This is a genomic window from Brevibacillus reuszeri, assembly GCF_001187725.1.
Taxonomy (GTDB): domain Bacteria; phylum Bacillota; class Bacilli; order Brevibacillales; family Brevibacillaceae; genus Brevibacillus; species Brevibacillus reuszeri.
This window is the reverse complement of sequence record NZ_LGIQ01000009.1, coordinates 85,164-141,409: the sequence shown is the minus strand read 5'-3', so window position 1 is coordinate 141,409 and position 56,246 is coordinate 85,164. Positions and strand designations below refer to the sequence as shown.

The following is a 56,246-nucleotide window of genomic DNA, read 5'->3' as shown; positions in this document are numbered from 1 at the left end:
GCATCCACCAAGCGATTCCCCCGTCAACCTATTTCTCTTTATCGATTAAACGCACTTTATCTATTGTGCCACCACCCAAACAAACCTCACCGTCATAAAAGACAACGGCTTGGCCCGGTGTCACAGCTTTTTGCGGTTGGTCAAATACGACCTCCACTTGTTGATTCTCCAACAAGTGAACCGTGACTCCCTGATCTGGCTGACGATAGCGAAACTTTGCCGTACAAGTAAATGTAGATGATGGCTGCTTTGCACTCACCCAGCTCACATCTGTAGCCAACAGACTGCTCGAATACAGACGGGGATGATCTGACCCCTCGCCAACGATCAAAGCATTGCGCTCCAGGTCCTTATCGACTACAAACCATGGTTGTCCGCTCGATCCATGCCCGCCACCGATCCCCAGTCCTTGACGTTGACCGAGCGTATAATACATTAATCCATCATGTTTGCCGATCACTGCGCCATCGACGGACTCGATGTTGCCAGGCTTCGCAGGGAGATAATTTTGCAAAAAGTCGCGGAAATTCCGTTCACCAATGAAGCAGATGCCCGTACTGTCCTTTTTCTTGGCTGTGTATAGTCCCGCTTGCTCTGCAATTTCCCGAACCTTTGGCTTCGGCAGATGACCGATTGGGAACATCGTCTTGGACAACTGCTCCTGTCCCAGCACGTTCAGGAAGTAGGTTTGATCCTTGTTGTTATCTACTCCGCGGATCAGCTTATACTCGCCATCGACGTGCTTCACCTGAGCGTAGTGGCCTGTGGCAATATAGTCGGCGCCCAAATCCATTACCTTACCCAGCAGTTCACCAAATTTGATCTCACGGTTACACATGACATCAGGATTAGGGGTGCGACCTCGTTTATATTCATCCAAAAAATACTGGAATACTTTATCCATGTATTCTTTTTCAAAATTTACAGTGTAATACGGAATACCAATCTGTTCACAGACGCGCCGGACATCCTGGAAATCATCTTCCGCCGTGCAGTGGCCGAATTCATCGGTATCATCCCAGTTTTTCATGAAGATGCCGATGACGTCATATCCCTGCTCTTTCAGCAGGTAAGCCGTCACGGAGGAGTCGACGCCGCCAGACATGCCGACAACGACGCGTGTATCTTCTGGTCGTTTCATGGTCTTTCTCCTCTATTCTCAAATTGTACCACTAACAGATTACCATGTTTCTCGAAACAAATCATGTTTTGTTGCACTTTAAACAAAAAACGCCTGTTGCTTTTAGGGCAACAGACGTTTGCAATCCTATGATTGCTCCGAGGACTCATCCTGAATTTCCGAACGAAATCCATCGATACTTTCTTCGCGACGTTGATTTTTCGCTTCAATGTTCGCTTTTTCCTCAGCTGAAATCTCGCCAGCATGAGCAGAAAGGTAATCCTCTGATTCGCGAATACTCTCTTCCGTATTTTGTAGCATTTCTTGCAGCTTTTCTACGTTGTCTGAACGATCATCCGGTTTCGGCATGTAAATAGCACTCCTTCGCATCACGATATGTAGGTACTACCCCATACATTGTGCGCGATACTGGAATGATTTATGTATGAATTAGAAGCGAATAGAAGCTCCGAGCTTCCAATGTCCGTCTGTTCGTTGCATCGATTTGATATCGATGATCGCGTCGTGATTGAGCGGACCATAGATGTGCGGGTAGAGCAAACCGTCCTTTGCCTGCTCGTACTTGATTGGAGAAGTGGTTTTGGTCTCGTCCACAACGAGCACCAACAGCTCCCCGTCAAAGGAAGGATAAACACGATCCGCTACAATCTCAAGCAGCTCGTCCCCTTTGGTAGCATGAATAAAGCCTTCTTGCTCATAATCTCGCGGTAAATAGTGCTCCCGCTTTTCCCACTGCTCCCAATACGTTTTGGGAACCATGCAATAAATGATGATATCCATTCTTTGGTCTCCTCTTCATCCCTACCGGATTGGCATGTATTTGTTAATGTGACGCATCGCTTTGTCGTAAAACATTTTATCAAAGTGCCCCTGATCAAATCTCCATTGAATAAAATTACTCAGGGAGTGAAGATCAACCCACGCGTCTTTTGCTTGTGGATTTCGGTCAGGCACTTCTCCTGTGACTTCGCCCTCAAAAACGAGCTTAGCCATTTCGGTAGGGTGCATCCCGATTTGATAGGCGATTTGGTGCAGCGCTATTTTCATGGAACCTCCCTGCGTCTTCGTCCTAATCATCTTTTCTCTCGTATATTTTGCCAGTCTTTTTGAATGCTGCCAAGCCCTTGTCGTGCAAAAAGGTTTCCCTTTCTACACTTGCTTTGGTAGAATCACAACACAAACTGCAGAAGAACAGTTAGGAGGCTAACCTACCATGTCACTAGACCATAAACCGCGAAAATCATGGTTCAAGCATAAACCGCTTTGGATACTGGTTGCTTTTCTCTTCTTCGTTACCTTTACCAACAGCTCTTATTTTGCCCAAAAGGCTACGGGCTCACCGCTGCTTTTGGCTCATCGAGGGATGGCACAGACCTTTCCTATGGAAGGAATTACGGATGAAACCTGCACGGCTGAACAAATTTACCCGCCTGAGCACCCTTATTTGGAAAATACCATCGCTTCCATGCGTGCTGCCTTTGACGCAGGTGCGGACGTAGTCGAGCTCGATGTCCAACCAACCAAGGATGGGCAGTTTGCCATTTTTCATGACTGGACGCTTGGTTGCCGCACGAATGGAAAAGGAGTCACACGCGATTTTTCATTAGCGGAGCTGCAAAAGCTCGATATCGGCTACAAATACACGGCTGACGGAGGGAAAACCTTCCCGTTTCGCGGTAAAGGCATCGGTATGATGCCCTCTCTATCCGAGGTGCTCCAAGCATTCCCGGATCGCTCTTTGTTGATCCATGTGAAAAGCAATGATCCAAATGAAGGTCAGCAGCTCGCGAACTATTTATCTACCTTGCCAACGGAACGCTTGGCAACCCTCACCGTTTACGGTGGCGATAAACCAATTGAGGACCTTCACAAAATATTACCCGAGATGCGCGTCATGTCCAAAGCTACCCTGAAAAGCTGCCTGATCCCCTATATGGCGATTGGCTGGACAGGTTACATACCACAAGCATGCGAGCAAACACAGCTGCACATTCCCGACCAAATCGCACCGTGGCTGTGGGGTTGGCCAAACCGCTTCATGGAAAGAATGGAACGCAATCAAACAAGAGTTGTACTCGTTGCCGGTAGCGGCGACTTTTCCCGCGGGTTCGATAGCGTAGAGGATTTAGCCAACGTACCTGCTGGCTTCTCCGGACTGATTTGGACCAATCGGATTGATCGGATAGGACCGGTCATCCATGCAAAATAATCACAGCCAAAACTGAAACTTGTGTCAATCATATTCGTATACGCTAATATACATATGTAAGGAGTGATTGGAATGTTAAAAAAGCTATTGGGTAATCTTCTTGGTAATCACTCGTCTTCCACCAGCAAGTATCGGAAATACAGCAGTAGCGACTACAGACATCGCAAGTTCAGTAGCAGCGACGATAAGCACCGGAAGAGTCATGGTTCTTATCATGGACAGGGACATTCCTCTTATGGAAGCTCTCACTACAAGAAAAAGCGCTCCAGCCGTAGCTTTTTTAGCAGTTAAACGACCGTTTAACAGTCGTGATTTCAGCCTCACTCCACAATCAGTATACTTCCACAAAAAAATGCAGCCCCCTTTCTACTAAAAAGGAGCTGCATTTTCTTTTTGCTAGCACATATTGATTTTTGTTACCCCGTAATCATTCGGTTTACTTGTCCAGTAATCAAGAGCATCGCTTGCAGAACAGGCATCATGCTCACGATATCCTGAGAATGAAAGCGAATCGTGCGCCCTTCAACCAGCTCGATTCCTGGCATCCAGCTAACCGCAGTAGCAAACTGCGACTTTGTAAACTCCACTTCGATGGTATTTTCAGTTCTTTGTGCGATCGGCTGAACGCTGCTGCGTTGCAGCAAAGAGACTTTTGCCTGATCGCGTATCATTTCCCGTGCCCGTACTGGATGAATGGACTGTGAAGACAAACCAGTGATCCCTGTTTTCACAGCTACGGTAAAGACACCTGGTATATCCACTTCTACTTCCTGCGCCGTTTGAGAGTCGCCGGTTACCAACACAACCGGAACACCGAAAGCCCCTGCTACGGCCGCATTTAGACCTGCCTCCCCGACCTCTTTGCCATTTAGAACAAGTCGATGTATAGCCAGACCAGACAGCGTGTGATTGAGCACCGCATCTCCCGTGCCTGCTTTCCCATGATAGCCAACAAAGAAAGCCGCATCGAAGCTATGATCGATCCCTTGCATCATGCACAGCGGTTTGAAAAACCCGCGAATCACATCTGCCTGGGGATGCAACTCTTCCAAAATGATATTCGTCATCGGTCCATGAGATTCATTGACGACGATTTGAGTAGCACCCGCCTCAAGCGCCCCTTCAATTGCCGCGTTCACATCCTGCGTCAGCAGACGTCGCCCTGCCTCGTAATGCCTGCGGCCAGGGATGACATCCTCCCACTCGCTCAAGCCAGAAATCCCTTCCATATCTAACGAAATAAACACCTTCATTCTAAGATCACCTCCTGATTATGATCTACGCTTCTACTTTCGGCATCTGGCGGCCACCCATCACGAAGCGCTTGACCTGTCCTTCCGAATTCCTTACAAAACGGACTTGCATATCTATGTTATTGCGGTTGAGCAAAAACGAATCCTCACCAATTGGTCGCAGAGGCAGAGCCTCACCCCCCGCAGCGAGTACTAGTTGCTTGTTCTCTTCATCAAAGCGGATTTTCACCTCATCGCCCTCACCAGATTTATACGTACCGTGGCTTTCCTGCAGCTGAGCAAGTGGCGCCTCATAAGTAGCAAAGGTCACTAACGGCGTTTCCAACGGGCGATCAAACAAGCTGTTTAGTAATCCCAGAACCAAGTTTGAAATCGGTGCATCATCCACGTTGGTCAATACAACCCCCGTTAACCCCGCCTCTGGAATGATGAACATCACCGATGTAATCCCTTTTAAGCCACCTGTATGCTGGATCAAGGTATATTTTTCATGGAATGATTGGGTTCCGAGTCCATAACCATAGCTGCGGACCAAATCGGTCTTGATATGTGGGGCAGTCATTTGCGTAGCACTTACCTCCGAAATCACTCTAACATCACCCGAGGCCCCCCCTGTCCGATACACATCTGCATAGCGAAGCATGTCACGTGCGGTAGATTTGAGAAAACCAGCCGCAAGCATTGAAGGGGAATCCCACCATCCTGGGGCACGCAACGCTTCACGCACGCCATCTTTCACACGTGGAGTGTATAACATGGTGCAATTGTCATCCGCACCCAGCTCCTCCACGTAAAAAACAGATCGATCCATCCCAAGTGGTTGCAAGATGTGCTCTTGCACATACTCTTCGTACTTTTTCCCACTTACACGCTCAATGATTGCGCCAAGCAAGCCGTACGCTTCGTTGCAATAGCTGAATTCGGTCCCTGGTGGTCCCAGGAGTTCATATGGGTGCTCGGCAATATACGTCATCAGCTGTTCATAAGTATCAATCGGTTCTTTGCAATCCTTTTCAAACTGTTTTAATAATTCTTCAGCCGTCGGGTCTGCTTTCAAGCTTGGCAGCATCGCAGGAATAAGAGCCGGAAGAGGAGGTAGACCAGGTGAATGCGTCATGAAATGATGAATAGTAACCGCCTTGGTGTGTGCTTCATCCCGGGTACGAAACTCCGGTAAATAAGTGACAACAGGATCATGTATGGAGAGCTTGCCTTCCTCTTGCAGCTGCATAATCGCCAAGCACGTGAATGACTTCGTGATGGAACCGATGCCGAATACGGTATCGAGATCAATCGGCGCTTTTTCTTCCCGATCGCGATAACCGAATGTTTTTTCATAAAGAAGCTCACCCTCTTTGGCTACAGCAACGATTGCTCCAGGTACTTGAAACTCATTGATCAGCTTTTGGGCATATGCTTCAAATGACGCTTCCCACTCATTCGTTTTCATCCTAACGCCTCCTTTTGTTCTTCTCGTTACTTCCTCATTTTTATCTTTGTTTCCTGTCACGCTTCCCCCTACGCCCTTCTTTCGAGTACATAAGCATGTACAGGGTTATCGCTTTTCAGTAGTCCAACGAGCACATACCCATCTGCAAACGCTTTCTTAAATACGCTACGCAAAGCCAATCGCCACTCCAATGCGATAGCGAGATGCTCTTGCTTCAGCTGTTGAATCGCGACAGGGACCGAAAACAGGACTCCATCATGCTCCCCCAGTCCTTGTCGTTCAACAGGACGCGGTTGCCCCTCACTCAATTCCCAATCAAGCACGCAAGGATACTCTCTCCACACCGCTTGATCGATTACTGCCCCATTTAAACAACTTGCCACACGCTCCGATTTCAAATCCCATTCCAATAGAAAGCGATCTGTCGGCAATCCTTTGTTAATTCCATCCCCCATGTCTCCATAGTAGGTATCCAAATAAGTTCGAACCACTCCACCCAGCTTGCACAAATTTAAATACGCATTACGCGCTTCAAGCGGATCGTAAGTCCAGGTCATTTTTTCATATCCATTACTGATCGCCCATTCACGCTGGCTGAGCTTGAGCTGCCTGCCAATTCCCCAATCTCGATACTCCGGCAAAATCCCCAGCATATGGGAGCACAGGTGAGCCTTTCCCTGTTTGAAGCCTGCAAAGCCATAGCAAAAGCCGACTGGCTTCTCATCATGATAAGCCGCAATCACTACTCCCCCATTGTGGATGGCAGCCATCAGCTGAGGAACAGGAGAAACGCTGGTCTCTCCCCAAATTCGTCGTTGCAAATCTTCCATTTCTGCCATCTCGATGGCGGTTGTCAGTATACGATATTCTAAGGCGTCTGTCCGCATGACTCTCTCTCCTCTACCTTATATCTCTCTGGATCTTCTTTGTTTCCACTGTCCCGTTCATACATGAAAATCAGCTCCTTCCACCTATAGCGAAAGAAGCCTTTTCATTTTGCATAAAGGGAAATCATCCATCGCACTAGGAACGAACGACAGGATCAAGCGGATAAATAGGTCGGTTCAAGCGTTGATAATCAAATGTCTGGACAAGTAAAGTAGTCAGTCCTGGAGAGTCTACAGTAATGATTTCTGCGCTGATGGGTTCAAAGCTGGCTCGGAAGTGTTGGCTAGATTTCAAGCAAACGATCTTGGATTGCGTAACATCGATACCGTGAAGGAGAAAGACTTGTTCATCCAGTACCTGCGTTTTCACGGAACAGACAAGAATATCTACGCCATTTGCCTGAAGGCGGACTGATTTTCCTAGATTCGTAGGCGTGCCTTCGCCCATTGGCGAGGAGACAATAAACTTTCCATCCGTTAATGACTTTACATAGGCCGTTAATGCGATTGGCTCTCCATGGAGTTTATCCGTCTTGCCGCCAAGCTTCACCTCAATCGTCGCGCCAACGCCTTGTTCATGCGCATATGCTGCAACTTCCGGATCGTAAATAAAGCCGAAGCAGGCATCTTGCAGATCAGCTTCCAGCATTGCACGCAACAAATACGTTCCATCTCCTGGTGTGCCGCCTCCAGGATTATCGGATGTTTCGTTCAACACGACAGGGAACGCAGTAGCCGCTTTTGCCAGCTCAAGTCCCTCTTTCGGTGACAATACCTTCGGAGCGAACTCCTCGCGTTTGTTCCAAATCAAATCAGCCACATCCATAGCGGCTCGTTTTGCTAGTTCTTCATCGTTGTTCGCAACGGCAACGACGGTTACGCCCAGCTCGGGAATATCTGTGTATGGAAAACCGTGAAAGAACGCACAATCAATCATGCCCGGTTCCCGTTCCCACTTGTAACATGCTTCATTTATATCCTTGGCAGGGGACAGATTCGTTGTGGAAGGAGGAATGATCAGCGGCAGAGTCGCACGATACATACGCGGCTTCAGCTCACCCTTCACCATCTGCTCGGCAAGCTCAACCGCTTCGAGACCGCGTTCGTAGCAATCGGTGTGTGGATAGAGATGGACACCCAGCAAAATATCTGCCTCCGTGATCATCACGTCCGTAACATTTGCATGTAAATCGAGCGTTACGATCAAAGGAATGTCATAACCGACTTGCTGGCGAACCGCTTTTAGCAGCGCACCTTCCAAATCATCAACACCTTCTGCAACACCAGCACCATGCAGCGATAAACAAATGGCGTCCACTTTTCCTGCTGCTTCCATTCCTGCGAGCAATTCTTGCTGCAATGAATCAAATGTTTCTTTTGTAATCGTACCTGCCGGATAGGCATTGGTGGCAAATGCACCTACTACTTCGATGTCCCGCTGACGTGCCTTCTCAATCATTCCCCCGAGAAAATCCCGAACCCCGCTGTGCGCTTTCAGGATTTCGTCTCCCTTCGCCCACTCCCACAGCTCAAACAGTTCGCGAGTAGTAGGGACGTTTGAGAATGTGTTCGTTTCGTGCATAACCTCCGCTATGACAATTCTCATATTGGTTCATCCTCCCGAATTCACGATTTCACCTTTTTGAAGTTTATACTTTAAAAAATACCTATGTCTGAAGTTGTTACTCTAGTTGAATTATAAGCGTTGGGCCCAAAAACCACAATATTTTATTCTGAAAATATATACTATTACGTTATTTTTCTTGTAAAAGTTTTTCGATGCTTCATGAAGGAAATATGCTCCACACTTGAGATACAATTCATTAGGTTTTTCACACAAAAAAACCACCTTTCTTGGCGGTTTGAGGTGGTTATTCTGTCCATTCTTTTCCATTGCGGTCAAATCAGAGCATTCCTCACTCGTTGTACTCTTCCTCACTTCTAGGAAGTGTATAAATCGTATCCAGCAGCTCAGCCACTTCGACTCGTTGCTGTGCACGTTCATTCTCACCCCACCCCAAGGCATCCCCCATTAATCGAATGACTTGTTCTGCGTTCGCTTCCGCCTTTTTCAGTTGGAAGTATGTCCAGCCCGTTCGCAGCCTCAGGAAGTCGACCGCCGTCGTCGTCATTTCCTCCTCCACCGCATAGGCAATCTGCGCGCGCAGGAGTTGCTCCTGGCTGACTCCTTCCCCTTTTTTTCTAACCGCGCCTAATCGGTTGAATACGTGCTGTACATTGGTTCCGTACAGCTCCACCCACTCTGTTGCCGTAACTGCATCCACCCCTCGTGCAATTCCTTGCTCCCTCAAGTCCTTTTTGCAAGCAGCGTAATCATGATGCCCCATTCGATCTCCACCCGTGACGATTACCTGATCCGTCGTGCATGGCTTGAATTGCTTCCCCGACTTTTGCGTCAGCTCGCTGGTGACCAGATTCATGACTTTCTGGGCCATTTTGCGAAATCCCGTCAGCTTCCCACCCGCAATCGTAATCAACCCTGATGAAGAAACAATCACTTCATCCTTTCTTGATAACTCGGATGGCCCTTTCCCTTCCTGGTAAATCAGCGGACGCACTCCTGCCCAATGCGAGCATACGTCCTCGATACCCAGTTTTCCTTCTGGAAACATGGCATTAACAGCTCGAAGCAAATAATCGCGATCTTGCTCGGTCGTGCGTAGCTGATCCATCTCCAGACGATAGGCAGTATCTGTCGTTCCTATGTAGGTGATATCTCCTCGGGGTATGACAAAGATCATACGCCCATCCGGTGTGTCAAAATACGCTGATTGGCGTATTGGCAGGCGTTCTTTTGCTACAACGAGATGTACCCCTTTGGTTAAAAATAATCGTTTTCCCGAAAGGCTCCCGTCTAATTGACGTACACTATCCACCCACGGGCCTGATGCATTGACAATTTGCTTGGCATAAATAGAATAGACCTCATCCGTGATGCGATCTACGACCTTTACACCCACTACCCGATTATCTTTATAAAGAAACTCTGTCATTTTTGCATAGTTGACAATCGCTGCTCCGTGTTGAAACGCTGTTTTCATAATATCGATCGTCAGTCTCGCATCATCTGTGCGGTACTCATAGTAATAACCAGCACCTTTTAACCCATCTGGGTTTAAAAGCGGCTCCAGCTGAAGCGCCTCTTCTTTGTTCAGCATCTTTCGCCGCTCGCTGCGCTGCACACCCGCCAGCCAATCATATATATACAAGCCGACAGAAGATGCCCAGTACCCATATGTTCCTTTGCGGTAGATCGGCAAGAGCATAGGGGCAGCGACAACCAGATGAGGTGCATTTTTATACAAGATAGCTCGTTCTCGTCCCACTTCTTGAACGAGCTTGATGTCTCCCTGCTTCAGATAACGCAGTCCACCATGAATAAGCTTCGTTGAGCGGCTGCTTGTACCCGAACCGAAGTCATTTTGTTCAATCAGTCCGATTTGTACTCCACGCAGTGCAGCATCCAGTGCAATACCCGCTCCAGTAATTCCCCCGCCGATGACGAGCACTTCTAATTCTTGCATCGCCATTCTCTGCAGGAGCTCCGTCCGATTCGCAGCCGAAAAACGTGTCAGCATTGCTTTTCTCCCTCCAGGCAAAAACCTTTCTCTTGCTTAACAAAAACCATACAAACATAGATAAACTGGTTTTTAATGATACTCACCAGGTATGCTACAATATGGAAAAGGAGTGTGTGCCCATGAAGTCTTCGAAATCATTTTATTACACCGTCGATCATTCCATGGTTGAAGAATACAAAAAAATGCTCGATCTGATGAAAATTCCTTATACGCTAGAAGCTCCCGTCGCACTTTTAAAGCAAGGAGCCAATCAATACTCCTTTGTCTTCCCTACCATGCCTGCCAAGCTCTACGGAATGGTTAGCAAGCTGTTTAAAGGAGACGGCAAGCCTTATCCCCAATAGTCAACTTCATTTTACCAGTTACCGAGAAAGAGTACCTCCACTTCTTCCCAGATCATTCGTTCATGAACAAAAAAAGGGACCCATATAAGGGTCAAAGTTGGAAGTGGAGAGAAAATGCAAGCTATGTAATATATTCTAACATAAAATTAGCGATCGTCTATTGTTTTTTGCAGTTTTCTGAATTTTAATGTCACGTTTCCTTACATAAATAACACAAACAAGCGAAAGCGACGATCTTTCTCTTGCTATCCATGAACATCAAAAATATGTTCCATGTTGATCCACTGACAGCTTGTCTGATTCGCAAGCTTGATTTTACGCGACTTGGGATCAAACCATTTGACGACTCCCCACATGGTGCATGTATTTCCTTTTTCACCTTCCAGTGACACCCACCAGCTAACCGTAACAGCGTAGTCTTCTCGTCCAGAATCACGGAGCATGTAGTAAAAGGAATCCCGCTCCTGCTTTGTCATGTCTGTTTCATTCAGTTGCCTAATGCCTGCTGCCACGCGACCTCACCCACCCTAATTTGCATAAGTCATTGACCGCTCGCCTCATTTGTCTATCTGCGACGAGGGTACTGATTTCTGCTCCATTGTCCAGCATTCTGATAATTCGTAGATGTGTTTTCGTCAAAACAGGGACTCTCCTCATCTTCCTGTCTACAGGAACCATGATCGTTTCGAGCATAACTACCACCCCATCACGAACGTTTGTTTGTATTATATACGAACAAAGCACGAACAGGCAATACATTCCAATGAAACAATTGATAAACTGCTGCACGATTCGCCAGCCAGTTAGGGGATTCACGGTTTTTCCACAAACAAAAAAAGCAGGTTACCCTGCTTTTTGATCATGCCCTGCTTCTAATGATTGAGCTGGCCTTTTTTCCACGATCTCCAGAAACTTTCCAAATGTAGAGGCAAGTGTTTGTTGAAATAACATTCCTAGCACAACAGGCAGGGCAACCGCAGGCGGAAAGTAGGCGGTTGCCATTACTGCGCCTGCGCTAATATTTCTCATCCCGCTATTAAAGGTAAGTGTCACAATTACTCCTCTATCCCACTTGCAGCATTTTGCGATCAACCACCCCATGAGATAGCCTATCATCGCCAGCAACAGAACCACCCCTGCCATGCCAATCAGCCTTGAATCCAGGGTGGATAAATAAGGAGCCACAACCGAGCTGTTTATCGCCACCACTACCCCCATTCCCAGCTTGGAGAAAGGAGCTAGCTTCGGAGCTAGCGTCGTCTTTACTTTTCCCGCCGTCACTTGATTGAGCAGCATACCTAGCAAGGAAGGCAGCACGATCATGAAAAAGAGTCCTTGCATCATAAGTGCCATATCCATCTCGACCTTTGCCCCTAGAAACAGAGACATTCCCAAAGGAACGACAAAGGGAGAGAGCATGGTATCAATCAAAATAATGGAGAGGGTTAAAGCAATGTTCCCCATGTAAATGGACGACCACAAAAAACTGGTAATGCCGGTGGGGATTAAGGCTGCCAAAATAAATCCGGTCACAATGTGAATGTCCTCTGGATAAAACAGGCTTGCGGTTCCCCAAGCAACAAGAGGCATGAGTGCGTGTAAAATCAAAAGATTGGCAATCAACGGAAATGGTCGGGCAAGCACTTTGGCAAATTCTTTAAATCCTGAACCGAGACTGCCCGCAAATGTCATAAAAGCAAATACCCATGGAGAGAGAAAGGCATATGGCTGCAGATGACTCCCCGCCAATACCCCTATGACGACACTGCTGGGTGTCAATAGTGGCATTATTTTTTCAAGCATCTTGTTTACTCTAGCTAGTGTGTCCATGCGTACACCTCAGTCATTTCTTCTGTCAACCTATTTTGCTTTTTCTGTCTGCAACGTCTTCGTCCAAGTGAAGCACTGACGTGTCGTATGTTATCACGAACCTTTTTTCTAAGGCAACCCCAACTTCAATTTGTTCACAGTCAGATTCACGATTGTTCCTCTTCTTTTGCATACTTTCCCAACGGCGTGTAAAGCCTAATGTGGAAAGGAGGTATTTTATGAACGGAATGGATTGGGTCGAATTTATCCGAAAAACCGAAGATAAGATGTATCACCTCCATCGAGCGATAGATGGAATCTGTAATGAGCCCGATTATAAAGAGTCCGTCTCTGCTCTCACCGAGGTGATACGTGATTATCAGCTGCTTGTTGAAAAAGCAAAGAATGAGCTGCGCGATGTAGATGTTCACCGGAACCATCACCGTCACCGCGAGGCGCATTTGGATCACCATGAATACCGTGATTATGACCACCACTAAGAATGATCCTACTGCGTCCTGTGCGCATAAACATGATAGAAGACGACTGAAGACCCCGAAGCATGTAACGGGGTCTTTTTTACACGCGCTTCTACCCACGAATATAAAAAAAGGTAACAACCTCCCTCAATAGGATATGTCGTTACCTTTTGAAAAGCTTAGCCCTTCATCTTTTTTTCAAACTGCTTAAACTGTTTTTTTTGCTTACACGCTTCCTTTACATCCATCGGCCATGGATTCTCGCTGAATTTTTGCAGATCACGGATTAACCTCTTATCAGCGGTTACATGAATATCTGATTCAGGAAACGCCTCTTTCAATCGTTTTGACACCTCTTTTTGAATCGATTCCAGTCGAAACCGATTGAAATTCGTCACTTTAACCGCTACATCCAGATCCTTGTCGATTTGCACGGCGATGACCTGGTCGATCCCCTTGACTTGACCTGCAATGGCTTTGGCTTGCTCTTCCCATTGTTCGTAACGAACGGGCGCCGGAGCACATAGTGGTTCGGCTTCCTTGGACTGGGTTTTCGCCTTTGAATCTGATTTTGAAGAGCAGCCCGTCATAAGCAAGGCTACAGATAAGACGACGAGTATAGTACGCAAAATCAAAGACCTCCCTACCAAAATCATCTATCTTTAGAATGACCGCAAATGGCAATTATATGTTTGTGTGTTACTTCCATCAGAAAACCTCTACCGAGGCTTCCTCCAAAAAGGTGCGACTGCGTTTTAGCGGAAAGTCTTCATGCGCTCTCCAGAATTCATAAGCGTCGCGCTTATCAATTCTTATACGTTGAAAAAACCCGTCTCGGACGACAGCCGAAAGACGGGTTTGCTTCTATGTAGAGGGTTGAATTGTTTATAAAAAAGGCGGTGACTTATCTGCGTTATTAAGTCACCGCAGACCCCAAGAACTTTTCGAGTCCTTCTATAGGATATATGAATTTGGATATACACGCGATAGGAGATAAATGGGTCTTTTTTCACAGAGTGAAGAAATTCATTCTTATTGGCTTTTTCGACAGAAGCAATCAGTTGATTTTTTCCAAAAAATCCCAACCGTTAACTTCGGCTGGGGGACGTACGGGGTAGTACGTTGAGTATTACGTGAATACGTATATCATATAGGCTGCATTGGATATAGACAACTGATTTAAATGGGTATTTATACCTATGACTGGAATAAAAAATGTGCGCCGACTTATCTGCATCATTTAAGTCAAGGCGCAATCCCCAATGGATTATACTAGTTAGTTTGGATTACTTTTCTATTATGCTCCCTATTTATTACTGGTTCCATACGAAAAATATGGTAATTCTGTTAGGAAATAGAGTACGCTTGTAACAAGCGAAAAAATTCTAACACGAGGAGTCAGACGAAAGGAACGTACCAAGGAGGTTTCGGTATGGAGAGCATACTCATTCTTTTATCACTTGGCTTGGTAACGCTTGTTCTGTACCGGATTTTTATATACAAGTTCAACAGATTTACCCGCGAAAATATTGGTCTGTCCATTATCGGAACCATCGTCAGCAATGAAATCTCCCAACGCCCCCTGTCGCAATTTTTCATCCTGCTTTATATTTTGCTCCTTACCTTCCTGATTGTCATCATGATATTCAAAAAATAGAATGATATCTGTCCACATTGAAATTGCGATTTGACATTCAACGAAATCTGTTGTAAAAATGAGGTAACCAAATGACGTGAATAAATTCATTGACGAGAAAGAGTAAGCTAAACCCCTTGTTCCCCAGAGAGTTGGCCATGTGCTGAAAGCCAACGTTCAAGCTTTAGCCGAAAATCCTCTCTGAGAAGGAAAGCTGAAAGCATGATCAGTAAGCTAACCCGGGTTCCCGCCGTTACAAGGGGCGCGTATGATGGTACGTAGTATGAGGTGCCGAAAGATCATGTATGCTGATCATTTCGGAACAAGGGTGGTATCGCGAGATCAAATCTCGTCCCTTAGGGGGCGGGATTTTTTGTTTTCTCCGGGCAATTCCCTCTTTTCCTCTGCGACAACGAAAGGATGATTCGAATGAGAAAAGTAGGCGTGAAAGAAAAAGCCAGGACTCGTGAGCTTCGCATCCTGAATCAGTGGAAACAGAATGATACGTTTCAGAAATCAATGGATTACCGAATCGGAAAACCTCATTTTGTGTTTTACGAGGGTCCCCCTACTGCCAATGGAAAGCCTCATATTGGGCATGTACTCGGACGGGTGATCAAAGATTTTATCGGGCGCTACAAAACGATGTCTGGCTATCGCGTCGTTCGTAAAGCAGGCTGGGACACGCATGGTTTGCCAGTGGAGCTCGGCGTAGAGAAGCAGCTTGGCATCTCAGGCAAACAGGAAATCGAGAGATACGGCGTTGCCAAATTCGTCGAGCAGTGCAAAACAAGCGTCTTCGAATATGAGAAGCAATGGCGCGAGCTGACAGAAGGCATCGCTTATTGGACTGACATGACTAAGCCTTATGTCACACTAACGAATCCATATATCGAGAGCGTATGGCACATTCTGTCCGAAATCCACAAAAAAGAGCTTCTGTACAAGGGACACCGCGTCAGCCCGTATTGCCCTGACTGCCAAACGACACTCAGCTCCCACGAAGTCGCTCAGGGCTATGAGGATGTAAAAGATTTGAGCGCCACCGTCAAATTTAAGAGCAAGGCCGGGGACGAAATCTTTCTTGCATGGACGACGACACCATGGACCTTGCCCGCAAACGTTGCTTTGGCGATCAATAAGGAGTTGGACTACGTCCGCGTAAAACAGAAGGACGAAATATTTGTCGTTGCGAAAAATCTGGCTGAGAAGGTTTTCAAGGACGATTATGAAATCCTGTCTACCCATAAAGGGACCGAATTCATCGGGACGCCTTACGAACCACCTTTTGGTTATATCCAGGTGAAACGTGGACACATTGTAGTGGATGCTGACTATGTAAGCGATACAAGCGGTACAGGAATTGTTCATACAGCACCGGCACACGGAGAAGAGGATTATCGCACTTGTCGCCTCCACGACCTCGATTTCGTTCATGTCGTCAACCTGGCTGGTCGATACAACGATGAAATCACTGATTTTGCTGGTCGATTTGTCAAGGATTGCGACGTTGATATCGTGAAGGATCTGTCCCATCGTCACTTGTTGTTTTCCAAAGAGCGTTATGAGCACAGCTACCCTTTTTGCTGGCGTTGTAAAACTCCCCTTCTCTACTATGCGATGGAGAGCTGGTTTATCAAAACGACTGCCATCAAAGATCAGCTCATCGAAAACAACAAGCAAATCGAATGGTATCCCTCCCATTTGCGTGATGGTCGATTTGGGAAGTTTCTGGAGGAGCTCGTCGATTGGAACATCAGCCGAAACCGCTATTGGGGTACACCTTTGAACATTTGGCTTTGTCGTGATTGCGGTTGTGAGTATTCACCTGGTAGTCTGGCAGAGCTGCACGAAAGATCTGTGGAACCATTTGACGAGAATCTGGAGCTGCATAAACCGTATGTCGATGATGTGAAACTACGCTGCACCTGTGGCGGTACTATGGAACGGACTCCAGAAGTAATAGATGTCTGGTTTGACAGCGGCTCGATGCCATTTGCCCAGTACCACTATCCATTTAACGATGAACATACATTTCAAGAGCAGTATCCGGCAGATATGATCTCTGAAGGAATTGACCAGACACGAGGATGGTTTTTCAGCTTGCTGGCGGTATCTACGCTTTATAACGGAAAATCTCCTTACAAAGCCGTTATTTCAACCGGACACGTATTGGATGAGAATGGCCTGAAAATGTCCAAGAGCAAAGGAAACGTGATCGATCCATGGGATATCATCGAGGAATTTGGGACGGATGCCTTTCGCTGGGCCCTCTTGTCTGACAGCGCTCCATGGAGCAGCAAGCGTTTTTCCAAACAGATTGTTGCAGAAGCGAAGTATAAAGTAATCGATACAATCAACAATACTCATGCCTTCTATTCGCTGTATGCCACAATCGATGGCTATCAGCCAAAGGATCACCCTGTACAAATATCGCAAAATGAACTGGATCGCTGGATTCTCTCGCGGCTGCACTCTACCCTGCAGCAGGTTTTAAACGGAGTCGAAGCTTACGATTTCCTAAACCCTGCCAAGCATATCGAAACATTCGTTGATGAATTGAGCAACTGGTATATTCGCCGTTCGCGTGATCGTTTTTGGAGTAGTGGAATGTCAAGTGATAAGCTGTCCGCCTACCAAACTCTGCACGAGGTGCTTCTCACTCTTGCGCGGATGATCGCTCCGTACGCTCCGCTCATCGCCGATGACATCTATTGCAATCTGGATGGCAGCAAAGAAAGTGTTCATCTGACGGATTATCCTACTGTACACGAAGCTGCCATCGACCGAACCCTCGAGAGCGAAATGGAAACGGCCCGTCAAATCGTAGAGCTGGCCCGCAATATCCGAAACGAAACAGGAATCAAAACGCGTCAGCCACTGTCTGAGCTCATCATCTCGATGGATCGCTCGTTCAATCTGAAGCGATTTGACAGCATCATCAAGGATGAAATCAACGTAAAAGACATTCGCGTAGAGAAAAGTGACAGCAGCTTCGTGAACTACTTGCTCAAGCTGAATCTAAAGGTGGCTGGAAAGAAATATGGGAAATGGGTTGGTCCCCTGCAAAGCCAGCTACGGGAGTTGTCCCCATCCGAAACGAAGCAGGTAGTGATCAATGGATTTTTTGATCTTACCGTCGATCAGGAGGCATTCCATCTTACCCTGGATGAGCTGCTTGTTGAAAAGGAAGGAAAAGAAGGCTTCGCTTCCGCATCCGGTTACCAGCTAAACGTCGCATTAAATACGACGATAACGGAGGACCTCGAGCAGGAAGGCCTCGTCCGCGAAGTCATTCGCGTGATCCAGGATTATCGCAAGAAGCTTGATTTGCCCATCGAAAAGCGCGTCCTGCTTACGCTTGCTGTCGATGCCTCTTTGCAACAAGCTTTAGAGCGTTATGATCATGTCTTGCGAGAAAGTGTACTCGTTTCTGATGTGATTTTCGCAGAAAAAGAATCCATGGAGAGCTTTTCTATCGGTGCACAGCAAGTCCGTTTGCTGATTGATTAATCCACATAAATAGGCAGTCATGGACGAAGGATTGACGTCCATGACTGCCCCTTTTTTCTATTGCTCAGAGGATACAGTACTACCTATCTAGTGATGAAGTCCCCTCATATCCAACCGTTTTCTTCTTATCCAAGTGATAGCTGATAAAAGTCAGCAATGAAGCTAGAATCGCTACACTTCCTCCCATCAAGGAAACATCGATCAGATTCATTTTCGTTGTGACGAATCCGCCAAGTGCGGAGCCAATCGCAATACCAATATTGACGGATACGGGGGTTAATGATGAAGCCAAGTCCCTTGCCGACGGAAAATACTTGTCTGCCAGATCAATGAAATACAATTGCATGGTGGAGCTCAACATGTAAATAACCAAAGCCATGCAAGATATACTTAAAAGTCCCATGACAATCGAGCTTGTTGACACGTAAAAGGAAGCGAGAATACAAGCTTGAATGAGAAATATAAAGCGAAGTTTGCCCAACCCGTTTCTCTTAGCTATTTTCCCACCAATCAATGTACTGAAGACCGATACAACCCCGTACAGCAAAAAAACGAGGCTAACGTACTGGTCCTGGATATAAAGCACTTGCTGAAGCAAGGGAGTTAAATACGTATATACAGTATAAGTGGCTCCAATGCTGAGAGCAGGAATAAAAAAAGCCAGAATCATACGCAAATTCGTTACTAATCTGATTTGGTTTAGAAGTGAGCTCTTCGTTCCTTTCAGTCCCTTAGGTATTGTCGCTGAGCTTGCGATGAAGGAAACCACTCCCAATATAGTGGTAAACCAAAAGGCCATCTGCCACCCTGCCCATTGTCCGATGGTAGTACCTAGAGGAACACCGATCACGCTGGCGATGGTAAAGCCCGTAAAGATCGTTGAAATCGCCATGCCTCTGTATTCGGCCGACACTGTTTCACTAGCAACCGCCATCGCAAGCGCAATCAAAACTCCCGTAACGACTGCTGTCACAATTCTTGAAACGAGAAGCAGGGCATATGAACCTGATAAAGCCGTCAGGATGTTGCCTGCGATAAATATTAAAATCAGAGTAAGCATTAATGGATACTTGGAAAATTGACTAAATAGAGCCGTCAAGATGGGCGTACCAATCGCAAACGCCAAGGCAAATGCTGACACCAGGGCACCAGCAGTAGAAATGGCGATTTGTAGGTCGGTTGCCATCTCACTCAACAACCCCACTATAACAAACTCACTGGTCCCCAGAACGAAGGTCAACAAAAATAAATTCAAGACCAGAAGCTTCTGCTGTTTTATCAAATTAAATCACCTTTCCATCCGAACGAATCGTCAAGCTCTTTCCACCGCAATCTGAAGCTCAGCCACATAAGAATTTGGATCTGCGAATTTCTTATGAGGAAGACAGACTTCTCGGCGCGGCTCATCCTCTTTCATGCGATATCCGTTTTTCTCGATCCACATCGCCAATTCTGTACTTGCTGTGCAGCGACTGATCGTACTGCAATGATGGATAAGGGTTGCCATCATCGGAGCCTCAGGCAATCTTTGGACCGTATAAGGAGGCTGGGCCTGTATCGGATGAGTGAGCAAGCGAGCCACTTCAATATCCATATCCTCTTCGCATTCCTCGCATCCGTGCCAGATTACCATCTGCGTCTGGGAGGCTCCCCCGGCACTTCCTATGAAGTGATCCAACTGCTTAAAAAGCGAAGGAATTTGCGTAAAGGGCATCCTTTGGCGACAAGAGACGATAAGCTGGGACTCTACCTCTTTTAGAATGACATCCTGTGATGTCAAATCTTTGCCTTCTTTTTCAATAAAGCACAGACGTTCTGTAATCCGCGCAAGCTTCGCTGCTTCTCTATCCAGATTGGTCTGAATCTCATTTTTCTTGATTCGAAACATTCCTCTGATTTGCTCAAGCGGAATTTGTTCTCCCAGCATCTGGCGAATCTGATCCAATGAGAAGCCCAGCTCTTTAAAGGCCAAAATACGATGGAGCTGAAACATTTGGTCAGCAGAGAAATACCGGTACCCGGTGAATTGGTCGATATGATCAGGCTTGAGCAAATTCAACTGATCGTAATAGCGCAGTGTCTTAACGGACACTTGGCTGATCTTCGAAAACTCGCCAATTTTAAACATCGCTTCCTCTCCTTGTTTGCATGTATTTCTCTCGTCTTTAGGAGTATAACTTTCCAGTAAAGGGGAGAGTCAACACAAAAAAGCCCCCGCTAGAGACGGGGGTTGAAAAAGGTTGTTAACAGTGTTTGAAATCCAATATGCCCGTTTTCTCGTTGATCCATACGTTTTCGCACCGATTTTTTCTACATTATTGCTTGTTATAGCTCCTTACTTTCTTTCCCAAGCTTCCAATACCTTCATTTCATCAGGCGCAGCCCGGTTCCACTCAATATACTTTTCTTTGGCGAGCTCTTCCAAAACTATCAAGATACCGCCACGTAAGCGCCCTGTCTTCGTGCATAATTCCTGAACGGTCGGTGTCCTCCTGCGTCCTGCCGAATAGTTGGCAATGACGCGAAGAACTTTTCGCTCTATATCAGACAACATGGTCGTTCACCACTGGCTCGATCGCAAGCAGATTGCTGAGGGAAAACACCCTTGGTCCATTTCGGGTGAGACAGTATACTTTCAATCGTTCTCCCTCAATCGCCAACGGCCTTATCACGCGCATCGTTGTTTGACCATCTCGGCCTACATAAATGATTCGAATATGCTGGTGGTGTTTTATGGCACGGAGTATTTCTTTGTTCAATGTTGTTCGCCTCCGATATAGAACGTATGTTATCTAGAATTAATTACTAAACTGATTCTAAGATAGCTAAATCAAGAAGGAAATTATCATGTGTCACATGACTTTCTATTGTAGATAATGATAATTACATTTTATCGGATAGGAACGTGGGTTCGCAACTTTTTATTCAAGGAAAAAAAGTATTTCTGTAGTTCTTTACTACAAATCTAAAGAACTATATGTAATCGCATATGTACTTAGAAATCTAATTGGAAAAGTAAAGAGATATTCAGGAACGAAAAAAGACGTTCTTGAATACCTCTTTTTAATAAACTATCAACCTGCTAGTAGAAAGACCATGAGCTGTTCAAAGCAACCAGTCTACTTAAAGAGGAGCATATCAGTCATACAGTAGCCTTTTTTGCTTAACTATTCATACATAAGTTCTGTTAAATAATTTATTATTTATAGAACGGCTTCTTTGGATAATAAGGCGTGTACACCGTTAACGCCATTGACTAGTTGAGTAATACGCAAGTCAACAAGAAGGCTTGCCAAATTTAACGCTTCTTTTCGCTCAAAACTATACAACTCCTGCATCCAATCAAGCATTCCCTCTAAGGCAATCATCGCTGCCTCATGTACATCTTCATGGAATCCAAAGGTAATTCTCTTAAGGGGAGTCTCTGCTCTTGGGAAAGATAAGCATTGATCAAGTACTGTGAAAGTTAAATCGACTAACTGCATTGGGCATTCGAGAGCTGGACTGGATACCTCTCCATCACCTTGAACAGCATGACCGTCACCCACTGAAAAAAGGCCACCTTCTACTGCTATGGGTAAGTATAAAATACTGCCAGGTACAAGTTCTTTACAATCAATATTCCCTCCACAGAACCTCGGAGGGTAAGTGGAGTGTATCCCTTCTTCATTTGGAGGCATGCCCATAATACCCATAAAGGGCTTGAGCTGTATTTTATGCCCTTTGTTACTAATCCCTAAATTGTTAGAAGCATCTAACTCCCACATCAAAACATACTCTGGTCCCTCGTGAAGACCCAATCTTTTGTTAATAATATTCGGGAATCCACCTCCGCTACTCCAGCCCCAATTACCGGTCTTAATATCGTTTATACGAATAGCCAAGGTTTTTCCTTCTTTTGCTCCATTAATGTAGATAGGTCCGATCAAGGCATGTCCGCTGTCTTGTGGATGATCTCTCTCGCAGAATTTCTCTCTTACACCGTCTAATTGAAATGGACCAGTATTCCACCCGGCGTCAATAGTCTCAAAGCGAACGGTGTCACCCGAATTGATTGATACTATTGGAGTGAACTCCTTTGAAAAAGAACCGTGCAGAGTTGAACGATCTGGGTGAATAAAAAACTCTGCCATATAGACACCTCCTAATTTGTATCTCATATTAATGTACAACAGGAAATGTGTGGAAACCCCTGGAGGTTGTGATTACTTTTCGAATTATTCAGCCAATGGGTTCTATAAATCAAAAAGTGGCAGCCACGTACGTTTTATTCCTGACTACCACTCCAATTTAAACATATTAACCGAAAGCGTCACTCTAGTTTACAAGTAGTTCTGTATTATACGCGAACAACATGCGAACATGCAAATGAAATTCTTTCTAGCTGGAGACGTTTCAACTAACAACAAAGCGACAGGTAAAAGCTGTCGCTCCCTGCATCTTGCCATAACCCAACCAATGGTACGAACAAACCTATAGATGTTTTTTAATGAAATGCAGTAGCGTCTGTCCTTGAGCTGTTAAAACAGTGCCCTTCCCTTCGCATTTCGGACACGCTATTTGCTGTTTGTCGTCATTCATGATCGTTCCCTTTCCCTTGCACTCCCAGCAGGATAGTTCCAGATCATCCATTGAAATCGCCATGGCTTTTCTCCCCTTCCATCATCTAAAAATCTTCCTCGTTTGGTAACACTCAACTGGATTCTATCACGACTATTTCGCTCTTTACCAGCATGTCATTCTATGTCAAACGTTTCAACCGCACGAATCACTCGAAATATTGCGAAAACAGATGATAGATGGTATAATCCTCCAATTACATGTAGTAGGAGGTAGAATTTGATGAAAGTGACCCGCAAAACTCCTGAGACGGTAGCTCCTCCGATTGGCGCTTACAGCCACCTCTCCATCTTGCCCAGAGATGCTGACTTATTATTTCTAGCCGGACAAATTGGGGCTGATCCAGAGGGAAATGTACCAGAGAAGGTTGAGGAGCAATTCCGCAACGCACTAGCTAACGTAGAAAACCTGTTAAAAAGCGAAGGGGTAACCCCCGAAGCGATTCTCAAAATAAACTTCTGGTTTACAGAGTCACCAGACAGAGCACAGTTTATGGCTATATGGAACGAGTTCCATGGTGGCAACCCTCCACCTACGACTCTTGCCTATGTCTCTGCTTTGGCTCAGCCTGCCATAAAAGTAGAAGTAGAAGCGTGGGCAGCGCGAAAATAGGAAGAGGCGGCGAAAAGGCCGCCTTTCTTGTTTCCATCATGCCATTTTATTCGGTGAATCACAGCTTCATTTTTAACCCTTCATGTGTCGCGATAAATCCCAATCGTTCATAAAAGCGCAGCGCATCTGGCCGCTTTTTATCGGTGGTGAGCTGAACAATATGACAGCCCCGCTCCTTTGCACGTTCAACAGCCCAGAGGATTAGCTGGCTTCCAAGCCCTTTTCCCCTTTCTGAGGAAGCTGTTCGAACGCCTTCGATCGTTGCCCTCCAGCTTCCTTGATGTGTCAAATAAGGAGTAAAAGTGATTTGCTCAACACCGACAATCTCCTCACCCAGACACGCTACAATCAATTCGTTATTCGGGTCCTTATCAATCGCTTCAAATGCCTTCAGGTAGCTGTCAGGAAGGGGTGTTTCATAGCGCTCCCTTGTCTTTCCCAATTCATCATCCGCGAGCATTTGCACGATTTTGTCCAAATCATTAGCTATTGCCTTGCGAAATGTAACCATACTCACCCTCCACTCTCATCTGGCATCAAGATACCAACATTATAGCTCAGGATTTCCAATTATAAAAATAATGACCGAAGTTGAAAGATTCAAATGTCAACTGCTTTGAGGAAATACATAAAGATGGTATCCTGTTTCTGACCTTATTTTTCCATTAACAGGTATCCAAAGATTCAGCTTGAAATAACTACGCAATCGTAATCGTTTTGACAGGAGGTACATATGCTTACACGTTTTCAAGGCAGTCTCATTGGCTTAGCAGTTGGTGATGCCATCGGTACAACGGTAGAGTTCAAGAAGCCTGGAACCTTTCAAAAGGTGACAGATATGGTCGGCGGTGGCGTATTCGATTTGCCGAAGGGATGTTGGACAGACGATACTTCCATGGCCTTATGCATCTCGGAAAGCTTGATAGCTCATAATGGATTTAATCCGATCGATCAAATGGAACGATATGTGAAATGGTACCGACATGGACATTTAAGCTCCATAGGAGAATGCTTCGACATTGGAAATGCAACTGCCGAAGCGCTGCAAAAATTTGAGCGAACTGGCGACCCGTTTTGTGGATCGGATAACCCTTACTCTGCGGGTAATGGATCAATCATGCGACTAGCGCCGGTCCCATTATATTTTTCAGATGATCTTGAAGAGGCTGTCAAATGGTCGGCACTCAGTTCGAGAACTACTCACGCAGCCAAAGAATGTGTAGATGCTTGCAGGCTGTTCGGAGCAATGATTGCAGCGGCTGCACGAGGGATGGACAAAGAAGAATTATTACAGCCACATACGTTCGATCCATTATGGGGACAGGAAGCTCTTGCTCCTAAAATTGCGGACATTTCCAAGGGGACCTATAAACACTTGAATCCACCAGAGATACAGGGTAGCGGTTATGTGGTGAAGTCGTTGGAAGCAGCCTTGTGGGCTTTTTACCATGGGGAAAGCTTCGAGGAAGGGGTATTGCTGGCCGTTAATCTCGGCGATGATGCGGATACGACTGGTGCCATCTATGGTCAGTTAGCAGGTGCCCATTATGGCATCGATGCTATCCCAGAGAGATGGATTGAGCCTTTGGCCATGAAAGAACTGATTCTCGATATGGCTCGTAAGCTACAGTTAAAAGGGTAAAAAGCCGCCACGAAATGAGCGTTTACACTGGAATGATAAAGCCGTTTACTACGGAGGTGTTTCTCGTCTTGATGGGACCCTTAATTGGCTTCGCCTTGTTGGCACTGATCGTCATTGTCTTTTTTCTCGTGTTTGAGCGAATCTTTGAACATGCTCTGAAGACAAATGCTTTTTTTGTGAATGCGTTTTTGAGAATGATGATTCTCGCACTCGTATGCCTTTTGCTTTACCATTTCTTGCCCTGGTTTAGTACGTTGTTCACAGCTTTGTGATCGTCGGCATTGCCCCTTTGATGTTTTTCTGTTCTAATGGAAACATATCCATTTCTATGCATATAGCATCAAGGGAGAAAAAACATGATCACAAGAGAACAATTGGAGAACAATCAAGTCTGGTTGTATATGTTGACACTTGTCATTGCAGTCGGATTTGGATTGATCTGGACAGATTTTAGCTCCTCTCTGGTGAAGGGCATATCTGTCGTGCTCGGCATTCTGATGTACGGAATGTTTTCACAAATTCCCTTTTTCCGATTAAAGGAAGCACTGAGTAATCGCCGTTTCATCTACGCACTTCTGACCGTAAACTATGTAGCCATTCCCATCCTGGTTTGGCTACTCACCAGATTTTTACCTGACTCGCCTCCTCTTCTTTTGGGCGTGTTCCTCGTTCTCCTGACACCATGTATTGATTATGTGATTGTTTTCACATATCTTGGCCGCGGGAATGAAAAGCTTATGCTGGTAGCGACTCCCCTTCTTTTTGTCACCCAGATGCTGTTGTTACCGCTGTATCTGTGGCTTTTTATGGGAGAAGAAGCAGCTACACTGGTCCATGTTGAACCTTTTGTTGAAGCATTCCTGTCACTCATTGTGCTCCCATTGGTCATCGCTTTGGCTGTACAGTTGTTGGCAAAAAGAGGTCGCTTGGGCCAACAGCTCATGGACGGATCTGCGTGGCTTCCGGTTCCATTTATGGCGCTAACCTTATTTGTGATTGTCGCCTCTCAAATTGGCAAGCTATCCGCTTCACTCGATATGATCATCTATGTGGTTCCTGTCTATGTCGCATTTATGCTCATTACTCCTGTGCTTTCCCGTTTTTTTGCACGTGTCTTCCAACTGGACATCGAAGCAGGACGTGCCTTGATCTTTAGTGGAGGCACTCGTAATTCGCTTGTCGTTCTACCTTTTGCACTTGCTTTGCCTGCGGATACAAGTCTGATCGTCACCTCCGTCATTGTTACGCAAACACTGGTTGAGATCATTGGAGAACTGGTATACATCCGCTTCGTACCAAATGTGATTTTGAAAGATACCGACTGACCAATAATGAAAACGGCAGCTACAGCTTTGAACAAGAAAAGAAATGTTCCTGGCTGTAGTCTGCCGTTTTTCACATGTTTGACTCCTATTTAGAGATATCTACGAAGCCCTCTCCGAATACATCCCGTGCATCATGAATCGTGACAAAAGCGTCCTTGTCTGTTTTGCGGATAATTTTTTTGAGCGTAGGCACTTCCTGCTTGGTTATGACTGTATAGAGAATTTCTTTTGGCTCTTTTGTATAGTAACCGTAGCCAGTGAGCACCGTCACGCCACGATTCATCTCGATACTAATCCGTTCAGCAATTTCGTCCTGTTTGAGAGAAACGATCGTAATTGCCTTTTTCGGATTCAATCCTTCTACGACAAAATCCATCACTTTGGTCGCTACGAACAGCATGAGGATGGTCATCATCATTTTCTCAAACCCAATGATGAATAAGGACGCGAAGACCACAATCAAATCAAAAAACAACAATGCATAGCTAACATTCCAACTCAGATATTTATTCGCAATCTTGGCGAGAATGCCAGTACCAGCTGAAGTCCCGCCCACACGAACAATCAACCCAATCCCGAGGCCAACGACCACACCGCCAAAAATTGCATTAATCGTAGGCTCGGTTGATGAAATCGTCCACGTTTTTGTGAGATGCAAAAATACAGAGAGAAGACCAACGACGATGATCGTATAAATCGTCGTTGTTTTTCCTAGAAAGCGGTATCCCACTAACAGGAGACATGCATTGATCAATAGGCTCGTCAGCCAAGGCTCCCATTGGAAGAGATAATACAAAATAATGGTTACCCCAGTGACGCCTCCTTCTCCAAAATGCTGGGGAATCACAAATAAATTAATCCCCACTGCAAACAAAAAAGAACCAATGATGAGGGCCACGATATCTACGAACTTATTGTTATCTGGCAAAGCCATTTTTTCCTCAACCACCCTTTCAAATCGAATTCGTTCTCGCTCCTATCACTCCATTGAGAGGAAGGCTTTTAATCAGATAATTTAATCACGGCCGCTCATTTTTTTCAAGTAATTTCAGTCGCACGGTACAATATTCATGGAAAATTCGATTGTGATTCTTAATTAGGTGCGATAGTAAAGGAAAGCTTCATTGTAAATAAAGGATCACACTGATCACGCTCGCAGTAATCAGCGATTTCATTGACTAGGTCCCTCTAAATCAGTGGGCTTTTTCGTGTGCCTTTTGATTCGTAAGGAAAACGCAATTTTTGAAATTGTTTGCAACTGCTTTTCCTATTATACTGTTCTTGTATCTATATAATTGGGAAGGGGCTTTTTATGAGTAAAAATACGGCACTACTCATCGTGGATGTTCAAGCCTTTCTTGTTGAGCATGCTTTTCAGGGTCATGCACTAGCTGAACGCATCAAGACATTAGGAACAAGAGCCCGTGAATTGCAGATTCCCATCATCTACATCCAGCATTGCGAGAATGAAGGTGAGTTCGAGATCGGAACTCCAACCTGGGAAATTCACCACACGATTTCCCCAAATGAAGGTGAGCCTGTCATTCGTAAATATTCGTGTGACTCGTTCCTTGATACATCATTAAAAGAAGAACTAGATGCTCGCGAAATCAATCATCTGGTTATCGTTGGCATGCAAACCGAGTATTGTATTGACACCACGAGCAGACGAGCGATTTCCCTTGGGTATCAAGTCACGCTTGTTGGGGATTGTCATTCCACATTGAATAATCGTGTCCTTAAAGCGGAACAAATCATCGATCACCACAATACCGTTTTGCATGGTTTCGGTACTGCAACTAATGGCATCGTGGTAAAGAGCTCTGATACGCTTTTCATATGATGCACCTGTACCCTCGCATTTTAGTGGGCTATTTTTTCATTTTTATCAAATTCGGGCAATTGGTTGCATCAAAAAAGCCTTGCATAGCAAGACTTTTTCCGTACAGAACCAATCAATCTTCTTCTTCCTCTTCACCATAAGTCAGTTCGATGTCAATAAACTGGATAACCATTTGGCAAATCTCGCCTGCTTGATCCAAGCCCCAATAAACAGGGTAAGCGCCATCACCAAAACCGCTTTGAAAAATCGGCAAGTGGTATTCGGTGCCTGGAATCTGCCAGTTCAACCAATCGCCACCGCTGCGTTGATATTCGGGATGCTGACGGTAGCTTTCGGCAAATAGAGCAGCAAAATAATGGTCATAAAGATTTTCACCTGGATGTTCTTCGTGCCATTTCTCAACAAAGTCACAAAATGCCTGGTGAAGTCGCTTATCACAAATACTTCCTAAACCGGCATCCACATTGAAGCCAAAATATTCACCGTCCTCTAGCCCCCCAATGTCTTCATGGCCGATAAGCGCTTCTTCAAAGCGGATGGCAGGTTTATCAGAAAATCGCAGACGAACGGCGGCATATCTGGCACAGTCGCCTTCCTCGTCCGGTTTCACCACACTAACCTCTGTGCGATAAGTACCAGCAGAAACTGTTCGGAAGTAAGGCTGCTCCCCTCTAACCGCCAAATAGCAGAGCGGATCACGAACGAGAATCTCACCAGTTGGAACAGAGCAAGGGCCGATATCCATAATATCTAGCTGCTTTCCTGCTATTTCAGGTAATGTAAAATACGTATTCAGATCTACCGGGCTTTTCAGTTTTTCGCGTTTTTCTTCCAGTTGGGATAACCATTCACTCGTTGGTGCCATTGTTACTTCCTCCCGTTATTCGGTTGTTTTTTTGAAACAATATCATGAGAATTGCCAAAATCCAGCGATTAGATCTTGTATTTCATCAGCTTGATTTTGGCGAAAATATATAGGGCTCCAAAACGTCTTTCGTAACCCCTCTATTGAAAACTGCTATGAAATTGGTACCCGCTGTTCGTGGCCAATTGTTCGATTTCTTCCCTGTCATCTTCCTTGACGAGGATCAATACATAACAGTCACTATTAATATCCAAATTCCCCAAAACAATGCCATGAGGTCGAAGCCATTGATGCAGCTCTCTCAAGTGTTGGTAGGTATGACCTTCCAAACTGATCGCCTGCTCTAATCGCCGATCTTCTGCTGGTAATAACCAACCTCTACGGTCAAGAAGCGAGTGGACAGCGAAAAGAATGTTTTCCGCATCCAGCTTCCAATTGATTTCGAACACAAGACCAAGATCGTCCAACGCATCTACCAGCGCAAACCAGGCCAATTCCGGTATTGGTTCATGGATTCCCCGATTATCTAGCCGATCCCCCCATTGCTCCACGTACATCTCCGGATGATCCAACGCCTGCATGACCTCCATCACAACGTTTTCACTGCCAGCAGAGAGCTTCGTGCTCAAAGTCAATAATGCAGCTCGTTTATCAATCGCTGACATTTGATCCAGAGCATTGACCTCAGTAGCAGCTTCGTTTTTACGTGATTTACCCCACCATCGGAACCAGCTCATTTTCTTCCCCTCTTTATGTGAAAAGGATAGGAGACAGCCTCATTCCATTGTCATACCATATTCTTCAAATTTCAAGTTACAAAAAGACTAAAAATCCACGTTTAGCAATAACAGCCCCACCCTAGTGTCGTTCCACCTTATAACCTTCCTGCTCCAGTGTTCGAACAACACCATAGTCGCCAAGTGTATGCCCAAAGCCAACGACGGACAATGCATTGCTGACGCCTAAAGGAGATGCCTTTTTCGGAAAAGTAGCAGCATTTGGTGGCTGCTTAGATAATGACTGCCGTTCCGCTGACAGCGACCATCATCATGCCTTGACGAACAACTGCGTAATTAACATCGACACCGAGGACAGCATTGCCACCCATCTGGGAAGCTTGCTCTGTCATTTCTTTGAAGGCTACATCTCTTGCTTCCCGAAGCTTGGTTTCATAGGCTTTTGAACGCCCACCTACAAGATCTGTAAAGGAAGCAAGAAGGTCTCGTCCGACATTCGCAGCCATAATGACTTCACCTGTTGCAACTCCGATATACTGTCTGACAGGGGCCCCTTCAACGATTACGGTTGTTGTAATAATCATCTGTTTTCCTCCTCGTAATAAATAGAATGGATGTCTGCTGCCCTGAACCTATGTCTGGTTCATCCATCTTCTCGAAGACCACTCCTGCAAAATGTTCGTAGCGGATCCTCAATTCCTATCCTACTAACGCCACTGAAACGGAGCTTAACCGAATCAATAAACTTCAGCTTAATTTTGCTCCTGTCGTTTAGGTTCTGTTTATGTGTGTAGCTATTAAGAAAAGAATGACAGGTTTATCTGTTAGGAAATCACCTGCCTCGACGACAGGCTCGAATCGTCATGGAATGAAAAAGCAGTCCATCCTCATCCGAGGGCGGACTGCTTGAAAATGCATGTATTTATCATTTCGGTTGCTGGTTTTTTACTCCCCACTCACACAATCCTTCCAGAACGGGTAATAAGCTTTCTGCTTTCTCTGTGAGACGATACTCGACTTTAGGGGGAACTTGAGGATATTCTGTTCGTTTCACCATGCCATCTGCTTCTAGTTCCTTAAGCTGTGAGCTCAACATTTTAAAAGTGATAGTCCCTATCTGCCTTTTCAAATCATTAAAGCGAACCGGTTGGTTTTCGGCTAGGAGGTAAATAATCACCATTTTCCACTTCCCTCCAATCACTGACAATGTGTAACCAAAAGGTGTATCTTGAATATGTTTAACCTTCCCTTTATATTCCGCCATACTCATATTTACACTATCCTTTCTGATAGTACCTATCAAAAATGTGCGTACTATTTTATCGTTTGCATACATTTTATACTAACTTTACTTTGTGTAAAGGAGAGAAAAAATGACGAAACAAACAATACGCTTGCTGATACCACAATGGCAAGGCGGAAACAATCCGAACTACTCTTTTGGAGCCGAACTGCTTGCTTGGTTAGCCCCTGACAATGATCAGCCCCTTATTCACGTACCTGTTCAAGCATATGACGGAACTCCGCTTGAAAACGAGAACGGTACGTATGGAAGAAAACAGCTACTTGAGCAATTGGAGGCTGCACAACACATCATTTATGCTCATAAGCCAGATCGCATTGTCATGTTTGGTGGTGATTGCTTGGTCGAGCAAGCCCCGTTTGCCTATTTAAACGAACGGTATGCTGTAGAATTAGGTTTGGTTTGGATCGATGCTCATAGCGATCTAGTTAGAATCGTTGGGTATGATTACGGACATACATTGCCCCTCGGGAATCTTTTGGGAGAAGGAGATGAAGAATTCGCCAAGCATGTAAAAGTCCCACTAAAGCCTGAAAATGTCTTTATCGCGGGACTAGAAGCTCCTACTGAACAAGATACAGAAATGATTCAAAGACTAGGTATTAAAACGGCTGGGACCCAAGAGTTAATGAACAGTATGGATTCTATAAAAAATTGGATCAAGCAAAATAACATCAAACATCTGGCTATTCACCTTGATCTAGATGTGCTTGACCCAAAAGCATTTCGTTCTTTGTTATTCGCCAATCCTGAAGTCCCTTATGATTTTTCTGCTGCTGGAACCATGCAATTTCCTCAACTCATTCAACTGATGAAAGAGCTTTCTGAAGAAGCAGATGTAGTTGGATTAGGTATAACAGAGCATATGCCGTGGGATGCGATTCATTTGAAGAAATTGCTTGGAGAAATACCTATTTTAAGTAAGTAAATCCCCAAAAAGGAAAAGACCGCGAAAAGCCTTTTAAAATCAAGGTTTCTCGCGGTTCTCTTGTTTGATCTTTCCCTGTGTGGGCTCGCTTCCCTCTTCTATCCCGGCTTCCTGCAGCCTACCGCACGAAATCTTAATCTATCTCAAATCAGTTTTTAGCGTAGAGCTTGTGCAAACCCAGAACTCCAAGTCGGATATATCGGTTCCCAGCCGTACTCATTTCGTGCTTTGGCATTCGATGCACCGCGCTCCCAGCCAGTTCTTCCCAATTGAATTTCAGGCATAGGAGCCTGCAGGGCATCAGCATAGACCGGCAGCCAATTCGTACCCGGTGCTGGCTCATCGTCAACGATGTTCAACGTACCGGTCGGCCAGTCCAATGCCAGGAACGCAGCATGTGCCGCATCCTCAACATGTAAGAAAGAAACGGTCCCTTCCGTTGCTGGGAGCTCACGATTCCGTGTTTTTTCCGCCATCGCGCCCTTTCTGTCATACCAGGTATCCGGTCCGTATAGCGTACCGTACCGGAGAATCACGTGGTTCGGAACCTCAGCAACCGCTCCTTCCAAAGCGACAATGCCATCAATAGTGGTTTTTCGTGGCAAAGGTGCTTGGATATCCAAAGGGACTTCTTCCGTAGCGGGTTCATCACCTGATTCGTAAGCCCAGGCGATACTCTGAGCGATCATTTTTTTAACGCCCGCCTTCTGCGCGGCATCCACCAAATTCCGGGTCCCCTCCATCCTAATCCTAGCATTATCAGCCAAACTCCAATTACTGAGCGAGGTAAGCTGATGAATGACTACATCTGGCCTGATCTCCCCAATTGTCTCAATAAGCCCCTCAGAGTCAAATACATCTGCAACGATAGCCCTTGCTCCTAACGCTTGAATTACCTGCTTTTGTTCAGAGCTGCGCGTCATTCCTGTGACTTCGTGACCTGCCCTCACTAGCTTAGGAAGCAAGAAACGGCCAATTACCCCGGTTGAACCGGCTACAAATATTCTCATTGTCGACACCTCCGGATCTTTCTGCTCGAATTGATGACTTTTAGCACTTTACGAAAGCTATGAAAAACCGGGCAGCAAGGGTCCTCTCACTGCGATACCAATCAACTCGCTAGCTTATATCCGCTCTCCAGATCGGTTCGTTTCTGCATCGGCATTATCTTGCCTCGTAAGCCCCAAGGAATGTATGATTGTGCAGTCGTAGTGGCAAGCTTCATGTTAGCACGTCAAATTGGTATGATGAAGTACCACTTATATGATAAAATGACCATACCAATTGGAACAAAGAAAGGAACACTATGTATGTCGAATCAGATACGTCCTTTTACAGCCGATACGAAAACCAAACAAACATATGCGTTGCTCCGTGAACGTATTTTTCAAGGCAGATATGCAGCGGGAAGCAGCCTCCCGTCAACCAGGGATCTTGCAAGTGAATTAGGCGTGTCGCGTGCGCTAATCGTCGACGTGTATGAACAGCTCATAGCAGAAGGGTATTTGGAGGGCCGTCAAGGATCTGGTACCTATGTTTTGGATTTAGGAGGAAGCAGACAGTTTCAGGCGCAGTTCATGGATTCAGACTCTTCCGTTGAAATGACTGCTCCTGAATCTGCTGCTCGTTTCAATGGCATTGATTTTCGTCCGAGCTTTCCAGCACTCGATCATGTCCCGCACAAAAAGTGGAAGGAAATGATGATGAGCGTATATGATAACGCCCATTCATCGGAGTTCGGCTATGATGAAGATGCTGCTGGCAATTGGCTGCTTCGCACAAACATTTGCCGTTTTCTACTCCATGTTAAAGGTATACAATGCTTACCCTCGCAGGTTATCGTGACCGCCGGAGCTACCCAGGCCATCGCCTTATTATGCAAGCTTTTCTTGAAGCCCGGTGACGCCGTAGCGATTGAGGATCCTACTGCTAGCTTCATCTATAACATTTTTGCATCAACAGGTGCCGACATTGTACCGGTTCCCGTCGATGACCATGGCATGTGTGTCAACAGCTTGCCAACCCATTTACAGCCAAAATGTGTTTTTGTTACACCTTCGCACCAATTTCCTTTTGGCAGCATCCTGTCCATCGGCAGACGGATTCAATTGCTAGACTATGCCCGGCAAACTGGATGCTACTTAATCGAAGACGATTACGACAGTGAATTTCGTTATGCCGGAATGCCGGTCCATGCCCTCAGGGAGCTCAACTCCGAACGAGTGGTCTATGTCGGGACCTTTAGCAAAAACTTGTATCCTTCGCTACGTCTCGGATATATGGTGGTGCCGCAGGAAATACTGAACGCTCTGCTACGATTAAAGCGATTGACGGATATGCAATGCCCTACCTTGCCCCAAATTACGTTGGCGCAATTTATAGGCGACGGCCATCTCGAGCGTCACATTATGCGTATGAGGCGTATTTACGGTAAAAGACGAAATCGTCTCATCGCCGCTTTAACAGAAACGTTCGGCAGCAAGGTGAATATTTCGGGTGATGCCGCAGGCTTGCATCTGATTGCAAATTTGTCTGGACACAACTTCGATCCACTTACAGCCGCGAACCTGGAAGAGAAGAATATTAAAATCTATCCCGCTGAGAAGTATACCATCGCCAAGGGAAAGTACGAAGAGAGCCTCATTATGGGGTTCGGCAATGTAACCGAAGCGCAAATTGCGGAAGGGATCAAGACACTAGCACAGTTTACTAACATAAATAAAAAAGCTCATTAGATGTAAGATCTAATGAGCCATCTCTTGTATAGTATGGTGCCGGTGAAGGGACTTGAACCCCCACGGTTTCCCTCACGATTTTGAGTCGCGCGCGTCTGCCATTCCGCCACACCGGCATTTTGTAAAACTAGTCTAGCACAATTTTCATAGAAAATCAATGGTGGGGAGAGACGGATTCGAACCGCCGAACCCGGAGGGAGCAGATTTACAGTCTGCCGTGTTTAGCCACTTCACTATCTCCCCAAGCTAATCATGCTACGTCGAGTTCCCATGCATGTCCTGCAATGAGAAGTGACGTGTACTAATTTATCATGATTGGCTATTCAAGTCAATCCTTTTTCTCTATTCGCCTTCTCGTTTACTCAAAATCTGCTGCGCCCATTCATGAAAGACTTTTATCGCTTGCTCAACATCAGCAAAACTGCGTTCCTCTTCACAGGAAAATTCCGGGAACTCCAAAATCCGGTTTTTCCTGATTCGCACACCCTCTACCTCCAATTTGATCTCTAGAAAGTAGGGCACAGACTCATCAATGCCAAAGCTATTCTCCAAAAATTCATACGTTCGTACCCATTCCAAAATGCGGACCTCAGATGGTTTCAACCGGAGTACTTGCTCCAGGGACATGATTGTTTCATTGCCATAGTAATGCACATTTCTCAGCCTTTCTTTTCAAAACTTGAAGTATAACCACTTCTTTTTCGTACTGGTTACGTCATCCTTGTACCATAGCATCATTTCAAGAAAACGGACGGAGACTCAGCTCCGCCCACTCCTCTGCTGCTATTAGATCGAGGAAAGCAATTCGCGTAATTCACTTACAATCACAGCTTGATAGCCAGGGCCATCGCCGTATTTCTCCAGCATTTCAGTACGTGCTATCTTGATTTTTTCGTCGTAATCAGGCGCATTGCGATCTGGATTTTGTTGTTTGAACGCGATCATGACTTCCTGTACATGCTTTGGACGCGGTCCCCATTGGGCAAGCACATGTCCGCCAGTATCAGCAAAAATGACGACTGGAATCGCACGACCACCCATGGTCAAAAATTCGTCCATCAGGTCCAAATGATCTTCCATAACCAAAATCTCAATTGGCATCTCAGTATCTTTCAATGTATGCAGCACGACTGGCAGATTTCGTATAACGTCTCCGCACCACTCTGCAGCCAGGATCAGGCAACGCAGATCATCACGATGTGCAAGAGATGCGAAAAATTCGCGATCCGCTTCGTTCGTCCACGTAAACGCTTCCGACCATTTCTGGTACGCTTCCTGATTTTTGGTCATACCCTCCACAAAAGCTTGTGGTTTTAAACCAGTCCGAAATTTATGAGCGACGTTCTTTGACATAAGCCAGCCTCCTATGTATGTTTTCTTCTGTTACTCCCAGGTTAGTCTTGCTTGTCTGGTGTAGTATCTTTGGCATCTTCTTGCTCTTCTTTGGCAAGCTCCATCATTTTTTGCAAAAGAATGTGCTGTGGCATGTGCATAAGACGCTCCAATGGGACATTAAGTGCTTCTGCCAGCTTTACAGCCGTATCGGGTGAAATTTGTAATGGGCGCACGAGTTTGCTCCTTTCATTCAAAATTCCGTCTCTCCAGTATAATACATGGTCCAAAAACCCGCCATAGAACCGTACTGAATATCGGTTGCCCCTGCATACAAAAAGAATAATCTCTCTAATCCGATCGCCAGAGAGATTATTCGGTGCTGTCGGGCATACCCTTCTTCCCGATTCTAATGCTATGTTTGTTTTTTGGTAAGGATACAAGGAACGCCGAATCCGATTTTACCGGGCTGGGACATTTGCTCCAGATACGCCAACCCCCGAGCACATTGTTGCTTGCAAACCTGACAGGTAGATGATGTCACGATTTTTAGATTTTGTTGATTTGGATGCTGCTTCGTATTTTTCTTTTTCGACTTTTTTGACTTGGCCATCCGTACTGTTCCCCTCCCTATGCCCTGGTTCAATCCAGTCTATGAAGGAGAGGAACCCCGCTCTTTAGGCAAACATACAAAACCCCGTTCCAAACAGAAAATGGGCCTTGTTCAAACACAAAAAAAAAGCCGCACGGCACATCAACCGGCGACTTTTTGCTTTTATGAAGCGGGCTTTTCCGATAACAGCTTACGCAGCTCGAGCTCCAAAGTAGAAGCATCGATCATCCCGATAATTTTTTTGCGAATGACTCCGTTCGTGTCAATCAGATACGTGGTAGGAAATGCCTGGACCAAATACCGGTTTGAAACCGTCCCTGCCACATCCATCGGGATTGGGAACGTTAGCTTATACGATTGGACAAAAGCCATTGCTGCTTCTGGGCTATCATTACTCGTCACGTTGACCCCATACAGATCAACCTGTCCACCGTATTTTTCATAGATCTTCTGCAAATCAGGAGCTTCCATGCGACACGGACCACACCAGGAAGCCCAAAAGTTCACCATCACAGGCTTGTTTCGCTTGCCCTCTACTTTGTACGTTTGGTTGTCTAACCCGGTGAGCGTAAAATGAGGCGCTACAAACCCTACCTCTGGCTTCTGAACGTCTGCTACGACTGCCACAGATTCATGTGGTTGATTCCAGATTGCATATCCGACCCCCACAACAATCAGCGCCGCCAGCAACAGTTTTTTCATGTCGTCACCTCTGCTGTACTTGCTTAAAATCCGGTAAAGCCGCCGAACAATTGAATTAAGACACGAGTGATATCCGTCAATTTGTCAGTGTACAAAAGCACACCAAACAAAATCATGATGCCTCCGCCAACCTTCATGAATTGATCCGAATACTTGACGATCGCACTGATCTTGCTGATGAAAAACGTCATCACAAAAAACGGAATCGCAAAGCCTAGTGTGTACGCAAGCGTGTAAGTCAATGCACGCGATGGATCAGTTACTCCCATAACAATGATTCCGGACAGAATAGGACCCACACAAGGTGTCCAGCCAGCAGCATAGGTCATTCCAACCAGTATGGACCCAGTATACCCCAATGGACGAGATTTTAAATCGACCTTGAACGACCGCATCATCCAGTCCATTTTAAATACTTGCAGCATGACCAGGCCGATAATGACGAGCAAAATACCCCCAAGCTGGCGAATCAAGTCCTTTTGATTGACGAACAAGCTGCCAATCCATGAGGTCGACAAACCTAAAGCAATAAAGATAATGGAAAAACCAACAATAAAAAACAACGTATGTAAGAGAGCTTGCTTCTGAAAAACGGCTCTTCCCTTTTTTACTTCATCAACGGTCACTCCTGTGATGTATGACAAGAAAGAAGGGTACAACGGCAAGCAGCATGGGGAGATAAACGAGAGAAAGCCCGCTGCAAAGGCCAGGAAAACAGAAAGGTTTCCAGTCATAATTACCTCCGACGTATTGTTTCATCCACTATATTCCTTATTGTAACGAAACTTGCCTTACTTCAAAAGTAGCGCAGACACTTTGTCTTAAATCCGTGACATTTGAGTTAACGTAACTTTTATTATGTAACCAAACATGTCGATGAAGTACATCTTTTCTCCCTTTTTTACCATTCGCAATTCAAAAAGCAATAAAAAAAGAGGCGGACAAAGATATCCGCCTCTTTTCCTGTATTCGACATGGCCAATTTGCTTATTTTTGAATGGATGTCTTGCTTCCATCCTGCAAGAGCGTTTGACCTTTTACCACAACCTGATCCCCTGCAGCCAATCCATTTGTAACTTCGATCAAATCACTAGAAGATTTGCCTGTAGTTACCTCTGTCAGCTTGGCGGTTTCTCCCTCCAGCTTGAAGACGAAACGCTTGCCGTCACGGTCAAAGACCGCTTTGCGCGAAATCACGATCGTATTGCTTGCTTCGGATGTTGCAGATGGGAACGTTACATTGACTACCATATCCGACTTCAACTCATTAGATGGGTTAGGAATGGAAATTTCGATCGGATAAGCCTTTAGCTGGGAATCCATAACGGGACTAACCGCTGTTACTTTCGCCTCGATCATTTTATCGGTAGATTGTACGTTCACTTTTACTACTGTTCCAACCTTTACTTTTGTAATATCTGCCTCAGACAGGTTGGCTTTTACCAAGAGTGGGTTCGTGTTCACGATTACGACAACGGGTGATTGTCCGGACATTTGTCCAACAGCACCATTGACGCTGGAAACGAAGCCGCTAATCGGAGCAGTTACCGTTGCATTTGCCAACTGCTCGCGTGCGTTTGCCAAGCTTACAGCCGACTGGTTAACCGAAGCCTCGGAGACTTGCACACCTGTTTTTTGCTGAGCAGCCTGTAAAGACTGCTGGGCATTTTCGTACGAGGTCTGTGCAGTGGTCAGCTGAGAATTTGCCTGCTCCATTTGTTGAGCGGAAATAGCACCCTGGTTAAATAATTGTTGCATGCGTTGCTGGTTCACTTTGGCATCTGCCAATGATGTTTCTGCCTGTTTCAGGCTATTTTTCGCTTGAACCAGCCCCTGATCTGAGCTGCTGCCTGTTTGGTTCAGATTCGCTTGCGCTACACGAAGCCCAGCTTCTGCCTGTCTTACCGAATTTTGCAATTCAGTTTCGTCCAGTTTAAACAGCAATTGACCTTTTTCTACATATTGTCCAAGTTTCACAGGCAGTGCGGTGATCTTGCCACCCATTTTCGGAGCTACTTGAACTTCCTCACTTGGCGCCAGCTTGGCACTGATTCCTGCTTCTGAGCTTACCGATCCGGTCTTGACTGTTTCTACCTGCACAGGCGTGACGGTCTCCACATTTTCCGTAGGCGGGGTTGCCGCTTGCGGGCTGGAGCACCCTGCCACTAACGTAATTGCGAGTAACGCCAGTATGACGGGTTTTTTACTGATGTTCATTAAACTGTCCCTCCTCATCCCACAAACGTCTTATGATTCCAAAGCGGGAGCGATTTTCTTTGCTTTTTTCTCAGCTTTTTTCTCTTTCCTTTTTTGCTTTCTCATACGAGATTTCTTACCCATATCATCAAACCACGAAGCTACTACTGGCACCAGTACCAACGTAATCAAGGTAGCGAAGCTCAGACCAAAAATAACGGTGACAGCCATAGGTGCTTGTGTCTCTGTACCGGAACCGCCTGCAAACGCGAGTGGTCCAATCGCTAGAATCGTAGTAAGAGTCGTCATCAAAATCGGACGAAGACGAATCGGTCCAGCATGAAGAATCGCGTCGTGCAGTTCCCAGCCTTTTGCACGTAATTGGTTCACATAGTCAATCAGAACGATCGCGTTATTCACGACGAGACCAATCAATAAAATGTATCCGATAAACACTGATACGCTGATGGTCGTTCCAGTCACGAGCAGTCCCAAGAGTACGCCTGTGATGGTAGGAGGAACCGAGAACATAATGATAAATGGACTGTAGAGAGATTCAAACTGTGCAGCCATTACCATGTACAACAAAACTACCGAGAGGATAATTGCCAGACCGAGACTACCAAATGATTCGGCCATATCCTCACTTTGTCCACCAAAATCAACCTTGTAACCATCTGGAAGATTTAATTTATCGATTTTGCCCTGAATCTCCTTGGATACAGAGTTAAGATCGCGTCCCGCTAGGTCGCTGGTAATTTTTACCTCACGTGTCAAGTTAGAACGATTGATCGTCAGTGGTACGTCTACTCGACTGATTGTTGCAACTGAGCTTAGTGCAATTTGCGCACCACCTGGTGTGGAAATACGCAAGTTGTTCAAGTAGTTGATATCTTCCTGATAATTTTCAGGCAGTTTGAGTTTAATGTCAATCTCATCGTCACCCGTACGATACTTCGTTACAGTTTGACCTTGGAAGGATGTACGTACACTCGAGAGAATTTGTCCTGTAGACAATCCGTACAGGCTTGCTTTCTCAGCGTTTACCCTCACTTCAAATTCTTGTCTGGATTCTTCCAAACTGGTCGTAACGTTCGCCGTTCCAGGAACACTTTCTACTTCACCCTTCATGATGCCGCTGATGTCTTTCAGAACATCCAGGTCATCCCCGCGAACAGTCATTTCAATTGGTGACCCGGTGGACATGCCTTGCGCAGCGCTTACTTTAATTTCAGGACCTGCGATTGGCTCCATTTGTTTTTGCAAATCCATTACGACCTCATCAGATGAGCGCGTCCGTTTGGTCACGTCAACCAATTTCAATGTAATGTTTGCCTGGTTTGAAGACAGAGTACTCGCGATTGGTGAACCATTGCTACCGATCGAGGTGGAGACAATGTCTTTCTCAGGAACCTTGTTAACGATTTCTTCAACCTGCTTTGCTACCTTTTCTGTTTCCGCTAATACCGTACCATTCGGCATTTTAATCGAGACGGAAATTTGTCCCTGGTCCATGCTTGGAATGAATTCGGCACCAATCATCGGAATTAGCATCAAGGAACCGATCATCATAATGACTGCAGAAGCCATTACGGTTTTACGATGTCCTAGTGACCATTTCAGCAGTCTGTGATAGCCTTTTTCTACTTTGCTGAACCCGATGTTAAACCAGGTTACCGGGTTGATCCCTTTGTAATTTTCATGATTGGTATGACTAGGTACCTTTTTCAAAATGCGTGAGCTGAGCATCGGTACCAGCAAGATCGAGAACACCAGCGCCGCGATATGGGAGTATACAACCGTGAGCGCCAAAGGTCCAAACAGTTCGGATGCGATCCCTTCTGTCAATGCAATCGGCAAGAATACGCAAATTTGCGCCAGTGCGGACGCCATAACGGCTGTTCCTACTTCTTTGGAACCGACCAAAGCAGCTTCCATCATGCCCTTGCCCTGTTCGCGCTGGCGGAAAATATTCTCCAGCATAACGACCGCGAAGTCAATCAGTGATCCCAGACCTAACGTCAAACCAGAAAGTGAAATCAAGTTGATCGTTTGTCCCGTCATGTACATCAAAAGGAATGTTGCAATGATGGAAACAGGCAGTACAATAATCGCAATCAGCATGGATTGCAAACTACCCAAGAAGAAAAACAGCAAGATCACACCGACCAAACCACCCAAGAGGGCATGCTCAGCCGTTGTATAGATCGAATCTTTAATATAGGTAGAAGTATCAAGCGTGGTTGTAATCTGCATATTATTTGGCAGATCCTTCTTGATCTTCTCCAGTTCTTTTTTCACTCCGTCAGCTACTTCAATCGTATTTCCGCCGGACGCTTTGGTGATAGAAACCCCCAAGCTCGGCTTACCATTTACATAACTGAGCTGCGTAATAGCTTCACGCGTGTCTTGTACATCTGCCACATCGCTGAGACGAATCGAATTCCCGCCAACATTAATGGGGGTCAAAGCGATTTGATCAACACTTGCAAATTCACCTTGTACGCGGATATTCAGCTTTTCGTCCCCTTCACGAACAGCCCCAGCTGAGCCAGAAAGGTTACTGCTGGACAGAGCTTGTTGAAGCTGGTCAAGTGAAAGGCCATACGCAGACAGCTTGGCTGGATCCACTACGATATTTACGACACGATCCTGTCCGCCACTGATCGAAGCAGCAGCTACCCCATCAATACGTTCCAAACGGGATTGGATCAAATCCTCAGTCAATTCTTTTAATCGGTTGATATCCTGTTCACCTGTTACAGCAAACTGAATAATCGGTTGACTGTTTGGATCAATACGCAGAACGCGTGGCGCTCTTGCTGAATCAGGCAATGCTCCTCGGACCTGATCCACTTTTTCACGAATATTGAGAGTTGCCTGGTCTAAATCGGTTCCCCATTTAAACATGAGGATAACCTGTGAGGCACCTTCAATCGAAACGGAGGAAATGCTGTCCAGATCCGATACCGTCCCCAGTGCATTCTCAATCGGCTTCGTCACCAGTTTTTCTACTTCACTCGGAGATCCGCCGTCAACAGATGTAACAACGACGGCTACCGGGAAATTCAGCTCCGGCATCAAATCGATCGCCAAGCGAGGGAGAGAAACGAAGCCAAAAATAACCATAGCCAAGGTCAGCATGATCATTGTGACTGGCCGTTTAATCGACAGTTCTGAAAAATTCAATCCACTCACCTCTTCTTTTAGAAAACTTGGCTTTATCTGTAATCAAAAAACAAGACAAAGCCTTAGCTGCTTATTGAATCAGCTAGTTAGTTCTTTCTTTTGCGAGAACGACTCATGTAAAGCATGAAGAGATGAGATTACTTGAGGATCATCCAACTCCATCCCCTCCCAGTCAAATATGCGGTCGGTTAACGAAACCCAGACAATTCTGCGATCTGTTTTATCTCGAAACCTGCGCACCAGTTTCTCCTGCTCCAGCCTGTTGATCAACCCAGAAGTTGTACTGTACGAAAGATCGACTGCCTTGCTTATGTCTCCCATCGTTTTTGGACCGTCTCCGATATGTTCCAATATCAGAACCTGCTGCCAGGTAACCTCCTCCGTGTCCAAAACCTTCTTTGAAAGCAGTGAAAACAAGGCATTCGCTTCCCTCTGAAGCTTTGCCAGCTGAATCAGTTCTCTCATGAAAGCCTCCCCTTGCATTCACTCATGACCACAGACCCATCCTTACATTTCGCTCATTTGCCTTTTTTATTTTACCTATAGTAGCAAAAGGAAAAGTCTATCGGTTGGATGATTTCAACAAGAGAGGCATCTATCTGGAGATAGACGACACCCCATGCTAAAATGAAACTAAGCGAACAACTGCTGGAGAAAGAGGGCTATCTCTTTGCTGAAAATGAGCGTTAAAGCTATTCAAAAACGTTTACTGATCATCTGGTTTTCTGTATTAATTGTGCTAGCATTATTACCAGACGCATTTATGCGCGAGTCTCCTTTGCAATTTTCTATTACGATTGTACTATGCTTTTTATATATTGTCGTCTTTTGGATGTCGAAAAGGAAATGGAAGCCTTACCAGTTTGAACTAGTGACGGTCTTCCTCGGTTCCTTGTCTATTGCAAAAGGGATTTGGTCCGGAGGAGACGGCTATGGGATGATTATTCCTCTGGCTGTATTTATCGGTTTTCATATTGACGGGCGACGCTCCTTGGCTTATGCTACTTTTTTTTGTGCCATCACGACTCTGCTGTTGTACTTTGATGAAAAGCTAAAAGTTACGCACATTATCCCCTTTCTGCTTACCTTTATCGGTTGTTACATCGGTGCAAGGGGATATCGTATACAAAATGAAGCATACAAAACGAACCAGACGCATCTTGAAGAGCTGCAAAAAACACATAAAGAGCTGCAGGAGGCCCATGATCAATTGCAGGAGGCTACTCTTCATACACTGCAAGTGGCTGTTTTGGAAGAGCGTACGAGAATCGCGCGTGACATCCATGATGCGTTGGGACATAGCCTCACCTCTCTCATTGTGCAGCTCCATGCATTGAAATACATGCTGCAGGATGGTCCTGAGCATGCGCAGGAAGCAGTTCGCAATATGCTCGGCGTCGCAAAGCAAAGCCTCGAGGAAATTCGCTCTTCTGTGCACACATTGGCGATGGACAAAACCTCGATGGGATTAACTCCCCTTCGAGCCCTTTTGTCCCAAGCTGAAAAGCATACCGGCATCAAAATGGAACTCATTTCATCCGATCAAGAAGTTCATTTGTCCCAAGAAATGACCATTACTTTTTACCGGATTTTACAGGAAGCGGTTACAAATTCCTTGCGACATTCGAATGCAAAAGAAATCCAGGTAGTGATCGAGAAGCGCAACGAATCTCTGTTTCTCTCCGTCCGAGATGACGGAAATATTGCGCGGGGTACCACCATCAAGCCTGGCTTTGGCTTAAATGGGATCTCGGAACGTATTCGCCAATTGAACGGCAGCCTAGCCTATTTTGTCCGTGAGCCACACGGATTCCAATTAGATGTAGTAATTCCACTCGAGCAATCAGAACGTGTAGAAAGGAGCATGCGAGCATGACGGCAACATCACAATCCAAAACCATTCGTGTGGTCCTCGTTGATGACCAGAAAATGATTCGCCAAGGGCTTGGATATGTCATACAAATGCAACCAGACATGGAGGTAATTGGTGAAGCATCCGACGGGAACGAGGCCATCAAGCTGGTCGGCGTCCTCTCTCCAGACGTTGTCTTAATGGATGTGCAGATGCCCAATAAATCCGGGATTGATGCAACGCGGGAAATCATGCTTCTCCACCCGAGTGTAAAGGTCCTCATCCTTACGACCTTTGACAACCACAATTATGTGGTGGACGGAATCCGCGCAGGCGCTGTTGGCTATATGCTCAAGGATGCAGATTCACAAGAAATGCTTGATCTCATTCGTCGCGCCTATCAAGGGGAGGCTTTATTTCATACGGTCACAGCAGCCAAAGCTCTTGCGGAAGCTCTGCAAGCACAGCGCACTGCTGTACCAGATTCTAGCAGCACTCCTCCTGTTTTATTAGACGATCTGACCGAGCGGGAACTCGATGTCCTGCAGCAAATCGCCTACGGGTATCGAAATGACCAAATTGCCCAAAACCTGTTTATTTCAGAAGGAACCGTAAAGACTCATGTCCATCGCATTTTACAAAAAATGGGTGTCGAAGATCGTACACAAGCAGTTGCCAAGGCGCTAAGGCATCAATTGGTAAAATAGTTCGACTATTATTTGTGTGCTCTATGTAAGTACCGTACAAGTATGATCTGCATCTATGGTGAACAAACAAACTCCATCTGCTAATGATTTTTCTCGGAGGGCTTGAACGACGTCGACCACTGCTTGATCGATTTGAAGAACGTGACACATGACAACAAGTCCTCCTCTGCTATCATCGCCTCCATTGCAATGACCATTCCCTGTTGTCCCCAGACATTCGTCCAAAATTTGCTCGATGTGATACCTCATTTCGATATCCTCTGCATGCAAGTGCGCGAACTGAACGTGCAAACACTGCAAATCATCCTTTGTAACCTCCAGATATCCTTCTTCCTTCATCTCATTAACCCATTCCTGCAAGCTGTGCTGGTACTCGCCTGCATGATCCGTGAGCACGTTATACTGCCCCCCTCTTACGCCCACTATTCCACAATGAATCGCGTAATGCTGCTCCTTTTCTTCATACCAAGCTTCCCAAAATTGCCACTCCTTTTCTCCTTTTTTTAGCAAGCGGATCACTGCTGTTCAACTCCCGTTCAGCCTTTTTGTAAATTATTCCACTGGACGACAGTCTTTGACAAGAAGTTACAAAAAGATTGATTCGAAAGACTTGCAACTTTTTCTAGCTTGTGACCATTCTCCTACATGGAATAGAAAAAAAGACGGCCCCTCGTTCCGTCTTAAGACTTATCCATACCATTCACTGTTGTGCAATCAGGGCCTGGCTAACGGTAAGCGTATTTCAAAACGTGCCCCTTGTAATTTCGGAGAATTGTCTGCAAAAATTTCTCCACCGTGATCGACAATAATCCTTTGAGTAGTAGACAGACCCAATCCCGTTCCTTCTTGCTTCGTTGTATAGAAAGGGACAAACAGGTTTTGCTTGCTGACATCAGAGAGTCCTGGGCCATTATCCTCCACGGTAATCACCACTTCATTAATGGAAGAAAACACGGTTACCAAAACGAGATTCCCACGCGCTAGCAATGCTTCAAATGAGTTTTTCATGATGTTTAAAATCGCTTGCTTAATCCGCGGGCGTTGTCCGTATACATACCACTCGCCGTGGGCAATTCGCAGCTCCAAATTTATCCCGCGCCGATTTGCCTCTGGCTCTAGCAAGCGCAATACGCCATTTAATTCATCCAGCACTAAAAAACGCTCGGAAACGATATTATCATCTCTATAACGTGCTAATACGAGAACATCATTTAACAAACCATCTATTCTTTCAATTTCAGTTAAAATGACAGAAAAATAAGAATCATTCCGACTTGACGTACCCTGTTCTCTTAATAATTGTATGAATCCTTTGATTGATGTCAGCGGGTTCCGAATTTCATGGGCCATTCCTGCTGCCAATTGACCAACCGCTGCCAGCGCCTCGCGCTTACTTAGCTCTTCTTCATACCTTTTGCTCTCTGTTACGTTTCTCAGCACAGCAATTGCGCCCCAAAGCTCGTCTTTATAATGAATGGGACTTGTGCTCACTGTTGTCCATTTTCCATTGTACTCATTTACATAATGTCCAGATTGGCCTTTTTCCACCACCCACTGAATAAATCGTTCGCTATCATGAGGACGAAAAGCGGCATCAATATTTTTACCAATCACTTGCTCCCGCTCTACGCCTAACAGCTGTGTCAGCGCGTAATTTGCTTCGATGACAATCATGTCACGATTGATCATTAAGACAGCAATATCGTTTGATTGCAGCACAAGCTGAACCAGCTCCTGTTCCGCTACTACATGGCTATCCTGATCTTCCCACGTTAAGGATGATGTCCGCTCATGAGCTTGCTTTTGGGTCAACTGATGGAAGGCGTGCTCGATTTGCTCCATCAAATGATCTGCCGCTCTATATACTATCAGCAAAATGGCGAGAAAATCCTTTTGCTCTAAATCCGATTGCACGAATTTAGCGTAATCCCTGTTTAAATGTTCAACAATGATGTCCCTACATGTCCGAATGCTTTTCAATACACACGTCAGCTGGACATCACCAGAGAAGCACCCATGAGAAAAATTGTTATATTCTTGATCCAAAGAGGTGATATCCTCAGTTTCCACAATGTCAGCCAATCTGTGAATGAGTTGAACGAGTAGCGCCTCGGTATTTTCACGTTGCTCCAGAATCAATTCAGAGTAATCCGAATCATCAGAAAGACAAGAGCATGTTTTTATTGCGATCGAAGACGCCAAATGAGTAAGATACATTCGTATTCGATTTTTCAAATCACTCTGGCTCCTTTTTCATCTTGCTTCAATGAGGCTTTTTCTTCCAAGTATGTAATCGTATTGCTTCTATTATGGGCGTAAATACAACAAGAAGTAAAGTGGCTCGACGGGATCAAAAGAAGATCGTGCCCTACTATGTTTTGAAAATGAGCTAGAAAGCGCTTCCGTTTTCTCTTCTAATCATATCATGACTGCGCGAAGAAATGTTAAAAAATGTTATTCTTCAATTATCGCACGTAAAAGCCTGTACGAATAAGGCACCTGCCCGCTCACAAGGGACAAGTGCCAACTTCTTTACGAATGTGCTTTCACTGAGTAGTTGCGCAGGTCTGATTTTACAGGGCTGTTTTGGTTGGTTCCCGCGTGAGCACGCTTGAATGCTTCACTCTCTGTCCAAGCCTTGAATGCTGCTTCATCTGTCCACTTGGTAAAAACGATGTACTCATCACCTTCTGTTGGTGCAAGGAAAAGGAACTCCAGGAAACCCGGCACTTCCTTCATCCGCTCTCCGCCCCCACCAAAAGCTCGCTCCAAGTGTGATTGATAATCTGCTGGTACTGTCAGTCTGTTCATTGATACGTACATTCTTGTCACGTCCCTTCCAATGTCTTACTCTCTCATTATACAACTTACTGGAGGGAAAACAAAAAACCACAGACGCATTACTCTCGTCTGCGGTTCCTTTGCTGTTCGAGCATAATATCCATGAGCAGCATGTCTTGCAACGGATCTTTGGGGTCAGTCGTAAGCAGAGCTGCTACAGCTGCCATCGCACATTTTACTGATTGAAAGGAGTAAAAGGCATCCCGCTCAGCATCGCTAAACAGGGATAGGTCAGAGCGTTCCTGTACCGGGTATGGAAAGTCCGTTTCGACACCAGCTCGATCCAAGACGATGAGTGCCTGCTTAATCGCGAGCAGTGCGGCACTTACACTGATCCCATACTCTTTTCGCAGCTCATCCCACACCTGGAAAGCAGATTTCTCCACTCTCTCCTGATTAGGCCGTGTAATAATCCCTGTTTTACGCCCTTCCTTTAAGAGCCAGTCAACAAAAATATCGTGTCTGGGAGGAAAAGCGTATACTTGCAGCGTCATTTCCAATTCCGTCGGATAGTCTTTGGCAAAACGGGCATGAGCCAAGGACATCTCATATCGACGTGAAGGATGACCAGGTACGGTAACGAAAACGGTATCCTGCCGTACTGCAGCAACTTGCAGCTTCGTCCGGGCTGGGATGCGACCCTGTGGTGCTTTTTCCCTGCGAATGTTTCCAGGAATCAGCTCTGTGCCAAATTGATGATACTCCAGTGGAGAATCGATCCACGGTATGGGTTCTCGAGAACGAATCTCGTACAACCCGTTAAAGGTTATCCATTCACCAGGACGTCGCTGACTACGAATGAGTACAGCATGCTCCTCTTCCTCTGGAGGAACTTCCGTATCTTGATCATCAGGCGCTGGATGCAACCGTTTATGCTCAATTAAGACGCAGTCCTTCAGTAAAAGCCTCTCTAGCAATTCACGTTTACTTACCCATTCATATCCGATTCGGTAAATCCGATTTTTCATCGGCTCCACCTCCTTTTGTCGCCAAATCATCCGAGGGTAGTGTTTTGTTAAACTACCATATGTAATTATTACCTTGTCCGTGCTAAACAGATCGTACAATCTGCCATAGTGCTTCGGCCGCTTCTTTTGGCGATTCTGCTTTGCTGATCGCACTGATTACGGCTACGCCATCTGCCCCAGCTTGCATCACGTGGGCAGCATTTTCCCGTGTGATTCCTCCGATCCCTACAATCGGCAGCTCATGGCCAACTGCCTCACGAATGGCAGATATTGCAGACGGTCCAATCGGCTCTCCTGCATCTGCTTTCGATGAAGTAGCGAACATCGCGCCGACACCAATACAATCAGCCCCATCTCGCTGCGCGAGCAAGGCTTCCTCAATCGTCGCAGTGGATACGCCAATGTACATTTTCTCCCCGACCAGCTCTCTGACATCGCGAAGCAGCATATCATCCTGTCCGACATGGACTCCATCTGCTTGCAGCTGGACAGCCAATTTTACATCGTCGTTTACGAAGAACAATGCACCATGTTCCCGGCACAAAGCTTGCAGCTGGCGTCCCAGGTCAAGGCGCTCATCTGCGGTGAGGTTGCTTCCTTTGTCTCGCAGCTGTAGGGTACCCACTCCACCGCTTAAAGCTTCATGAGCGATTTGTGCGGTACGCTCCAGAGAAAAACCGCAATCCTGCGATCCAACCACGAAGTATACACCCATTTTCTCTCGCAACAAGTCCCTGTTTCTCATCCTTCTCTCATCTCCCAACGATTGAGTGCCGTTCGATAGGCCGATGCCGCCTTCTTCACATCCAGAGCATCCGTAATCCCGGACAGGACGGCGATACCTGCACACCCAGCCTCCAACACTTCCCAAGCTCGATCTGGTGTTATTCCTCCCAGCCCGATAACAGGAACTGACGTACCAGCCGCAAGCTGGGCCAGCTCAATCGTTCCCCTAGGTGGAAGACCCGGCTTGGAGTGACTTGGAAAAATATGGCCATAGATCATATAGTCTGCCCCGTCAATGACTGCTTGCTTCGCTTCCGCAATCGAGTGTACAGATCTCCCAATCCATTGCTGTTCGTTCAATACCTTACGCGCTTCATGCGGAGCAAGACTATGGTAAGCGAGATGAGCCCCCTTACACTGACTGGCTGCCGCTACATCTACGCGGTCATTTACGATCAAGCATTCAACAGGAATAACATCGGAGAGTGCTTTTACCCAATCCATGCACTCTCTCGCTGTCCGGTGCTTTTCACGAATATGTAAAAAGTTCATGCCGCCCGAATAAGCCTCTTCGGCCATCTCCAGTACTTGCTCCAGAGATTGGCGACCATTCGTAATCACATGCAATTCAGGATGATGGTGCATTCGATTGGACACCGCCTCCAGATAGGGCAGTCAAGCATTCCTGCAACCACTCTGCTGATTTGTCCTCTCCACCCTGTGGTGCATGAGCCAGTAATTCAACCACGAGCCTTCTCAGGAAAAAGGCCTGCTGCACGGTCAGTGGGAACGTAATCGTTTTCGGCTTCGTCTCTTGTTTTTCCAATGTTTCTACACCGGCCAAGAGCATATCGGCAATGGACTCGACAATCTCTCTCATCGGTTCGTTCTGCTTGAGATCGTCGTAGCAACCATCATAGAGACGACACAATATTAAAAATGCCTGTGACGACAAGGTCACCGGCTGTACATCCTGCATCGGTTCCGTCACGCTTTTCCCCTCCACTCGCTTAAAAAACAAACCCTATTATATCATAACCATCTCCCCGTCGCCCTTTTTCCTCTACGAATTGGAGAGCGTTGCAAAAAAGAAAACCGCTGAAATCAGCGGTTTTTGCTTGTACCCTCGTTACGATCATTGTGGTTGGATTGTCGCAGGTTTGTATTTTGATCATTTTGATCAAGTGTTTGCCCACGATTCTTCCCGAGATCCTTGCTGTTGTTATTTTTACCCAATTGGTCCACCTCCCTCTCAAGATAGCGTAACCAATCGCTGACACTTTACTCGTTGCTTTTAACAGGTTTATGAAGCGATGCGACGACTGCGTTTTTTTAGAGCAAATACAATCGCAAATGGGACACGCCATCCCAAGAGAAAAGCGAGTGTGATGAAATAAGTAACAGCGGTAAAAATGAGTGTGATCGGAACACCTGTCCACCAGGCTCGCAGGACGAGTCCGATGGGCGCTGCCACGGTCCAGGTCAAAAGTGTGGAGAGCAGCAGACGGCCTGCCGTCTCATAGGCACGTGGACTGTAGCTACGAAAAAGCAGCATCGCAACGATCCAGCCGATCAAAAAGGGGGTCAATGTTTCCATGATCCCTATAAACGTAACAGGCAGATGATGGGCCAGCTTTCCGTAATATACAAATAACAGGAAGGCGACCAGATCCCCGACAAGCAATACATAGCCAGCCGGCAAGATACGCAGTCTCATACATAATCCTCTTTTCCATGCTTTCAGAAATAGGTCTTACGTAGTTCTTCCCTATTGTACACATGCTTGCTTTCACCCTACAATCATCTGCAGCGTTTATTCACCAAACAGCAACATTTGCAGCTTTTCCTTTGCTGCCGGCCATTCCTTGTCTACGATGCTAAAGTAGACGGAATCACGAATATATCCCTCTCGCAAGACCATATGGTTTCGCAAGACGCCTTCCTGAATTCCGCCAATCCGTTTAATCGCTCGCTGCGAGTTGAGGTTGCGTGAATCGGTTTTGAGCTGTACGCGGATACATTCCAGCTCTTCAAAGCAGTGACGCAGCAAAAGGAATTTGCATTCGGTATTGACAGCTGTTTTCCATACGGAAGGGGTGAGCCAGGTAAAACCAATCTCCAATCCTCGATCTTTACGAGAGATGCCTAAAAAACGCGTGCTGCCAATAATCTTATCTGTCTCCTGACTGACGATTACAAAGGGTAGCTCGGTTCCTTCTTGTGCATTTTGCAGAGCTTGTTCGACGAAAGATTGCGTATCCTCTGGATTATGCATCGCAATCGACATATAACTCCAGATTTGCTCAAACCTCCCCGCTTCCCATAAGCCCTCAACATGCTCGGGACCTAGTGGCTCCAGACGGACCAGCTTTCCTTCCAATGTAACCGGTGCGATTTGCAGCATCATCATCTCTCCTCTACTGTTCTGGCACGTGACTTAACCAGAACAGCTCCCAGAAATTTTTTCAATGATAAAGGGCGGAGAGATATTTGTCAATCGCATTCCTTCGAAAAATCAGAGCTTGTCGTCATTTTGTCAGATTTGAGGAATTAGGTCTTATCTCCCCCAATATAATGTTACAACTTGTATCCGAGACAAACCGGGGCATTGTCCAGATGCGAGACAAAAATGAAATGAAAAGGAGGGATCGCAATGAAAACGCAAACGGAATCAAACGGGATCGTTACCCTTACGAACGAGGGCGAGGACCTCATCAAAAACAGTCCACTTTATAATGAAGGACTGCGTCCCACAACTTCGGCTGAACATACGTGGACTTCGTACAACTTCGCCAGTCTTTGGATCGGTATGTCGATCTGTTTGCCGACTTATGCGATGGCAGCAGGTTTGATTTCACTGGGAATGAACTGGTGGCAAGCCATTATCACGATCATTCTCGGGAACTGTATTGTCCTTATCCCCATTCTTCTCAACTCTCACGCTGGAACAAAATTTGGAATTCCTTACCCTGTATTTGCGCGGCTTTGGTTTGGTTCAAAAGGTGCACACATCCCTGCGGTGGCTCGTGGCTTGATTGGTGCGGGTTGGTTTGGGATTAACTGTTGGTTCGGAGGTGCTGCCATCGATACGTTGCTCATGTCGATGACAGGCTGGGCAAGCGTTCCTGGACATCTATGGATCTCCTTCTTTGGCTTCTGGCTCTTAAACGTCTATGTTGCCTACAGAGGACCAGAAGCAATCAGAAAAATGGAAGCATGGGCAGCTCCCATCTTGATTATCATGAGCCTTGCTTTGCTTGTGTGGGCATTAACCAAAGCTGGTGGGTGGGGCCCGATGCTTTCCGCTCCTTCCAAATTCACGAGCACAGGGGACTTCCTCAAAGTATTTTTCCCGGCATTGACAGGGGCCATCGCATTCTGGGCGACCATGGCTTTAAACATCCCTGACTTTTGCCGCTATGCGAAGAGTCAGAAGGCACAAATCGTTGGGCAAGCGTCTTCATTGCCAACCACGATGGGGGGCTTTTCCTTCGTCGGGGTAGCCGTTGCCTCCGCTACCGTCGTTATTTATGGAGAAGCTTTGTGGGATCCGGCAGCTGTTTTAGCGAAATTTTCACCCTTTGCCATCTTCCTCGGAACAATCGGCATCATCCTTGCTACCTTAACTACAAATGTGGCAGCGAATATCGTCGCTCCTGCCAGAGCCGTCGAAAACCTTGCACCACGCCGTCTAACCTATGAAGCTGGTGCCATTATCGCAGGGGTAGTCTCTTTGCTGATGCAGCCTTGGTATATCCTTGAAAACTTTGGAAACTACATTTTCCTCTGGTTAGGAACGTATGGTGCATTACTCGGTCCTATCGATGGAATTGCGATTGCTGACTACTGGCTTGTAAGAAAAAGACGCATTCATTTGACAGAATTGTATAAAACAAATGGAATCTACTCTTACAAAACCGGATTCAATACACGGGCAATCTGGGCTATGCTCATCGGTATCGCCATTCCGTTTATCAGCAAGTTAATCCCTGGATTGGAAATTATTTGGGACAACGCCTGGACGATCGGCTTGTTGATTTCTCTTGCGCTCTATACCTGGATGATGAAGGGCGATGCCACCATCATGAGTGCAAAGGATTATGAGCAGGTAACACAGCGTCCAAATGCTTCCCGCGCCTCCTGAATATAGCCTTGCGAACTGTTTGGACTTTCAGAATCAACGAAAAAGACTGGCAATCCGTCTGAGGGATTGTCAGTCTTTTTCTGTGCAAATTTACCATTTAAATTGGCTGATCGACTCTTGCAGCTCATGAGAGAGTTGATTCAGATTCGTGCTAGAGCGTGCGATTTCCTGCATGGACTCCAGTTGTTCCTTTGCACCAGCGGAAACACCTTGTGTATGAACAGAAGCTTCTTCTGCCAGTCGGTTCATTTCATCCATCGCAGAGGCTACCTGCTGTACGCTAGCAGACATTTCTTCTGTAGCTGCAGATACCTCCTGGATTTGGCCTGCTACATCCTGTGAGCTCGCTACGATGAGTTGGAAGGTTTGTCCAGCTTCCTGAACCACCATTGCCCCTTTTTTCGCTTCTTCTGTACCAGCAATCATGACGCCAACCACTTGAGTCGTTTCCGTCTGGATTTCACCAATCAGACGTGCAATTTCTCGCGCAGATTCTTCTGACTGCTCAGCAAGCTTGCGAACCTCATCCGCGACAACAGCAAAGCCTCTTCCATGCTCACCTGCCCTTGCAGCTTCAATCGCTGCATTGAGTGCCAACAAATTGGTTTGCGAGGCTATTCCGGTAATGACATCGACAATTTGTCCAATTGCTTCCGAGCGAACTCCCAATTGCTGTACCAAATCCGCTGCGTGATTTACTGAGGTAGAGAGTGAATTCATCTGAGTAACAGCTTGTTGAATCTGTACATTTCCTTGCTCGGCATCTTGGGCTGCTTTTACAGAAACCTCCGTAACAGCACTCGATGTATCGGCAATACGTCCGATCGCGATCGACATCTCTTCCATCACTCGTACACTCTCTTGGGTACGCTGAGACTGGACTTCAGATGCTGTCGCAATTTGTTGAACACTTCCAATAGACTGCTCCGTAGCGTGAGCGGACTGCTCAGCACTAGCAGACAATTCTTCTGAGGATGCTGCTACTTGTTCACCGGCTACTTTTACTTGTTCAATCAATGAACGGAAATTGGTGACCAGCTCATTGAATGAAGCACCTAACCGGCCCACTTCATCACGCGTCACGTACGTAACGGGCTCAACTGCTAAATTTCCTTGTGCGAGCTCTTCCATTTTCTTTTGTACGACACGAAGTGGCTCAGAAATCAACCTAGCAATCAGAAAGCCAAGGACTGCAGCCAAAATCACTGATGCCGCCCCAACTACAATGAGGAACGTAATGCCTGATTCAGAATCCATCTCGTTTTCCAGACGAATCTCCTCGGCCTGCTCTGCCTTATACGTAGCCCATTGCAACTGCTCCTGGTTAATCCAGTTCAGCGTCTTGTCAGTCGAGCGGTAGTACGCATACGCCTGCTCTTGTTGCTGACCCTGTATCATCTTGACTACCTCTGCTTGATCGTTTCGATACTGATCCAGCAGCTCTTGCAAAATTTTGACGCTCTCTTGTTCCTTTTCGTCGAGATGGGTATGTTTCAGTTGTTCGAACGTTTTGTCAGCAGAAGCAGTCCGCCCATCCAACTCAGTCTTGTACTCTGCAAAAATCGCTGGAGTCGGGTCCAAAATCATTTTGTAAATCAATCCATCAATCGCACGAATCTCTTGGCGCCAGTCGTTAATCCATTTGACTGGAAGCAATTGCTCTTGATACATCGATTGGATTCGTTCACCAGAGGCTTTCACATGGTAAAATCCTGTAAAGGCCACACCAATCAAGAAAACAGCCATCAAGCTAATTAAGCAAAACATTTTTGCTCGGGTACTTAGATTACGAAAAAGACTCATGTTTGTTTGGCAATCCTCCTGTTTCATGGTGATGGTTGAATATGGTTGAAAAAAAGCTCGAATATTGTCTAATCTTACCAAACATTATCGACCAAGTCGATAGTCTTAGGTTATTTCACTTACATCCAGCACAGACAAAATAGAAATTTGGCTGATTTGGGCATCCGGTTCATAGCAAATATAGTACGTAAGGTCCGGGCTGATTCGATAACGAATCCCCCGGTATCCACAGGAAATAAG

63 protein-coding genes, 2 tRNA genes and 1 other annotated feature (2 of these 66 cut by a window edge) are annotated in these 56,246 nt (G+C 45.9%); of the genes, 16 read left to right on the top strand and 49 right to left on the bottom strand.

Going from position 1 to position 56,246, the window contains the following annotated elements:
• The 5 genes from ADS79_RS15260 to ADS79_RS15240 all read right to left on the bottom strand — a co-directional run.
• On the bottom strand, positions 1–8 hold the 5' portion of the coding sequence (locus ADS79_RS15260) for a hypothetical protein (RefSeq protein ID WP_049739297.1). The gene continues 325 nt to the left of window position 1, outside the view; only the first 8 of its 333 coding nucleotides appear in the window; the start codon lies at positions 6–8; its stop codon lies beyond the left edge, outside the window.
• A 20-nt stretch (positions 9–28) separates the two neighbouring features.
• The gene (mnmA, locus tag ADS79_RS15255) at positions 29–1,141 is read right to left on the bottom strand and encodes a tRNA 2-thiouridine(34) synthase MnmA (RefSeq protein WP_049739296.1); all 1,113 of its coding nucleotides are present in this window, start codon (positions 1,139–1,141) and stop codon (positions 29–31) included.
• Positions 1,142–1,267: 126 nt separating this feature from the next.
• On the bottom strand, positions 1,268–1,495 hold the full coding sequence (tlp, locus tag ADS79_RS15250; protein WP_174769651.1) for a small acid-soluble spore protein Tlp: 228 nt from the start codon (positions 1,493–1,495) through the stop codon (positions 1,268–1,270).
• A gap of 75 nt (positions 1,496–1,570) precedes the next feature.
• The gene (locus ADS79_RS15245; protein WP_049739294.1) at positions 1,571–1,921 is read right to left on the bottom strand and encodes a DUF952 domain-containing protein; all 351 of its coding nucleotides are present in this window, start codon (positions 1,919–1,921) and stop codon (positions 1,571–1,573) included.
• 21 nt (positions 1,922–1,942) lie between these two features.
• Positions 1,943–2,188: a hypothetical protein gene (locus tag ADS79_RS15240; protein ID WP_049739293.1), complete on the bottom strand. Its 246-nt coding sequence runs from the start codon at positions 2,186–2,188 to the stop codon at positions 1,943–1,945.
• Positions 2,189–2,354: 166 nt separating this feature from the next.
• Between ADS79_RS15240 and ADS79_RS15235 the strand changes: the two genes are divergently transcribed.
• Together ADS79_RS15235 and ADS79_RS34385 are read left to right on the top strand one after the other, a co-directional pair.
• The gene (locus tag ADS79_RS15235) at positions 2,355–3,350 is read left to right on the top strand and encodes a glycerophosphodiester phosphodiesterase family protein (RefSeq protein WP_049739292.1); all 996 of its coding nucleotides are present in this window, start codon (positions 2,355–2,357) and stop codon (positions 3,348–3,350) included.
• Between the two features lie 72 nt (positions 3,351–3,422).
• The gene (locus tag ADS79_RS34385; RefSeq protein WP_084765894.1) at positions 3,423–3,641 is read left to right on the top strand and encodes a hypothetical protein; all 219 of its coding nucleotides are present in this window, start codon (positions 3,423–3,425) and stop codon (positions 3,639–3,641) included.
• 125 nt (positions 3,642–3,766) lie between these two features.
• Here the strand turns inward: ADS79_RS34385 and ADS79_RS15225 are convergent, their stop codons facing one another.
• The 5 genes from ADS79_RS15225 to ADS79_RS15205 form a co-directional block, all read right to left on the bottom strand.
• Positions 3,767–4,603 (bottom strand): M55 family metallopeptidase, encoded by an 837-nt coding sequence (locus tag ADS79_RS15225; protein WP_049739290.1) that lies wholly within the window; start codon positions 4,601–4,603, stop codon positions 3,767–3,769.
• A 25-nt stretch (positions 4,604–4,628) separates the two neighbouring features.
• Positions 4,629–6,053 (bottom strand): serine hydrolase domain-containing protein, encoded by a 1,425-nt coding sequence (locus ADS79_RS15220; RefSeq protein WP_049739289.1) that lies wholly within the window; start codon positions 6,051–6,053, stop codon positions 4,629–4,631.
• 68 nt (positions 6,054–6,121) lie between these two features.
• A complete protein-coding gene (locus ADS79_RS15215; protein ID WP_049739288.1) occupies positions 6,122–6,940 on the bottom strand; it encodes a GNAT family N-acetyltransferase in 819 nt (272 codons plus the stop codon).
• A gap of 136 nt (positions 6,941–7,076) precedes the next feature.
• Complete coding sequence (locus tag ADS79_RS15210) at positions 7,077–8,546, bottom strand: M81 family metallopeptidase (protein WP_049739287.1); 1,470 nt, start codon at positions 8,544–8,546, stop codon at positions 7,077–7,079.
• A 310-nt stretch (positions 8,547–8,856) separates the two neighbouring features.
• Complete coding sequence (locus tag ADS79_RS15205) at positions 8,857–10,539, bottom strand: glycerol-3-phosphate dehydrogenase/oxidase (RefSeq protein WP_049739286.1); 1,683 nt, start codon at positions 10,537–10,539, stop codon at positions 8,857–8,859.
• Between the two features lie 122 nt (positions 10,540–10,661).
• Here ADS79_RS15205 and ADS79_RS15200 point away from each other — a divergent pair, with 122 nt between their 5' ends.
• Positions 10,662–10,886, top strand: coding sequence for a hypothetical protein (locus ADS79_RS15200; RefSeq protein WP_049739285.1), 225 nt, complete (start codon positions 10,662–10,664; stop codon positions 10,884–10,886).
• A gap of 245 nt (positions 10,887–11,131) precedes the next feature.
• Here the strand turns inward: ADS79_RS15200 and ADS79_RS15195 are convergent, their stop codons facing one another.
• Both ADS79_RS15195 and ADS79_RS15190 read right to left on the bottom strand, forming a co-directional pair.
• A complete protein-coding gene (locus ADS79_RS15195; protein WP_236699992.1) occupies positions 11,132–11,398 on the bottom strand; it encodes a YolD-like family protein in 267 nt (88 codons plus the stop codon).
• A 331-nt stretch (positions 11,399–11,729) separates the two neighbouring features.
• Positions 11,730–12,716 (bottom strand): bile acid:sodium symporter family protein, encoded by a 987-nt coding sequence (locus tag ADS79_RS15190; protein ID WP_049739284.1) that lies wholly within the window; start codon positions 12,714–12,716, stop codon positions 11,730–11,732.
• Between the two features lie 218 nt (positions 12,717–12,934).
• On the opposite strand from ADS79_RS15190, the gene ADS79_RS15185 reads away from it, so the two are divergent.
• Complete coding sequence (locus tag ADS79_RS15185) at positions 12,935–13,195, top strand: hypothetical protein (RefSeq protein ID WP_049739283.1); 261 nt, start codon at positions 12,935–12,937, stop codon at positions 13,193–13,195.
• Between the two features lie 158 nt (positions 13,196–13,353).
• On the opposite strand, the gene ADS79_RS15180 is transcribed toward ADS79_RS15185, so the two are convergent.
• A complete protein-coding gene (locus ADS79_RS15180) occupies positions 13,354–13,803 on the bottom strand; it encodes a YhcN/YlaJ family sporulation lipoprotein (RefSeq protein WP_049739282.1) in 450 nt (149 codons plus the stop codon).
• 803 nt (positions 13,804–14,606) lie between these two features.
• Here ADS79_RS15180 and ADS79_RS15175 point away from each other — a divergent pair.
• Together ADS79_RS15175 and ileS are read left to right on the top strand one after the other, a co-directional pair.
• Positions 14,607–14,831, top strand: a complete 225-nt coding sequence (locus ADS79_RS15175; protein ID WP_049739281.1) for a hypothetical protein — start codon at positions 14,607–14,609, stop codon at positions 14,829–14,831.
• Positions 14,832–14,911: 80 nt separating this feature from the next.
• Positions 14,912–15,170, top strand: a binding site (T-box leader).
• A gap of 69 nt (positions 15,171–15,239) precedes the next feature.
• Entirely contained in the window at positions 15,240–18,323 is a 3,084-nt protein-coding gene (gene ileS / locus ADS79_RS15170; protein WP_049739280.1) for an isoleucine--tRNA ligase, read from the top strand.
• A 79-nt stretch (positions 18,324–18,402) separates the two neighbouring features.
• On the opposite strand, the gene ADS79_RS15165 is transcribed toward ileS, so the two are convergent.
• From ADS79_RS15165 to ADS79_RS15140, 6 genes are all read right to left on the bottom strand, one after another.
• Positions 18,403–19,605, bottom strand: coding sequence for an MFS transporter (locus tag ADS79_RS15165; RefSeq protein WP_049739279.1), 1,203 nt, complete (start codon positions 19,603–19,605; stop codon positions 18,403–18,405).
• A gap of 30 nt (positions 19,606–19,635) precedes the next feature.
• The gene (locus ADS79_RS15160; RefSeq protein ID WP_049739278.1) at positions 19,636–20,451 is read right to left on the bottom strand and encodes a MerR family transcriptional regulator; all 816 of its coding nucleotides are present in this window, start codon (positions 20,449–20,451) and stop codon (positions 19,636–19,638) included.
• 207 nt (positions 20,452–20,658) lie between these two features.
• Positions 20,659–20,877 carry a LexA family transcriptional regulator gene (locus ADS79_RS15155; RefSeq protein WP_049739277.1) on the bottom strand — a complete coding sequence of 73 codons (219 nt, stop codon included), beginning with the start codon at positions 20,875–20,877 and terminating at the stop codon, positions 20,659–20,661.
• Positions 20,867–21,082, bottom strand: a complete 216-nt coding sequence (locus ADS79_RS15150) for a WYL domain-containing protein (RefSeq protein WP_049739276.1) — start codon at positions 21,080–21,082, stop codon at positions 20,867–20,869. The genes ADS79_RS15155 and ADS79_RS15150 overlap by 11 nt, the downstream gene beginning before the upstream one ends.
• Before the next feature lie 444 nt (positions 21,083–21,526).
• Positions 21,527–22,456 (bottom strand): acetamidase/formamidase family protein, encoded by a 930-nt coding sequence (locus ADS79_RS15145; RefSeq protein ID WP_049739275.1) that lies wholly within the window; start codon positions 22,454–22,456, stop codon positions 21,527–21,529.
• A 340-nt stretch (positions 22,457–22,796) separates the two neighbouring features.
• Entirely contained in the window at positions 22,797–22,967 is a 171-nt protein-coding gene (locus tag ADS79_RS15140; RefSeq protein WP_049739274.1) for a tryptophan RNA-binding attenuation protein, read from the bottom strand.
• Between the two features lie 198 nt (positions 22,968–23,165).
• Between ADS79_RS15140 and ADS79_RS15135 the strand changes: the two genes are divergently transcribed.
• Positions 23,166–23,555: a RidA family protein gene (locus tag ADS79_RS15135; protein ID WP_049739273.1), complete on the top strand. Its 390-nt coding sequence runs from the start codon at positions 23,166–23,168 to the stop codon at positions 23,553–23,555.
• A 58-nt stretch (positions 23,556–23,613) separates the two neighbouring features.
• On the opposite strand, the gene ADS79_RS15130 is transcribed toward ADS79_RS15135, so the two are convergent.
• Complete coding sequence (locus tag ADS79_RS15130) at positions 23,614–24,066, bottom strand: GNAT family N-acetyltransferase (protein ID WP_049739272.1); 453 nt, start codon at positions 24,064–24,066, stop codon at positions 23,614–23,616.
• Between the two features lie 222 nt (positions 24,067–24,288).
• On the opposite strand from ADS79_RS15130, the gene ADS79_RS15125 reads away from it, so the two are divergent.
• The 3 genes from ADS79_RS15125 (at position 24,289) to ADS79_RS15115 (ending at position 26,522) form a co-directional block, all read left to right on the top strand.
• The gene (locus ADS79_RS15125) at positions 24,289–25,197 is read left to right on the top strand and encodes an ADP-ribosylglycohydrolase family protein (protein WP_049739271.1); all 909 of its coding nucleotides are present in this window, start codon (positions 24,289–24,291) and stop codon (positions 25,195–25,197) included.
• A 68-nt stretch (positions 25,198–25,265) separates the two neighbouring features.
• Positions 25,266–25,469 carry a hypothetical protein gene (locus ADS79_RS15120; RefSeq protein WP_409362436.1) on the top strand — a complete coding sequence of 68 codons (204 nt, stop codon included), beginning with the start codon at positions 25,266–25,268 and terminating at the stop codon, positions 25,467–25,469.
• A gap of 84 nt (positions 25,470–25,553) precedes the next feature.
• On the top strand, positions 25,554–26,522 hold the full coding sequence (locus ADS79_RS15115; RefSeq protein ID WP_049739269.1) for an arsenic resistance protein: 969 nt from the start codon (positions 25,554–25,556) through the stop codon (positions 26,520–26,522).
• An 85-nt stretch (positions 26,523–26,607) separates the two neighbouring features.
• Here the strand turns inward: ADS79_RS15115 and ADS79_RS15110 are convergent, their stop codons facing one another.
• Positions 26,608–27,456: a YitT family protein gene (locus ADS79_RS15110; protein ID WP_049739268.1), complete on the bottom strand. Its 849-nt coding sequence runs from the start codon at positions 27,454–27,456 to the stop codon at positions 26,608–26,610.
• A gap of 378 nt (positions 27,457–27,834) precedes the next feature.
• Here ADS79_RS15110 and ADS79_RS15105 point away from each other — a divergent pair, with 378 nt between their 5' ends.
• Complete coding sequence (locus ADS79_RS15105) at positions 27,835–28,365, top strand: cysteine hydrolase family protein (protein WP_049739267.1); 531 nt, start codon at positions 27,835–27,837, stop codon at positions 28,363–28,365.
• Positions 28,366–28,477: 112 nt separating this feature from the next.
• On the opposite strand, the gene ADS79_RS15100 is transcribed toward ADS79_RS15105, so the two are convergent.
• The 4 genes from ADS79_RS15100 to ADS79_RS15085 all read right to left on the bottom strand — a co-directional run bounded on the left by ADS79_RS15100 (position 28,478) and on the right by ADS79_RS15085 (position 31,237).
• Positions 28,478–29,230, bottom strand: a complete 753-nt coding sequence (locus ADS79_RS15100) for a DUF4241 domain-containing protein (RefSeq protein WP_049739266.1) — start codon at positions 29,228–29,230, stop codon at positions 28,478–28,480.
• Between the two features lie 140 nt (positions 29,231–29,370).
• A complete protein-coding gene (locus ADS79_RS15095; protein WP_049739265.1) occupies positions 29,371–29,967 on the bottom strand; it encodes a DUF6630 family protein in 597 nt (198 codons plus the stop codon).
• A gap of 272 nt (positions 29,968–30,239) precedes the next feature.
• Positions 30,240–30,551 carry a YbjQ family protein gene (locus tag ADS79_RS15090; protein WP_049739264.1) on the bottom strand — a complete coding sequence of 104 codons (312 nt, stop codon included), beginning with the start codon at positions 30,549–30,551 and terminating at the stop codon, positions 30,240–30,242.
• A gap of 341 nt (positions 30,552–30,892) precedes the next feature.
• Positions 30,893–31,237 (bottom strand): winged helix-turn-helix transcriptional regulator, encoded by a 345-nt coding sequence (locus tag ADS79_RS15085; protein ID WP_049739263.1) that lies wholly within the window; start codon positions 31,235–31,237, stop codon positions 30,893–30,895.
• A gap of 103 nt (positions 31,238–31,340) precedes the next feature.
• Here ADS79_RS15085 and ADS79_RS15080 point away from each other — a divergent pair, with 103 nt between their 5' ends.
• Entirely contained in the window at positions 31,341–32,198 is an 858-nt protein-coding gene (locus tag ADS79_RS15080) for an arginase family protein (protein WP_049739262.1), read from the top strand.
• A gap of 155 nt (positions 32,199–32,353) precedes the next feature.
• Here ADS79_RS15080 and ADS79_RS15075 read toward each other — a convergent pair whose 3' ends face one another.
• Positions 32,354–33,208 (bottom strand): NAD-dependent epimerase/dehydratase family protein, encoded by an 855-nt coding sequence (locus tag ADS79_RS15075; protein ID WP_049739261.1) that lies wholly within the window; start codon positions 33,206–33,208, stop codon positions 32,354–32,356.
• Positions 33,209–33,508: 300 nt separating this feature from the next.
• Here ADS79_RS15075 and pdxR point away from each other — a divergent pair, with 300 nt between their 5' ends.
• Positions 33,509–34,933, top strand: a complete 1,425-nt coding sequence (gene pdxR, locus ADS79_RS15070; protein ID WP_161807294.1) for a MocR-like pyridoxine biosynthesis transcription factor PdxR — start codon at positions 33,509–33,511, stop codon at positions 34,931–34,933.
• A gap of 34 nt (positions 34,934–34,967) precedes the next feature.
• Here pdxR and ADS79_RS15065 read toward each other — a convergent pair.
• The 11 genes from ADS79_RS15065 to ADS79_RS15015 form a co-directional block, all read right to left on the bottom strand.
• Positions 34,968–35,049 (bottom strand) — tRNA-Leu (locus ADS79_RS15065).
• Positions 35,050–35,091: 42 nt separating this feature from the next.
• Positions 35,092–35,176, bottom strand: a tRNA-Tyr gene (locus ADS79_RS15060).
• Between the two features lie 99 nt (positions 35,177–35,275).
• Entirely contained in the window at positions 35,276–35,587 is a 312-nt protein-coding gene (locus ADS79_RS15055; protein ID WP_049739259.1) for a hypothetical protein, read from the bottom strand.
• A 132-nt stretch (positions 35,588–35,719) separates the two neighbouring features.
• Positions 35,720–36,286: a thioredoxin family protein gene (locus ADS79_RS15050; protein WP_049739258.1), complete on the bottom strand. Its 567-nt coding sequence runs from the start codon at positions 36,284–36,286 to the stop codon at positions 35,720–35,722.
• Between the two features lie 41 nt (positions 36,287–36,327).
• The gene (locus ADS79_RS15045) at positions 36,328–36,501 is read right to left on the bottom strand and encodes a YycC family protein (protein WP_084766041.1); all 174 of its coding nucleotides are present in this window, start codon (positions 36,499–36,501) and stop codon (positions 36,328–36,330) included.
• A 179-nt stretch (positions 36,502–36,680) separates the two neighbouring features.
• Positions 36,681–36,878 carry a hypothetical protein gene (locus ADS79_RS36115; protein ID WP_049739256.1) on the bottom strand — a complete coding sequence of 66 codons (198 nt, stop codon included), beginning with the start codon at positions 36,876–36,878 and terminating at the stop codon, positions 36,681–36,683.
• Positions 36,879–37,040: 162 nt separating this feature from the next.
• Positions 37,041–37,580 (bottom strand): TlpA family protein disulfide reductase, encoded by a 540-nt coding sequence (locus tag ADS79_RS15035; RefSeq protein ID WP_049739255.1) that lies wholly within the window; start codon positions 37,578–37,580, stop codon positions 37,041–37,043.
• A 23-nt stretch (positions 37,581–37,603) separates the two neighbouring features.
• Positions 37,604–38,314, bottom strand: a complete 711-nt coding sequence (locus ADS79_RS15030) for a cytochrome c biogenesis CcdA family protein (protein ID WP_049739254.1) — start codon at positions 38,312–38,314, stop codon at positions 37,604–37,606.
• 253 nt (positions 38,315–38,567) lie between these two features.
• On the bottom strand, positions 38,568–39,797 hold the full coding sequence (locus ADS79_RS15025) for an efflux RND transporter periplasmic adaptor subunit (RefSeq protein WP_049739253.1): 1,230 nt from the start codon (positions 39,795–39,797) through the stop codon (positions 38,568–38,570).
• Positions 39,798–39,827: 30 nt separating this feature from the next.
• A complete protein-coding gene (locus ADS79_RS15020) occupies positions 39,828–42,965 on the bottom strand; it encodes an efflux RND transporter permease subunit (RefSeq protein WP_049739252.1) in 3,138 nt (1,045 codons plus the stop codon).
• 78 nt (positions 42,966–43,043) lie between these two features.
• A complete protein-coding gene (locus tag ADS79_RS15015) occupies positions 43,044–43,430 on the bottom strand; it encodes a MarR family winged helix-turn-helix transcriptional regulator (protein WP_049739251.1) in 387 nt (128 codons plus the stop codon).
• Between the two features lie 214 nt (positions 43,431–43,644).
• Between ADS79_RS15015 and ADS79_RS15010 the strand changes: the two genes are divergently transcribed.
• Positions 43,645–44,841 (top strand): sensor histidine kinase, encoded by a 1,197-nt coding sequence (locus tag ADS79_RS15010; protein WP_049740999.1) that lies wholly within the window; start codon positions 43,645–43,647, stop codon positions 44,839–44,841.
• On the top strand, positions 44,838–45,524 hold the full coding sequence (locus tag ADS79_RS15005; protein ID WP_049739250.1) for a response regulator: 687 nt from the start codon (positions 44,838–44,840) through the stop codon (positions 45,522–45,524). Before ADS79_RS15010 ends, ADS79_RS15005 begins: the two co-directional genes overlap by 4 nt.
• 21 nt (positions 45,525–45,545) lie before the next feature.
• On the opposite strand, the gene ADS79_RS15000 is transcribed toward ADS79_RS15005, so the two are convergent.
• From ADS79_RS15000 to ADS79_RS14960, 10 genes are all read right to left on the bottom strand, one after another.
• The gene (locus tag ADS79_RS15000; RefSeq protein ID WP_174769650.1) at positions 45,546–46,043 is read right to left on the bottom strand and encodes a hypothetical protein; all 498 of its coding nucleotides are present in this window, start codon (positions 46,041–46,043) and stop codon (positions 45,546–45,548) included.
• A gap of 195 nt (positions 46,044–46,238) precedes the next feature.
• Positions 46,239–47,759: a two-component system sensor histidine kinase NtrB gene (locus ADS79_RS14995; RefSeq protein WP_049739249.1), complete on the bottom strand. Its 1,521-nt coding sequence runs from the start codon at positions 47,757–47,759 to the stop codon at positions 46,239–46,241.
• 297 nt (positions 47,760–48,056) lie between these two features.
• Positions 48,057–48,347 carry an antibiotic biosynthesis monooxygenase family protein gene (locus ADS79_RS14990; protein WP_049739248.1) on the bottom strand — a complete coding sequence of 97 codons (291 nt, stop codon included), beginning with the start codon at positions 48,345–48,347 and terminating at the stop codon, positions 48,057–48,059.
• 77 nt (positions 48,348–48,424) lie between these two features.
• The gene (locus tag ADS79_RS14985) at positions 48,425–49,333 is read right to left on the bottom strand and encodes a hypothetical protein (protein ID WP_049739247.1); all 909 of its coding nucleotides are present in this window, start codon (positions 49,331–49,333) and stop codon (positions 48,425–48,427) included.
• An 82-nt stretch (positions 49,334–49,415) separates the two neighbouring features.
• Positions 49,416–50,078 (bottom strand): thiamine phosphate synthase, encoded by a 663-nt coding sequence (thiE, locus tag ADS79_RS14980; RefSeq protein WP_049739246.1) that lies wholly within the window; start codon positions 50,076–50,078, stop codon positions 49,416–49,418.
• Positions 50,075–50,716, bottom strand: coding sequence for a thiamine phosphate synthase (locus ADS79_RS14975; protein ID WP_236699991.1), 642 nt, complete (start codon positions 50,714–50,716; stop codon positions 50,075–50,077). Before ADS79_RS14975 ends, thiE begins: the two co-directional genes overlap by 4 nt.
• On the bottom strand, positions 50,688–51,050 hold the full coding sequence (locus tag ADS79_RS14970) for a hypothetical protein (protein ID WP_049739244.1): 363 nt from the start codon (positions 51,048–51,050) through the stop codon (positions 50,688–50,690). The genes ADS79_RS14975 and ADS79_RS14970 overlap by 29 nt, the downstream gene beginning before the upstream one ends.
• Positions 51,051–51,163: 113 nt before the next feature.
• Positions 51,164–51,295: a hypothetical protein gene (locus ADS79_RS36415; protein WP_255323679.1), complete on the bottom strand. Its 132-nt coding sequence runs from the start codon at positions 51,293–51,295 to the stop codon at positions 51,164–51,166.
• Between the two features lie 67 nt (positions 51,296–51,362).
• Positions 51,363–51,776: a DUF3054 domain-containing protein gene (locus ADS79_RS14965; RefSeq protein ID WP_049739243.1), complete on the bottom strand. Its 414-nt coding sequence runs from the start codon at positions 51,774–51,776 to the stop codon at positions 51,363–51,365.
• Between the two features lie 96 nt (positions 51,777–51,872).
• Entirely contained in the window at positions 51,873–52,463 is a 591-nt protein-coding gene (locus ADS79_RS14960; protein ID WP_049739242.1) for a GNAT family N-acetyltransferase, read from the bottom strand.
• 249 nt (positions 52,464–52,712) lie between these two features.
• Here ADS79_RS14960 and ADS79_RS14955 point away from each other — a divergent pair, with 249 nt between their 5' ends.
• A complete protein-coding gene (locus ADS79_RS14955; protein WP_049739241.1) occupies positions 52,713–54,203 on the top strand; it encodes an NCS1 family nucleobase:cation symporter-1 in 1,491 nt (496 codons plus the stop codon).
• 90 nt (positions 54,204–54,293) lie between these two features.
• On the opposite strand, the gene ADS79_RS14950 is transcribed toward ADS79_RS14955, so the two are convergent.
• Positions 54,294–56,006 carry a methyl-accepting chemotaxis protein gene (locus ADS79_RS14950; protein WP_049739240.1) on the bottom strand — a complete coding sequence of 571 codons (1,713 nt, stop codon included), beginning with the start codon at positions 56,004–56,006 and terminating at the stop codon, positions 54,294–54,296.
• A 105-nt stretch (positions 56,007–56,111) separates the two neighbouring features.
• Positions 56,112–56,246, bottom strand: partial view of a hypothetical protein gene (locus ADS79_RS14945; protein WP_049739239.1) — the 3' end only. The gene runs 390 nt beyond the window's last position; only the last 135 of its 525 coding nucleotides appear in the window; its start codon lies beyond the right edge, outside the window — the gene reads right to left on this strand; the stop codon is at positions 56,112–56,114.

Bases quoted from the DNA above. Each gene is read 5' to 3' on its own strand.
- mnmA (WP_049739296.1), bottom strand. From the start codon at position 1,141: ATGAAACGACCAGAAGATACACGCGTCGTTGTCGGCATGTCTGGCGGC.
- ADS79_RS15245 (WP_049739294.1), bottom strand. From the start codon at position 1,921: ATGGATATCATCATTTATTGCATGGTTCCCAAAACGTATTGGGAGCAG.
- ADS79_RS15240 (WP_049739293.1), bottom strand. From the start codon at position 2,188: ATGAAAATAGCGCTGCACCAAATCGCCTATCAAATCGGGATGCACCCT.
- ADS79_RS15235 (WP_049739292.1), top strand. From the start codon at position 2,355: ATGTCACTAGACCATAAACCGCGAAAATCATGGTTCAAGCATAAACCG.
- ADS79_RS34385 (WP_084765894.1), top strand. From the start codon at position 3,423: ATGTTAAAAAAGCTATTGGGTAATCTTCTTGGTAATCACTCGTCTTCC.
- ADS79_RS15225 (WP_049739290.1), bottom strand. From the start codon at position 4,603: ATGAAGGTGTTTATTTCGTTAGATATGGAAGGGATTTCTGGCTTGAGC.
- ADS79_RS15220 (WP_049739289.1), bottom strand. From the start codon at position 6,053: ATGAAAACGAATGAGTGGGAAGCGTCATTTGAAGCATATGCCCAAAAG.
- ADS79_RS15215 (WP_049739288.1), bottom strand. From the start codon at position 6,940: ATGCGGACAGACGCCTTAGAATATCGTATACTGACAACCGCCATCGAG.
- ADS79_RS15210 (WP_049739287.1), bottom strand. From the start codon at position 8,546: ATGAGAATTGTCATAGCGGAGGTTATGCACGAAACGAACACATTCTCA.
- ADS79_RS15205 (WP_049739286.1), bottom strand. From the start codon at position 10,539: ATGCTGACACGTTTTTCGGCTGCGAATCGGACGGAGCTCCTGCAGAGA.
- ADS79_RS15200 (WP_049739285.1), top strand. From the start codon at position 10,662: ATGAAGTCTTCGAAATCATTTTATTACACCGTCGATCATTCCATGGTT.
- ADS79_RS15190 (WP_049739284.1), bottom strand. From the start codon at position 12,716: ATGGACACACTAGCTAGAGTAAACAAGATGCTTGAAAAAATAATGCCA.
- ADS79_RS15185 (WP_049739283.1), top strand. From the start codon at position 12,935: ATGAACGGAATGGATTGGGTCGAATTTATCCGAAAAACCGAAGATAAG.
- ADS79_RS15175 (WP_049739281.1), top strand. From the start codon at position 14,607: ATGGAGAGCATACTCATTCTTTTATCACTTGGCTTGGTAACGCTTGTT.
- ileS (WP_049739280.1), top strand. From the start codon at position 15,240: ATGAGAAAAGTAGGCGTGAAAGAAAAAGCCAGGACTCGTGAGCTTCGC.
- ADS79_RS15160 (WP_049739278.1), bottom strand. From the start codon at position 20,451: ATGTTTAAAATTGGCGAGTTTTCGAAGATCAGCCAAGTGTCCGTTAAG.
- ADS79_RS15155 (WP_049739277.1), bottom strand. From the start codon at position 20,877: ATGTTGTCTGATATAGAGCGAAAAGTTCTTCGCGTCATTGCCAACTAT.
- ADS79_RS15145 (WP_049739275.1), bottom strand. From the start codon at position 22,456: ATGGCAGAGTTTTTTATTCACCCAGATCGTTCAACTCTGCACGGTTCT.
- ADS79_RS15140 (WP_049739274.1), bottom strand. From the start codon at position 22,967: ATGGCGATTTCAATGGATGATCTGGAACTATCCTGCTGGGAGTGCAAG.
- ADS79_RS15135 (WP_049739273.1), top strand. From the start codon at position 23,166: ATGAAAGTGACCCGCAAAACTCCTGAGACGGTAGCTCCTCCGATTGGC.
- ADS79_RS15130 (WP_049739272.1), bottom strand. From the start codon at position 24,066: ATGGTTACATTTCGCAAGGCAATAGCTAATGATTTGGACAAAATCGTG.
- ADS79_RS15125 (WP_049739271.1), top strand. From the start codon at position 24,289: ATGCTTACACGTTTTCAAGGCAGTCTCATTGGCTTAGCAGTTGGTGAT.
- ADS79_RS15115 (WP_049739269.1), top strand. From the start codon at position 25,554: ATGATCACAAGAGAACAATTGGAGAACAATCAAGTCTGGTTGTATATG.
- ADS79_RS15110 (WP_049739268.1), bottom strand. From the start codon at position 27,456: ATGGCTTTGCCAGATAACAATAAGTTCGTAGATATCGTGGCCCTCATC.
- ADS79_RS15105 (WP_049739267.1), top strand. From the start codon at position 27,835: ATGAGTAAAAATACGGCACTACTCATCGTGGATGTTCAAGCCTTTCTT.
- ADS79_RS15100 (WP_049739266.1), bottom strand. From the start codon at position 29,230: ATGGCACCAACGAGTGAATGGTTATCCCAACTGGAAGAAAAACGCGAA.
- ADS79_RS15095 (WP_049739265.1), bottom strand. From the start codon at position 29,967: ATGAGCTGGTTCCGATGGTGGGGTAAATCACGTAAAAACGAAGCTGCT.
- ADS79_RS15090 (WP_049739264.1), bottom strand. From the start codon at position 30,551: ATGATTATTACAACAACCGTAATCGTTGAAGGGGCCCCTGTCAGACAG.
- ADS79_RS15085 (WP_049739263.1), bottom strand. From the start codon at position 31,237: ATGAGTATGGCGGAATATAAAGGGAAGGTTAAACATATTCAAGATACA.
- ADS79_RS15080 (WP_049739262.1), top strand. From the start codon at position 31,341: ATGACGAAACAAACAATACGCTTGCTGATACCACAATGGCAAGGCGGA.
- ADS79_RS15075 (WP_049739261.1), bottom strand. From the start codon at position 33,208: ATGAGAATATTTGTAGCCGGTTCAACCGGGGTAATTGGCCGTTTCTTG.
- pdxR (WP_161807294.1), top strand. From the start codon at position 33,509: ATGTCGAATCAGATACGTCCTTTTACAGCCGATACGAAAACCAAACAA.
- ADS79_RS15050 (WP_049739258.1), bottom strand. From the start codon at position 36,286: ATGTCAAAGAACGTCGCTCATAAATTTCGGACTGGTTTAAAACCACAA.
- ADS79_RS36115 (WP_049739256.1), bottom strand. From the start codon at position 36,878: ATGGCCAAGTCAAAAAAGTCGAAAAAGAAAAATACGAAGCAGCATCCA.
- ADS79_RS15035 (WP_049739255.1), bottom strand. From the start codon at position 37,580: ATGAAAAAACTGTTGCTGGCGGCGCTGATTGTTGTGGGGGTCGGATAT.
- ADS79_RS15030 (WP_049739254.1), bottom strand. From the start codon at position 38,314: ATGACTGGAAACCTTTCTGTTTTCCTGGCCTTTGCAGCGGGCTTTCTC.
- ADS79_RS15025 (WP_049739253.1), bottom strand. From the start codon at position 39,797: ATGAACATCAGTAAAAAACCCGTCATACTGGCGTTACTCGCAATTACG.
- ADS79_RS15015 (WP_049739251.1), bottom strand. From the start codon at position 43,430: ATGAGAGAACTGATTCAGCTGGCAAAGCTTCAGAGGGAAGCGAATGCC.
- ADS79_RS15010 (WP_049740999.1), top strand. From the start codon at position 43,645: ATGAGCGTTAAAGCTATTCAAAAACGTTTACTGATCATCTGGTTTTCT.
- ADS79_RS15005 (WP_049739250.1), top strand. From the start codon at position 44,838: ATGACGGCAACATCACAATCCAAAACCATTCGTGTGGTCCTCGTTGAT.
- ADS79_RS14990 (WP_049739248.1), bottom strand. From the start codon at position 48,347: ATGTACGTATCAATGAACAGACTGACAGTACCAGCAGATTATCAATCA.
- ADS79_RS14985 (WP_049739247.1), bottom strand. From the start codon at position 49,333: ATGAAAAATCGGATTTACCGAATCGGATATGAATGGGTAAGTAAACGT.
- thiE (WP_049739246.1), bottom strand. From the start codon at position 50,078: ATGAGAAACAGGGACTTGTTGCGAGAGAAAATGGGTGTATACTTCGTG.
- ADS79_RS14965 (WP_049739243.1), bottom strand. From the start codon at position 51,776: ATGAGACTGCGTATCTTGCCGGCTGGCTATGTATTGCTTGTCGGGGAT.
- ADS79_RS14960 (WP_049739242.1), bottom strand. From the start codon at position 52,463: ATGCTGCAAATCGCACCGGTTACATTGGAAGGAAAGCTGGTCCGTCTG.
- ADS79_RS14955 (WP_049739241.1), top strand. From the start codon at position 52,713: ATGAAAACGCAAACGGAATCAAACGGGATCGTTACCCTTACGAACGAG.
- ADS79_RS14950 (WP_049739240.1), bottom strand. From the start codon at position 56,006: ATGAGTCTTTTTCGTAATCTAAGTACCCGAGCAAAAATGTTTTGCTTA.